Genomic DNA, 57,671 nt, shown 5'->3' on the forward strand with positions numbered 1-57,671 from the left:
TGGTGCGCGTTTTGCAGTGTTTGCATTCATATTGCTCCTTGTCTTTTTTCCAATAATGATCCGTGCCTCCGCATTTGGAACAAACAACTCCTACTTGGTCGCGATATGCCTTAAACTTTTGCTTGCAACTTTCTTCGTCCGGAAAGTGAGATAAAAAATCGATCAGTGTCATTGCCTTATTTTTTTGCAAAGATAATTATTTCTGGGCAAATATACGGATATTCATATAATTATATGTCGAGAGGATATCAGAAAATGCTAAAGTCTTGCGGCTTGATTACCATGCCGAGACGAACGACGCTTTTGAATCTGTCGTAATCCAGCAGATTCTCACCGTATCCGTTATAATACTGGAGAAACAGATACTGGTTTTCATTCTTATGCAATTTATAGCTAAGTTCCCATTGCGTATTGAAGCTAAAGGATTTGTTACGCCACGTAGCAAGTATTCCGGCTTGAATCCGTCGGTTACTTGTACGGTAACTGAGTCCGAAGTGTCCCAAACCGTTATATCGGAGAATATCCCGGTTGTTCTCACCATCGATAATCGGTATCCAGGCTTTGAGCTGTAATTCCACATGCGGACTGGCCATCAAACTTCCGCTAAGCGATACTTTGTTCCAGCTACGCGAGGCTTCTCGATCTTTTCCGTTCGATTCGTGTTCAAGCATCAAAAAAGCCTTTCCGATATATCTATTCTGATAAACAATCAGGTGTCCGATTCCAATGCCTGGATTGAAGTTCATATCACGTATCGGCAGAGATTCTTCCAATACATTCCAAACCGTCTTTTGCGTAAACTGAAGAAACAAATAAGTGTCGAACGGCAATTTGCTTTTGGTCAGACGCTGGATCACGCTGATTTGAAATTTCACATTCGAGTTATCTGCTTTAATCTTCTGACCGACAGGGATGCCACCGATAAAATAATTATCCTTAAACACCCCGAAATACGGGCCATTTTCAATCATCGCACGCACACTGTCGGCATTATAATTCGTTCGTGTCGCCTCGATCCTCTCCCTGAGGACCGTTCGGAAACTGTCGATACGGCTCAACGCGCCCTCCCTTCCCGAAGGCTGCTGCGCATAGAGAGAACAATAACTTAACAACAAAAAGACAAATGAATAAAAAAATCTCATTTCCCAAGTACTTTGTTCTTAGGGGGTGTTGCGATAAATTCTTTCAGGTAAAGCGGTTCAAAATACGCCGTGTCGACCAATCTCTTCTCAAGGAAAGCCTCCTCGGCCAGTGGCACCATCGCTGCAGCCAATGGATAAATCTCGTCAAGAAAGACCGTATTTTCCGATGTAAGAACGGGCTGGCACTTCGTCGCACCATCGCCAAAGAAGCAGATGCGTCGCGTCTCCCGCCATGAGGCGTAACTTTCGGGTGTAATGATCTCTGCCCTTGTTTCCCGCACAAGTTGTAAACGGGCATTGTAAAGCGCCGAATAGACTTCCATTCGTCGGGCGTCCATCATAGCGCAATACAGGCAATCGGTGTCTCCGTGTTTTCGGATGGCTTCCGAAGCGAGCAACTCCAGGGTCGGCACGGCAATCAGGGGAACACCTGCTCCCACACATAATCCTTTGGCCAACGAAATGCCAATGCGCAATCCGGTGTAAGAACCCGGACCGGCGCTGACGGCTACCGCATCAAGCGCTCCCTTTGCCATGAGCAGGGCTTCTTCGACAAACAGACCTGCCAAAGACGCATGCGAAGGCCCTTCAAACGATACTTTCTCAAAAACGATTCCCCCTCCTTCGGATAAAGCGACGGAACAAACCTTAGTCGATGTCTCGATATGTAATATTCTCATTTCTTGATCATGATTTTCGGACAACAAAGGTATCATAAAATCGAAAATGATGTACCCAACGAGTAAAAATACATACGGGCAGATTGCGAATTCTTCCTCCTGTCAAATCATTATCGGTTTACCGGCCAACAACCGCCATTTTGTCATATTCTTACCAGTGGCATTTTATTTGTCGTTTGTTTGAAGACGACAAGATAAACAGTCGAAAAACAAAAAAGAAGGAGGAAAAACAAATGAATCTGAATAATTTTACAATCAAATCACAGGAAGCGGTGCAAAAGGCGGTCGAGTTGGTCAGGATGCAGAACCGGCAAAGTATCGAAGCCACAGACCTGTTAAAAGCCGTTATTCTGACAGGAGAAAGTATGATGCAGTTTCTGTTTCAGAAGCTGGGCATTCACGCCGCGGGCTTAAATCAGCTGTTAGACCGCAAACTCGAGTCGTATCCGAAAGTAACGGGAGGCGAGCCTTACCTGAGTCGTGAAGCCAACGCGGTACTGCAAAAAGCCATCGATTACTGCGGGAAGATGGGCGACCAGTATGTTTCGCTCGAACATATCGTATTGGCGCTGCTTACGGAACAAAGCGACGCATCGCAGATGCTCAAAGACGCCGGCATGACCGAGAAAGAGCTGCGTGCCGCTATCGAAGAGTTAAGGAAAGGCAACAAAGTGACGAGTCAATCGGCCGAAGACACCTACGATTCGCTGAGCAAATACGCCATCAACCTCAACGAACGGGCACGGTCGGGCAAGCTCGATCCGGTGATCGGGCGCGATGAAGAGATTCGCCGCGTGTTACAGATACTGAGTCGCCGAACGAAAAACAATCCGATTCTGATCGGTGAGCCGGGAGTCGGTAAGACGGCGATCGCCGAGGGATTGGCACACCGTATTGTGCGGGGCGACGTGCCGGAGAACCTGAAGAGCAAACAAATCTTTTCGCTCGACATGGGCGCTCTGATTGCAGGAGCGAAATACAAGGGAGAATTTGAAGAGCGTCTGAAAGCGGTAGTCAACGAAGTCAGCCGGTCGGACGGACAGATTATTCTGTTTATCGACGAGATTCACACGCTGGTCGGTGCCGGAAAAAGCGAAGGCGCGATGGACGCGGCCAATATCCTCAAACCGGCGTTGGCACGCGGAGAACTGCGTGCGATCGGTGCGACGACACTCGACGAGTACCAGAAATATTTCGAGAAAGACAAAGCGTTAGAACGTCGTTTCCAAACAGTGACGGTCGACGAGCCGGACGAGGCCGACACGATCTCGATCTTACGAGGCCTGAAGGAGAAATACGAGAATCATCACAAGATACGCATCAAGGACGATGCGATCATTGCTGCCGTGCAGCTTTCGAGCCGTTATATCACCGACCGTTTTCTGCCGGACAAGGCGATCGACCTGATGGACGAAGCGGCGGCACGTTTGCGGATGCAGGTCGATTCCGTACCCGAGTCGCTCGACGAAGTATCGCGTCGCATCGCTCAGCTCGAAATTGAGCGCGAAGCCATCAAACGCGAAGACGACAAAGCCAAGCTCGAGCAATTAAGCAAAGAAATCGCCGACCTGAAGGAAGACGAGAAAAAGCAACTGGCTCGCTGGCAAAGCGAAAAGAATCTGATCGACCGGATTCAGCAGAACAAGATCGACGTCGAGTCGCTGAAATATGAGGCCGAGCGTGCCGAGCGCGAGGGCGATTACGGTAAGGTGGCCGAGATACGTTACGGAAAGATCAAAGCCAGGGAGGAGGAGAACGCAGCCATCCAGACTCAGCTCCATGAGATGCAGGGAAGCGCGGCAATGATTAAGGAGGAGGTCGACAACGAGGATATCGCCGACGTTGTGTCGCGCTGGACGGGCATCCCCGTCAGCAAGATGATGCAGAGCGAGCGCGACAAACTGCTGCACCTCGAAGACGAGCTGCACCGGCGTGTCGTCGGGCAGGAGGAAGCGATCCGTGCCATTGCCGACGCCGTGCGTCGCAGCCGGGCAGGGCTGCAAGACCCGAAACGCCCCATCGGCTCGTTTATCTTTCTCGGTACCACAGGAGTCGGGAAAACCGAGTTAGCCAAAGCGCTGGCCGAGTATCTGTTCGACGACGAGAACATGATGACCCGCATCGACATGAGCGAATATCAGGAAAAATTCAGCGCCACCCGGCTGGTCGGAGCGCCTCCGGGATACGTCGGCTACGACGAAGGCGGACAACTGACCGAAGCCATCCGGCGCAAACCGTACTCGGTTGTGCTCTTCGACGAGATCGAGAAGGCGCACCCGGACGTGTTCAATGTGTTGCTTCAAGTACTCGACGATGGCCGACTGACCGACAACAAGGGACGAACCGTGAACTTCAAGAACACGATCATCATCATGACGAGCAATATGGGCTCGGCGCTGATACGTGAAAATTTCGAGCGGATGACGGCTGCCAACCGTCCGCAGGTAATTGCCGCGACGAAGACGCAGGTACTCGATTTGCTGAAGAAAAGCATCCGTCCCGAGTTCTTGAACCGTATCGACGAGATCATCATGTTCACGCCTCTGGACGAGTCGGAAATCCGCCAGATCGTCGATCTGCAGCTGGAAAATGTACGGAAAATGCTGGCCGCAAACGGCATCACCCTGCAATTTACCGACGAAGCCGTGACATATCTGGCCGAGAGAGGGTACGACCCGCAGTTCGGTGCGCGCCCCGTCAAACGGGTAATCCAAGACCTCGTGCTCAACGAGCTGTCGAAAGAAATCCTTGGCGGCAAGATCGATCGCGAGCGTCCGGTCGTAGTCGGATTCGACGGCGGTGAATTGCATTTCAAAAATTAAACACATCTCTGCCGCGGAAACCGGGGTTCCCGGGGCAGAGTTCTTAAATTTATACCATAAATTGTAACTTTACATGAGTTATATTTTGTAAAAACAAATAAAAAAGGTATATTCTATTCTTCTGTTTCTCTTCTGCGGTATTGCAGGAATAAACGCCCAGAAAGCAGAAAAGACCGAACGCCTCGGCGTTCGTCCCTTGGGCCTCGGGCGGTCTAACCCTTTCGGGACGTTGAGGTGTTGAGGTGTTGAGTTATTGAATTGTTGAGCTGTTTAGTTGTTGAGCTGTTGAATTGTTGAGGTGTTGAGGTGTTGAGGTGTTGAGCTGTTGAGCTGTTGAATTGTTTAGTTGTTGAATTGTTGAATTGTTGAATTGTTGAGTTGTTGAGTTGTTTAGGTGTTTAGATGTTTAGTTGTTGAATTGTTGAATTGTTTAGGTGTTTAGGGGTTTGGGTGTTGAATTGTTGAGGTGTTTAGTTGTTTAGTTGTTGAATTGTTTGCTGACGGCTGTAACAGCCCTGAAAGGGCGCATTAATTCAGCCCAATGTGCAGCGAAGCGAAGCGTTGGGAAAACAGCCCCCCCCTCGGCGGAGGGCTGAAAGCCTGACGTAATTCAGTTGTTAATGGTCAATGGTTATGCCGGGTTATCCGAACGCAAATTTCGCAAATGAACGCGAATGGACGCAAATACACATAAACGAACGAAAAGTGAAAAGTGAAAAGTGAAAAGTGAATACCCGAAGGACTTTTCGTTTTCCTATAACAATTAACCATTGACAATTAACCATTAATTTGTCATTCCGAACACAGTGAGGAATCCCGCCCCGGAAAAGGAAAGAGATTCTTCGCTTCGCTCTGAATGACAAATATCCGAACGCAAATTTCGCAAATGACGCGAATGGACGCAAATACACATAAACGAACGAAAAGTGAAAAGTGAAAAATGAAAAATGAATACCCGAAGGACTTTTCGTTTTCCTATAACAATTAACCATTGACAATTAACCATTAATTTGTCATTCCGAACACCGTGAGGAATCTCGCGGGGTAAAGGAAAAGAGATTCTTCGCTTCGCTCTGAATGACAAAAGCGGGCAATTTCTCCATAAATTCGTCAAGTATTTGCCGGTTGAGTAAATCCAACCCTCCTCTTTTGAAATTATTTTGCGGATCAGTAGACTTTTCCGTAACTTGCGGCGTATTTAAATTGTTATATAGACACAAGGGCAGAAAGAAACGAACATTACAAACATTAATTTATTACATTTGCAATGAATATGAAAAGAGCAAATCTATGGGTGATGCTGATGCTTAGTGCAGCGATATTGCTCTCCGGTTGTGGGGCAAGCAACACCGCCAAAGGAACGGCTATCGGTGTAGGCGGTGGTGCGGCAGTCGGTGCGGGGGTCGGTAAGATTGCCGGAAATACGGCGCTGGGCGCTGTGATCGGTGCGGCGGTAGGAGGTGCGGCAGGCGCCATCATCGGCAAGAAGATGGACAAGCAAAAGAAGGAATTGGAGGAAGTACTTCCCGAAGATACGAAAGTGGAAGTGGTTGAGGAAGAAGGACAGGCACCGGCTCTGAAGGTAACTTTCGACTCAGGCATCCTGTTTGCAACGAACTCAAGCACCGTTAGCGAAGCTTCGAAGTCCGCACTGCGTAACTTAGCTACGAATCTGGAGAGAAACCTCGACACGAACCTCCGCATCGTAGGTCATACGGACAACACGGGAAAGGTGGATTACAATCAGACGCTTTCCGAACGACGTGCAAAGAGCGTATACGATTATCTGGTAGAGCAGGGAGTCAGCACGAAACGAATGATGTACGAAGGCAAAGGTATTCATCAGCCGGTAGCCGATAATACGACTGTCGGAGGACGCGCACAGAATCGCCGTGTCGAAATCATGATCAGTGCAAACGAAAAGATGGTAAAGGAAGCCAAGCGAGAAGCCGGAGAATAATTCTTTTTCACATCGAATTTACATTAATTTATTTAATAAACAGAATCTATGAAGAATCATATGGTGAGCTTCATATTAGCGGGGTGCTGGTTCGTATCTGCGACGGTTGCAGGCCAAGAAGCCTCGAAGATGGACCGGTTTATCGACGAGCTGATGAGCCGAATGACGCTGCAGGAGAAGATCGGTCAGTTGAATCTGCCTGTATCGGGAAATATCGTCACGGGTGAAGCTAAGAGCAGCGATATTGCGGCGAAGATTGCACGTGGCGAGGTCGGTGGGCTCTTCAATCTGAAAGGGGTTGCGAATATCCGTACCCTGCAAGAGATTGCCGTAGAAAAAAGCCGTTTGAAGATACCGCTTCTCTTTGGAATGGATGTGATTCACGGCTATGAAACCGTTTTCCCGATTCCTCTTGCGTTGGCATGCAGCTGGGACATGGACGCCGTGAAACAGTCGGCGCGTATCGCGGCTGTGGAGGCTTCGGCCGACGGCATCTGCTGGACGTTCAGTCCGATGGTTGATCTCTGTCGGGATGGCCGTTGGGGACGGATGGCCGAAGGAGCCGGCGAAGACCCGTATCTGGGCGCACAGATCGCCCGGGCAATGGTCGAAGGGTATCAGGGGCATGATTTATTTGCCGGGAACACCCTCATGGCATGCGTGAAGCACTTCGCTCTTTACGGAGCCTCGGAAGCCGGACGCGATTATAATACGGTCGACATGAGCCGGCGCACCATGTTCAACGATTACTTCCCGCCGTATAAGGCAGCCATCGACGCCGGAGCCGGATCGGTGATGACTTCGTTCAACGTCGTCGACGGTATCCCCGCAACAGGCAACAAGTGGCTGCTGACCGATGTGCTGCGCAATATATGGGGCTTCAAAGGCTTTGTCGTGACGGATTATACGGCCATTGCGGAGATGACCGAGCACGGCATGGGCGATCTGAAACAAGCCTCCGCGCTCGCACTTCGTGCCGGCACAGACATGGATATGGTCTCCGACGGATTTGCCGGTACACTCGAAGCATCGCTCAACGAAGGGACAGTGACACTCGAAGCAATCGATCGTGCCTGCCGGCGGATATTGGAGGCCAAGTACAGACTGGGACTGTTCGACGATCCTTACCGTTATCTGGATGCCCGTCGGGCCGAAAAGGAAATCTTCACCTCGGCGCATCGGGCCGAAGCCCGTCGCATAGCAGCGCAAACGTTTGTACTGCTCAAAAACGACGGCGGAATATTACCGCTTTCACGCAGCGGACGTATCGCGCTGGTAGGCCCGATGGCCGACAGTCGCTTCGATATGCCCGGAACGTGGAGTGTCGCCGCCCGTCCCGAAGGATACAAGTCACTCTACGAGGCAATGAAAGACGCCGCAGGCACGAAGGCGGAGGTCGTATACGCCAAAGGGTCGAACCTGATGCACAATGCCGGACTGGAGAAAAACGCGAAGGCTTTCGGAGGCCCGGAAAGAGACGGGCGTCCGGCGGAAGCAATCCTGCATGAGGCGCTCGAAGCAGCTGCCGGTGCCGATGTGATCGTAGCCGCTGTAGGCGAATCGTCGGGGATGAGCGGCGAATGCAGCAGCCGAAGCGACCTCACCTTGCCCGACGCCCAGCGCGATCTGCTGGCCGCCTTAGAAAAGACCGGAAAACCGATCGTACTCGTGTATTTCTCGGGCCGCAGCACGGTGATGACGTGGGAGAACGAACATATCCCGGCCATTCTTAACGTATGGTTCGGAGGAAGCGAAGCAGGCGACGCCATCTGCGACGTGCTGTTCGGCGACCGGGTGCCGGGCGGACGGTTAGTCACCTCCATGCCTAAAAGCACCGGACAGCTCCCCCTCTACTACAATCACTTGAATACCGGACGTCCCGAACGCCAATGGTTCTCCAAATTCCGCAGCAATTTCCTCGATGTAGACAACGATCCGCTTTTCCCGTTCGGCTACGGACTCTCGTACACGACTTTCTCATACGGTGAAGTGCGGCTCGACCGTCATACGCTGCACGAAGGCGGCAAAATCACGGCTGCAGTCGATGTAACGAACACGGGGGCATACGACGCCGACGAGGTGGTACAACTCTATATCCGCGATGTGGCAGGCAGTGTCTCGCGGCCGGTCAAAGAACTGAAAGGATTCCGGCGAATCAGTCTGAAACGCGGCGAAACGAAGACCGTATCGTTCGATGTCACGACGGACGATCTCCGCTTTTATAACGCCGACCTCGACTATGTGTACGAACCGGGCGAGTTCGAACTGATGATCGGCCGTAACAGCGCCGACGTCCAAACGGTTCGGTTTAGTCTTGAATAAAACAGGAACATCGCGTACTTTTTAGTGATCTTTGTAACGGATTTCATGAGTTTGAGACATCCATTTGTCATACCATACATTCCCGTCATCATGCAGCTCCTCCTTTTTTCATGCGGAGGCGCATATCATGACCAACAACTGCTGCATGAGGCGGGAATGTTATCGGACTCGTTGCCCGCAGATGCCTTGACAAAACTGCAAGCCGTCAATAACAGTGGAAACTTCAAGAGACCCGACTATGCAAAGTACGGACTGTTGCTTACCCGTACGATGCTGATGACGGGGAACCGGATTCCTTCGGACTCGCTCGTCAGTCTTGCGATTGCCTATTATCGAGAGACAAACAATTCTACCGCACTGTTCGATGCCTTGTACACCAAAGCGATGTTTTTCTTCTCTACCTCGGCGTATGACTCGGCGGTATATTAAAATGAAAGTATGGACAAGAAACATTTTCTTATGGCTTTTCTGCTATGTGGCGGAATGATGTTACCGGGATGCAAAAACGAAAAAGCAACCGGATTGAATGACATGGATGTGGTCGCTGAAAAAGTGAAAGTCGGCGACTCCGAAGTGATTTCGTGCGATCTGACGAAGCTCAAAGATACGGTCGATCTGCCGCTGAGCCTCTTTGCGGAAGAGTTACAGCTGGTCAAGCTTGATAACCGTGACGAAGCATTGGTAGGCGGTGGAGCAACATTCGTGAGCAAACATTATATTTTGGTGCGTAACAACCGTAACAATCCGTTCAAACTATTCGACAAAAGCGGCAAGTTTATCACCGCGATCGGAGCATTCGGACAGGGGCCGAACGAGTATCAGAATGTGTATGACGAATGGCTGGACGAGCAGAGCGGGCAGATATTCCTCCTCCCGTGGCAAAGCGACAAGGTATTACGTTTTAACTTGCAGGGTGAACCGCTCAACCCTATCCCGTTGAGATACCGTGTGCCGAAAGGCAAAATCTTTGTTGATGCCGGCGCGTCTAAAATCTCGGTTTTCATGTTGCCCTTCGCCGGTGCTCCTGCCGTGGCATGGACGCAGGATGTATCCTGCCAAATTTATCGTCGATAAGCACACGCTGAAAGGCGCATTCTACAAAATACACAACGACTATTTAGGCGATATACCTCTGGAATGGCCTACGTTTTATAACGGATATTATGTATGGAATGTGGATCCGGGCGATTTAATCGACCAATTGGATGCGCAGCTTAAAAACAACACATCGTTAAAAGAAAAAGCACGTAAACGTTTACAGGAGATTCGCAACGATATTCGTGAGAGCGATAACAACTATATCTTTTATGCGAAACTAAAGAAATAGCCCCCCCCCTACTCCCTCACATTTTAACGATGGATTGGATAGAATTTCTTCAAAAAAAAACAGGCCAGTCAATCTATTAGAAAAGGCGGATTCCGATATTCGGAAGTCCGCCTTTGGAATAGTTGCGGAGGCAAGATTCGAACTTACGACCTTTGGGTTATGAGCCCAACGAGCTACCACTGCTCCACTCCGCGATATAGCCTCAATTTTTTGTTTGAGGCTGCAAAGATACAACATCGTTTTGAAAAAACAAAATATTTCGTTTTTTTTCCTGTACATTCGTAAATTGCAACTTTTTTATCTATTTTTGCGCACAAATTCAACAGAAGTGTGCAGTTTATGTCCATAACCGTCTCCAAAACGCGTGATACCTTAGTTGATGTCGCTCGTCAACTCTTTGCTCGCATGGGGTATCATCATACGACAATGAACGACATTGCACAAGCTTCGCAAAAGGGAAGACGCACGCTATATACCTACTTCAAGAACAAAGACGATATCTTTTCGGCAGTCGTGGAAGCGGAGCTTAACAAGCTGCTCGAGATGCTGCTTGAAGTCGCCGCGAAACAACTACCGGCCGACGAGAAACTGATTTCTTTCATATATATGCGGTTAGATGCGGTCAAGACGATCGTATTCCGTAACGGAACATTGCGGGCTACGTTCTTCCGCGATATTTGGCGGGTCGAGAAAGCCCGTAAAAAATTTGATCAGCGCGAAACGGAGATCATCTGTAACATTCTGGAAGAAGGTGTCAAAACAGGTATCTTCCATGTACCCGACATCCGGGTGACGGCGCTGATTATCCATCATGCACTGAAAGGACTGGAGGTTCCCTACATCCGCGGACATCTCAGCGACTCGGAAAGAGACCGGATCATTGAGCGGCAGAACATGATGAATCTCATCTTCAATGGTATTAAAATCAAGAACAATGTATATTAACGCTACAGGATTTTATCTTCCTGAACAACGGATTCCCAATTCATTTTATACGGAAAGAGCAGGACTGACGGACGACTGGATTGTGCAGCGCACCGGCATAAAAACACGAGCGCGGGCGCAAGCCAACGAGAACATCAATACGATGGGGCTCGAAGCCGTACGAAACGCCTTGCCTTGGCTCCCATACGATATTAAAGACGTAGACCTCATCGTGGCTGCCACGTATTCACCGTACGACACCGTCGGCACAGCCGCTCATGTCGTACAGCACGCCTATGGAATTGAGAATGCCAAAGCATTCACCATCTCGTCGGCCTGTTCGTCGTTCGTGAACGCGCTTGAGATCATCGAAGGATATTTTGCTTGTGGGAAGGCACGCAAAGCACTGATTATCGGAGGAGATAAAAATTCGGCATACAGTAATGAGGACGATCCGAAGGCCGGCCACCTTTGGGGCGACACGGCCGTGGCTTTCTTTATTTCGAACGAACGCGTACATGAAAAGGACTACGAAGTGCTGGAGATTTACACCGAGGCGCTCGGTACGCTCGGGAAAGGCCCTGAAGGCATCCAGCTGCGTCCGCGCGACGGGGGAATCCGTATGCCCGAAGGCAAAGACGTCTTCATACAGGCGTGCACGTACATGCCTAAAAATGCCAAACGCCTGCTGGAAAAGAGAGGCTATACGTTCGACGATCTCAGCTACTTCATCGGACATCAGGCTAATCTGCGCATCTTGAAAAACATCGCAAACAACCTCCGCATACCCGACGAAAAAATCCTGAGTAACATCGAAGGACTGGGCAATACCGGCTCGGCCAGTTGTGCGCTCGTCTTCGCCCAGCATATCGACCGGTTCAAGAAGAATGACCTTGTGTGCATCAGTGTTTTCGGCGGCGGATATTCGGCCGGTGCCTGTCTCATCCGTATATAATTAATACACTATAAAGACTTTACGAATTATAAACCTTTAAAAATTCAATAAAAATGAAACTACTGGAAGGAAAGACAGCCCTGGTGACAGGCGCTGCACGAGGTATCGGAAAAGCGATTGCCCTGAAATTTGCTTCGGAAGGAGCAAACATTGCATTTACCGATCTGGCGATCGACGAGAACGCACAGGCGACGGAAAAAGAAATCGCGGCCTTTGGCGTGAAAGTGAAAGGATATGCCTCGAATGCGGCGAACTTTGACGAAACGCATCAGGTGGTCGAAGAGATTGTGAAGGACTTCGGCGGTGTGGATATCCTCGTCAACAACGCAGGCATCACGAAAGACGGCCTGATGCTGCGCATGAGCGAAGCACAATGGGATGCCGTCATCGCCGTCAACTTGAAATCGGCGTTCAACTTCATTCACGCCTGTCTGCCCGTCATGATGCGCCGGCGTAGCGGAAACATCATCAACATGGCTTCGGTCGTAGGTGTACACGGCAATGCCAGTCAGGCGAACTATGCGGCTTCGAAGGCCGGCATGATTGCCATGGCCAAGTCCATCGCACAGGAGATGGGACCGAAAGGCATCCGCGCCAACGCCATCGCTCCGGGCTTTATCGAAACAGCCATGACGGCAGCGCTGCCCGAAAACATCCGCGAAGAATGGATCAAGAAAATTCCCTTGCGCCGCGGAGGTACACCCGAAGATGTAGCCAACATCGCCGTGTTCCTTGCTTCCGACATGTCGTCGTACGTTTCCGGACAGGTACTTCAGGTCGATGGCGGAATGAATATGTAACGAGGGCGAAGCACACAAGCCTTCTCCCGAACAAAACCCGTATTATGAAACGGACAAACGATTTTCTTACGTGGTGGTTATGCCTTGTCCTGCTGTCTTTCTGCGTACCGATGAATGCACGGTATTCCGCGCCCGCAGAAAGCAGCGGCATGGCTACCTCCGGTAAGCTCGAACACATTGATCCGTTGCCGCGTAACAGAGACGCCGCACGGAAGATAGACCCCGTCATCGCGCGCTATCTGGAAGCCGTCCGTTCGGCCGGCCACGATTTGCACAGTGTCATGGTCGTGCAGCATGGCGAAGTAATTGCCGAACATTGGTTAGGCGATCATGCTCCGAATCAGCTGCACATCCTCAACTCCGTCAGCAAAACGTTTACTTCGATGGCCGTAGGCTTTGCCGTGGCCGAAGGGCGTATCCGGACGACCGACAAAGTCGTCGATTTCTTCCCCGATAAACTACCGGCAAACGTAGACGAAAAGCTGAAGAAGATGGAAATACGCCACCTGCTCACCATGTCGTGCGGACACGATACCGATCCGACATCCAACATCCGTCAGCATCGTGACAAAGACTGGGTTGCCGAATTTCTGGCCGCTCCGCTCGCGCATGAGCCGGGCCAGGTATTCGTTTACAACAGTCTGGCCACGTATATACTTGCAGCCATCGTGCAGAAAGTTACAGACGAGAAAACGGTCGATTACCTCCGCCCGCGTCTCTTCGATCCGCTCGGCATCGACACGGTGAGATGGGATGAAAGTCCGCAGGGCATCAACTGCGGCGGATGGGGGCTCTACGTCCGTACCGAGGATATGGCCAAGCTCGGACAACTCCTCCTGCAAAAAGGACAATGGAAAGGGCGACAACTGCTTCCCGCCACATGGATCGACGAAGCCAGCACTTCGCACATTGCTTCGCTCCCTGCCGGCGCACGCCGCGAAACGCTCAAAATTAAACCCGAAGACAGTGACTGGTTGCAAGGCTATGGTTACCAGATGTGGCGATGCCGACATAACGCTTTCCGTGCTGACGGCGCCAACGGACAGTTCATTGTCGTCCTGCCCGAAAAAGACGCTGTTATCGTCACTACGGCACACATCGGCGACATGCAAGCCGAACTGAACATGATTTGGGAACATCTGCTGCCCGCTCTGTAGTCGTGCAGCGGAACAAAGACACCTTTCTACGGATCAGAAACAAGATGCCGCGACATATCCGACGACCACATGACGTCGGCCCGATGATCTGTATGAAATCCTAAAAAACGAAACGTATGGAAGTCATCTACGAAGACAATCATTTGATTGCGGTAAACAAAAACTGTCATGAGCTGGTGCAGGGCGACAAAACGGGCGATACCTCGCTGGCCGATCTGCTGAAGACGTGGCTGAAAGAAAAGTATGCCAAGCCCGGCAATGTGTTTGTGGGTGTCACGCATCGCCTCGACCGTCCGGTGACGGGCGTCGTCGTCTTTGCCAAAACGAGCAAAGCGCTTGCCCGGATGAACGAGTTATTTCGCACAGGAGAGATAAAGAAAACGTATTGGGCTATTGTACGCAATCGTCCGCCCGAAGTAGAGCAAGAGTTGACACACTGGCTCGTACGCAATGAGAAACAGAACAAAAGCTACGTTTGTACTCCGTCACAAAAACGGGATGCGCGAAAAGCCGTATTACATTACCGCCTCCTCGCGCAATCCGAAAATTATTACCTCCTCGAAATCGACCTGCAAACGGGCCGGCATCATCAGATCCGCTGCCAGCTTGCGGCCATCGGTTGCTCCATCCGGGGAGACCTCAAATATGGCGCCGGTCGCTCCAATCCCGACGGGGGAATCAGCCTGCACGCCCGTCGCGTATCGTTTGTTCATCCGGTATCGAAACGACCGATTAATATCGTCGCGCCCGTACCGGACGAACCGCTTTGGAAAGCGCTGACGGAATAAACACACAAAGCGCCCACCTCCGACGGAAAGAAAGGAGGAGCTATTCCTCCCTCCTATCCGATCTTATTTCTTAGCAAACAGTTCTTCGAGCTTCTTATTTAACTCGTCGCCCATCAGGTTGCGTGCCAGAATCGTGCCGTCCCTGTCGACGAGGACGGTGCACGGGATGCTGTTCACACCGTAAAGTGCCGCACCGCCGGACTTCCAGCCTTTCAGGTCGGAGAGATGAATCCAGTCCATCTTCTTTTCTTTGATCGTTTTCAACCAAGCCTCTTCCTCCTTGTCGAGCGAAATGCCGACAATCTCGAACCCTTTCTTGCGATACGTCTTGTACGTTGCCGTCAGGTTCGGCATCTCATGCATGCACGGTCCACACCACGAGGCCCAGAAATCGATCAGCACGATCTTCTTACCTTGTCCGACGTAATCGGACAACTTACGCATTTTTCCTTTCGGATCGGGCATCTCGAAGTCGACGAATGTCTTCCCCGGAGCAACACTTTTCAGCACTTCAAGGTGAGCGACCATCGGGCCGATACCGGGAAGACTCATAAACGTCGAATCGGCTTTGGCGAAGATGGCTTCCTGTTCCCCTTCATCAATATAGTAGCGAAATTCGTGCAACAGCTTGGCTGCCGACAGCTTTGTCGGATTCGCCTCGATATACGCTTTCACGGCATTCAACACGTCCATATCAATCTGATACGCCTTCTTTTCCGCTTCCCGATCGCCTGCCCGGATGGCTTTCACCAAGTCGGCATACCCTTTGCGTGCGGTCGCAATCGACTCGCGTACAGTCTTGAACGCATCATTTTCCGGCGTCCCCGTCACATACGAAAACGTATCAAGCACGGCTTGCATTTTTCCATCCTGCAAAATGAAAAAAGTCGAGAATGCCGACGATTCGCCCGGTCGTGCCGCCTCCTCTTCTTCAAAAGAAAGTTTACAGAGCTGTCCATTCGTTGCAGCGCCCTCGAACGTAAACGCATTCTTCGAAATCAGCGCACTGTCAATCACCCCTCCTTCTTTCCCGAAAGAACTCAGATAGACGTATCGCCCTTCCACGTCCGTACGCGTCTCGGCAATCCGTCCCTCAATCACGTAACCGGCCTTTTGTCCGCCCCGGTTACACCCGGTTAAAGCGGCTATCGAAACCGCAAGTACAAAAATCTTTTTCATAACAACCATCTTTTAAATTTTCAATCCAATCTATCTACATTTTATATAACAATTTATATAACAATCACGGTACTCAATGGTTCTCCTCTATTTTTCCTTTTCTTTTCGGAGATTCCCTGACAAACGGGAGACAAAGATACGCATATAAAAACCAAAATTTGCAAACATCATCGGGGTTATATTATTTGTCCGACAAAAAAATCGTTTGAGATAACCAATACCCATTGATAGAATTATTGAACAACGCATAACCATAAACGCATCATTCGTTTTTCTCTTTGTGTTTTTTTATCAAAGAATTGTTGTTTTAAAAAAATCATTTATTTTTGCGCCGTAATTCAATATTATAGCAAAAATGAATCTATATCATTGGAATGTTCTTTCCCCATTGAGTATAACAGAAACGAAAGAGCCTCTATATAATATTTTCCTGTCTCCGTCACCCCATAATCTGTGACGATCATACCTGCGAACAATACTTTTTCTATATTAATTCTTTATAACAACAAAAAAAATGAAAAGAAAGTACAGATGGAATTATTCCCGTCATTTACTGACCTTGCTCCGAGGACTCCTCATTTTCTTCTGCTTAGTCAGCACAATAGAGGCGGCACAGGCGCAAACGACTGTCAGAGTAGCTGACGGCTATCCGAAATTCACCGGCGGAAACCGATTGGTAGCCTACGGTGAACCGCTTACCATCGCCTATCGGTTTACTCCACAGGGGGGACCCCTGACCGACGCCAAGGTACAGCTTCAATTGCCGAACGATGTCGAAGTAGAGAATCCTCAAGTGACCATAGGCGGCATCGGAATCACTAAAACGCAGGCCGGGCAGACGGTCACGCTGAGTTTTAACGGAGCCATACCGAAAGATCACGAAGTGGAAGTACAGGTCGATGTAAAAGCGACTGGCTGTATTACACCCGGTGTTGTTCAATTCACGGTAAAAGTGTTGAGCGGTACGGATTCCAAGGTGAGCGCTAATCTTACAGCCAATGCTGCACGGCCTGTTCTGCAGATCGGCTTGCCGGCAGGCGGCGACAATATCAATTTCAACGGTATCCCAACGACACCCAAGACTGTCACTACGTATTTGAGGACAGCATCAGCCGACAAAGCATCGTCGGCACAAGTGACATACACCGTCAGTACATCGGAAGTCACACTTTCCGAGTTTAAGCTCAACGGCAGCCCACTGACCCCCACCGAAACGAACCTGCCCGACGGGAAACGTACCTACACGCTTACTTTCGCTTCACCTGCAACTATGGGAGGCAGCATGATCGACAACACTAACAGCAAACAGATCACTTTCAAGGCTGTAGGTACGCCTGTCATCTGCGGCTACCAGAAGATTTCCGCCACGGCACGCTTTCCACATAACGGCGCCGCATGCCATACTTCGTCCGAGCAACAGATCATGCTTGCGATGGGCGGATCGGGCTCCACACCGGCATTTTCGGCTACCAGCTGTCAGTACGTAGCCGCAAACAACAGCAGCGCAGCACCTATAGCCCCTAAAGACGTCCCTAAAGACGGCTCGCTTACATGGGTCAGAACAGTGTTTACCAACAGCAGTACCGCCGCTATCCGCAAGTTCTCCGTGGATTGTAGAATTAATGGGGGCCTTAGTTATTACGGCTGCATCGACACATCCAAAATATTCGTCCAGAATGGCAACGGTCCTTTAAAAAAAATCTCTCCCCTTAAACGTTACACCTACGGCTTTAACGACAGAAAATTAAAATCGTCGTTTACGGGTATGATCGATAATTTCATCAACATGGAAGTCTATGAGATGATTCCGGCCGGTCAGACCGTGACCCTCTATGTAGCCACTCACAACGGCAATGTATTCGAGGAGCCGACAAACGAAAGGTTCCGGTGGACCGGTTACGGTACTCCAGACTGTCATAGCTTGGAAGTCTTCATACATTCCATAGAAGGCTTTTGTTCAAAGAATACAGGAAAGATAAAAACAGAAACGTTACCGAAAGTAATTCTCCCTATGTTTACCAATCAGGTAAGCATAAACAGTCAGACATGTAAAGGGGAACAAACCTTTAAACGAACGGTACCGATCACATTAGGCCAGATCGATGCAGCTCCTTCCGTGTTTACCGTAACAGCGCCGGCGTGGCTGAGTATCGAAGACTTAAAAATAACGCTCAATGAAAATGGGACAGGCTCTTTCCCTGCCACCGTAACTTTTACTCCGACCTCTCATTCGTCTAGCAAGCGTTCTTTCAAGATAACATCAAGCGCAAGCATTTCGGGCGCAACTCGAGGATATCTGCATGTTACCTTCAAGTCGCCTGCTTGTGTCGCACCATTAACGAATCGTTCGGATACCATTTATTATACGACCGACCAACTATGGGGCAGTACAACCCTGACGAAAGTAGGATACCTGAAGCAGGGGGTCAGTCATATCTGCAAGAGTGAGGGCATCGCCCTTGATACGTTCTACCTCAAGCGTCACGAGAATTCCGTTGGATATAAAGATACCGATAATGACGGTAACCCTGATAACGGCACTCAGAAACTGCCCGAGGCGGATGTCAACCACAAACGCTTTGCCAGCGAAGACGAAGGTTCATTCCATTGGAGGGGAAAAGTAGAAGGCTCGCCGGGAGATCCGGATCGTTACGAATACCTTTATCTGCCGATAGACGGTACGGCGGCCGTCGCGAGAAATACGGTATACGGATTTATCCCGAACCTTAGCAGCGGCCATGTCGAGATAAAAGTAAACGGTGCAAACAAGACCAATGATGCCACGGTTGACCACACGGTCATGACGGGGAATAAAAACTACTTCATGATCCGTTATCCGGACAAATTCAAACCTGGTGACAATATCGAAATCCGGATCGATTTTACCCCTGCTATCCGAGTGAATGGAATATATACAATTACGAATGCTACCTTGACAAGCTATTTCAAGGTGAGCGAAAACGCATTGACCAATCCGTTTACCGAAGGAAAAGGCAGCGACGATATACAGGTGAATGGCATAAATGCCCATTTAGTAAAGCCCTCATCAATATCGACATACGGCGGCAATCCTATTGTCGTATTCGAAAGCAGAATGCCCAAAACGAATCTGCTATTCGATTGGGAAGCGACCATGGTTTACCTTAATGGTAAGTTCGAAAATGAAGCGCGCTATTTTTATTACGTGAAAAAGGTAACCTACAAACTGCCGCCGGGTTATACGATGGAAGATCAGATCACCGTAAGCAAAAGAAACGATCCATCGCTCGGTACCAAAACACTGACTTCCGAACCGGGTTCTACGCCAAGCGAGAGAACCTACGACTTCTCCAAACTATTCCAAACCGACAATCCTGCCGGCACGCTAACCGGAGGCAAGTGGCGGCTCTGGAAAGACCAGTGGTACTTGGATCCGAAAGTAACATTGAAGATCAATCCGTCGTTGGTTCAGCACGACACTTCCAAAGTGGTTATTACACGCACTTTTCATAATCTCCGCACCGGACAGGACGAAGAATTGCATTCAACGTATTGGCCGCTCTTGATTTGGAATTCCAAAGCAAACTTCACCATCGATCAGCCGAATACCGATATCGTTTCCTATGGCCCTTATACCACCGGGCCACGACTGAAGTTGAGCAACAAGACCTCCGCTGCCTTGAATAACATATGGTTCTACTTCAAAGGAAAAGTAAAAGACGTTAAACTGATCGCCAACGGTATAGAGCATACGGGCATTAATGTCACCGGCACTGACGGCGGCTGCTGGGTAAACGTACCCAACCTGCCCGCAAATAACGACATGATCTATAACCCTGTTTATACCAGTTTAGTCACGGAATGCCCCCACAGCGAGGTAGCAGTATATGCCTGCTCGGCCTTCGGTTCGACATGGACTCCTACGACTACCGCTCCGCTGGATATCGACGACGAACATATCATTGATAAAAAAATCTTCCGTATCATACTTTCTTCTTCAGCGAAAATTGACGGCACGATTACCAGCAACCTCAATACCGTCAAAGCCAGCCCTAACGATGCATCCAACGCTTATACAGTCACGGCTGAACTAAGCTCCAACGCATCCGAAGGGATGGTGAAAAATGTGGAGATGGAATTCAAGGTACCCATAGGACAAGTCTATGTGCCAGGCAGTGCCGAAATCGAATACCCTATAGGCACAACGAATCCGTTACCGAGCGGTTCGACGTTAGAAAGCGTGTTAACTAACACGTTTGGACCCGCATCCGACGACAGCACTGCGCGTTCCGCACGCCTGAAACTGAATGATACCGGTCTTCCCGCATTGGGAAATAACGTAATTCTGCCCGGTGCATCAGGCAATCCGCCCGCTGTAGATACGGTAAAGCGCACGGCACGCATCCAAATGAAATTCAGAGCCTTGTGTTCAACTCAAATATTCGATCCCATCAAATATTCCGGCATTGTATATGGCAAAAATATCTGTGGAGGCAATGCAAACGGGGATGGAGTCTCGATTGTATCGCAGAATATCAAACCGGATATAAACTACGATTACGATTTCGAGATGCAAATAGCCCCCCAATCAGCGACATCCGACCATACATCCTTTGCCTTTAACGAAGGTTATACTCGAGACACGCTGAAGCTCACTATTAAGAGACACTACGGTTCGGCTCAAGATATGAAATCCGGAGACTATCTCGCCGTAGAACTGCCCAAGGAACTCGACATCGATAGTTTTTATATCCATTATAAAGGAGTATCGGGAAGCCTGAGTGGGCTAAATAAACGCGACTCCATTGTCGGCAATACCATTGTTGCAGGCGTGCGTACACTCAAGCTGCCTTTCCCGATCAGCGAATATAACATAGACGCAACCAAGGGATACAACTCCGTAATCCATTGCTTCATCCCTGTTATCTATACACCTGACGGACAGACACGGGCAGGAAATCCCATCGATTCGATACGCAGTTCCATACGCAGTACGGTGACATTTAAAGGAGGCTGTCCCGATCTACCGATGAAACTTGGCCTTAAAACACAGAAAGTCGCTCTCTTCACGGCTGTCGAGTATCCTCATATCGCATGGATTGGTGACACGGCACGGTTCCAGATCACCAGCCACGGGTTCGACGGCAAATGGTACAAAGAAAAAACCGGTGGAATAGTTGCAAACACCGAGAATCCGTGGATCAATATTCCCACCGATACGGCGATGGTAGGCGATACGGTCTTCTATTTCACCCCTGTAATAAACAATACGGAATACGGGAATGGTAACCTCCGTCTGCCTTATCGTGTCCGGATATGGCTTCGTCCATGGTTTATCAAGAATCTGGATACGATGAAGTATATCTGTACCGATCACGATACGCTTCGTGTCAAGGCCGGCGGTATGGATGTAAGTTACAGATGGTACAAGGACGGCGATTCCATCGCCGGAGCAACCGATACGTTCTTCGTAGTTACTCAGCCGGGCAAGTATCATGTGATGGTCAAGGATACCGTTACACCGCCCAATATCATCAGTTCGGATACAATGAACGTATACTTCCGTGAGTTTCCCGTTATCACCAAAGACCTCAAAGCCCCCCGTCGAGACTGTGACAGGCTCAGCTACGTTTTGGAAGTGGGCACCCAAGGGCATCATCTGCTCTACCAATGGTACAGAAACGGATTGCCCATACCCGGAGCCCATCAAAGGAGTTATCGCGCTTTAGCCAAAGACTCTTCGGGATTCTATCGCGTTACGGTCAAAAACATCTGCGGCGACAGTATATCCAGCCGGCAATGTTACATCAGTTTCTGTGATGAGAAGATAAGCGGGATAGGAAGACGCATCGAACTGATCGTACCCAATACGGCCGAAACGACCCCTCCGGCAAACGGTTTGATCTATGTAAACAGTCGGCAGGATTTCGTATTCACCATAAAAGCCAGAAAAGGATACAGCGTAAAATATATGACAATCACCACCGACAGCCCGATATGGACAGAATTCAGTGGAGGTATTCAGCGAACAATGCTTTCCGACAGTGTAGTGCAAGTGCGCATACAAACGGTCACAAGAGACCTGAAAGTAACCGTATCGGGTATTACTCCGTTAGCCAATACGAACATCACGGAGCAACCTCAAAAGGCATGGGCGCATAAAGGCAAACTGTACGTAGAGACGGAGCGCAATGAAACGGTCTATATTTACACTGTGACGGGACAACTGTACAAACGCGAAGACGCACAGGCCGGTTTGAGTGTTTTTGACCTCGAAAGCGGATACTATATCATTCGATTGGCCAGCGGATATTCCGGTAAAGTCTTTATCGAATAAGTCTACCGTCCATTCAAAGTAACATTTATCCAAAAGGGTATCTGTCAAATCATCCCGGAATGATTACAGATACCCTTTGTACTTTTTTCATATCGGATCATTTCTCCTGCGAAGCCTTCCTGCGGTTATCTCAACTGCATCTATACAACAAGCGACTTGTCGTGATCGGGAAGAACCTGCCCCAATCTTTTTCACGATTTTATTTGCCGGTTTAAATCTTTGCATTAACTTTGCACCGCAAAGCACTTTAAAAAAATGGAAAATAAAGAAGTATTCAACACCTTAAACGAAATCAGGTCTTTGATGGAGAAATCGTCAAAGGTTTTGAGTTTAAGTGGTGCATCGGCCATTTTAGTCGGGGGGTATGCGTGTATTTCGGCAGTCGTGGCGTATTACATGCTGGGCGGTACGGGTGGATGGTCGCAAGACCTGCTTTCGTTTCCGCGCCTGCAGGTCAACACGCCTTATCGCATGCAGTTAATGCTGATCTTTGCGGCAATACTCGTTGTGCTGTGTCTGACCACAGTATTCTTTTTCTCACGACGGAAAGCAAAACGCAGCGGACAGCGATTCGTGTTCGACCGTACAGCCCAACGGATGTTACTGAACTTTTTTCTGCCGCTCGCTGTAGGCGGTATTCTCTGCCTCTCGCTGATCTGGAAACAGCACTACGGACTGACCTCGTCAGTCATGCTGATTTTCTACGGCATCGCTTTAATCAATGCCTCGAGTTATACGTATTCGAATACGCGCTATCTGGGTTATGCCGAACTGCTGCTCGGTCTGGCCGACAGCTTTGTCGAAGGACACGCCTTGTTATTCTGGACCATGGGCTTCGGAGTCTTTCACATCGTTTACGGCATTTTCTTTCATCTCAAATACGACCGGCCTACCCCCACCCGATGAAACCGATACCGGAAGATCTGAACAAAGCGTTTGAAAGCAAGGTGCGGTTAGGCATCATGTCCGTACTGATGGCCAACGAATCAGTCGATTTCGTCACGATGAAATCGCTGCTCGAGTTGACGGACGGTAACCTGGCCAGTCATATGCGCAGTCTGGAAGCGCTCGGCTATCTTCAGAGCAGCAAGCAGTTTATCGGACGTAAACCGAATACGACATTTGCCATCACGAAGAGCGGACGTGAAGCATTCATCGCCCACATCAACGCCCTCGAAGCCTTCCTGAAAGAACGGATGAAACCATATCAAAAATAATTTTTTTACATATAAACTTTGCAATTCAAAGTTCTTTTCATATACAAGCATTAATTTATCCATAATATAAACAAGTAAAAAAAGAAAAAAATGATGGAAACTCAAAAAATCAATTCGCAAGCAGAACACAATCCGACAGTCTCCCGGCATGAAGTTCCTCCTCTTGTCAGAGACAGGTTGAATTTACCTCCGCATTGGCGGATGTTCATCAAAGTAACATTGATCGGAGTATTGACCGTACTGCTGATGATCCCGATGATGATGATCGAAAACCTGATCGGTGAGCGAGAGCGAACGGCCGAAAGTGCGACCGACGAGGTACATCAGAAATGGAGCGGCGCGCAGACCGTGCTCGGCCCCGTGCTGACCATCCCGTTCAAAGAAGTCGTCAGAATGGATAGTGACGGGAAAACTGAGAAAATCATCAGCGTCATCAATGTACTGCCCGAAACACTCGAGATCACCGGCGACATCCGAACGGAAGAACTGAAGCGCGGTCTGTACGAAGTCATCGTCTATAATTCCCCCATCAAGATGAAAGGGACATTCGTGTTGCCTGAAGACCTGAGCATTTCGGGAGGCAGCCTGAACGATCTGCAATTAGATGAGGCGATGATCAACATCGGTATGTCTGACCTGCGCGGTATCGAAGAACAGGTAACGATGACTTTCGGGGAACAGACGCTGGTTTTCAATCCGGGTATTCCGCATAGCCAGCTGCTAACCTCGGGCGTATCGTGTAAGGCGGATGTTCGCCCTCTGTTCAGCCGCAGGCAAACTGTGTCGTTCTCCGTAAGACTGCAACTCAAAGGATCGGAGTCGCTCTATTTCGCTCCGCTCGGTAAGACGACGAGTGTAGCGCTGACCTCAGACTGCCGAACACCAAGTTTCACCGGTGCCTTCCTGCCCGATCATCGCAATGTAATGGAAACGGGCTTTACGAGCGACTGGAAAGTGATGCACCTGAACCGCAACTACCCACAGGTGCTAACCGAGGACAACTGGAACGACGAAGTTGATCAATCGGTCTTCGGCGTAGATATGCTGATGCCTGTGCAACATTATCAAAAATCGATGCGCTCGGTCAAGTATGCGATGCTGATCATCCTGCTCACGTTTGTCGTCAGTTTCTTCGTCGAAGTGCTGCAAAAGAAACAGGTACACCCGTTTCAGTATCTGCTTATCGGGTTGGCATTATGCCTGTTCTATTCACTGTTGATCTCCATCTCGGAGCATACGGGCTTTACGACAGCTTATACCGTGGCATCGGCCATGACCGTGTCGCTGATCACATGCTATATGGCCGGCATACTGAAAATCAAACGCACGGCATTGACTGTCGGTGCACTGCTGACCTGCCTGTACGTGTATGTTTTCGTACTGATACAAATGGAGACATATGCCTTGCTTGCAGGAAGTATCGGGTTGTTTGTGATTCTTGCGGTTGTCATGTACGTGTCGCAACGTATCGACTGGAGCGGCCGGGAATAAGGAGGGACAGACAGATCAAGCCGTTCGTCCTCTCACTTTCCGAAGCGAAGTAAGCCATAGCCCGACAAAGGTGATGGCGCCGTTAATCATCAGCATCTCATATCCGAACCGGTAACCTGCAACATGCAACACCCACTGTTCGAGAGTAAAACAGATCAGGGGCGAGGCGATGCATAGGTATGGTACATACCGGTCGATCGGTTGACGTTTCGTAAACAGCCCGAAGGCAAACAGCCCCAGCAGCGGGCCATACGTATACGAGGCGATGACATAGATCGCATCGATCACGCTGCGATTATTCAGCGCTTTAAATATCATGATGATGACGACGAACAGCGCCGAGATAAGCAGATGCACGTTCATACGTGTCTGTTTGGCTTTCTTCGCCTGCTCTTTCTCGATGCCGAGTATATCGACGCAAAACGAGGTGGTGAGCGCCGTCAACGCCGAGTCGGCACTGCTGAAGGCCGCCGCAATGATCCCAATAGTGAAAAAAATCAGGATCGTGCTTCCCAAGATGCCGGAGGTACAAAACATCGGGAGGATATCGTCGCCCGAAGCCGGCAACGTGATTCCTTGCCGTGCAGCGAGCGTGAGCAACAGGACTCCGAGACAGAGGAACAAAAAATTGATCGGCGTAAAAGCCAGTCCATAAGTGTACATATTCTTCTGCGCATCCTTTAAACTCTTGCACGAAAGATTCTTCTGCATCATGTCCTGATCTAATCCGGTCATCACAATGGTAATGAATATGCCACTGAAAAACTGTTTTACGAAATGCTGCGTACTGCCCCAGTCGTTCCACTCGAACATACGAAAATGGGGACTGTCCGTAACCGCCTGCCACATGCCCGTCATGTCCAGTCCCATCCGGTCTTTTACTTGCCAGATGATCACCACAAGCGTCCCGACAAGGCAGAGCGCCTGCAACGTATCGGTCCAGATAATCGTCTTCACCCCACTGCGGTAAGTATAAAGCCAGACGAGCAGGATGCTGACGATGACCGTAATCCCGAACGGAATATTCCATGTACTGAATACGTAGGTCTGCAGGATAAGCACCACGAGATAGAGCCGCGCCGCCGCACCGATAATTTTCGAGAGCAGGAAGAACGAGGCCCCTGTTTTGTAACTCCGCCGCCCGATACGCGTTTCGAGATATGTATAAATGGAGGTGAGTTGCAACTTGTAGTAGAGTGGGAGCAGCACATTCGCAATCAACACATAACCAAAGAAGAAGCCGAGCACCGTCTGCATATACGTCATATCGATCTGGCGTACCCAGCCGGGCACCGAAACGAACGTCACCCCCGAGAGAGACGAACCCACCATTCCGATGGCCACGATATACCATGGCGACTTACGGTTTCCCAAAAAGAAAGCATCGTTACTCGAACTCTTACGTCCCGTTATCCATGCGATCAACAACAACAGACCAAAATAGGCGACAATAATCAGAAGAATAAGCTGACTGCTCATAGAAATTGCGTATTTTTTGCTTTAGTTTTTTGCGATTTTATTTTTGCAGGCAAAACTACGCTTTTTTCCCGATTTGGCAAAAATGTCGTATCTTTGTGTTTAGTTTGAAAAAAACGGAGGACAGATGATGCAACAATCAGGTGAATTCAAACAATTTCAGAAATTCCTGTCGGAGACGAAAGGAGACTTTCATGTGCTTGAACAACGCGTTCCGGTAGAGAAGCAGTTGCAGTATTTCAAGTTCTCCGACCGGTTGAGAAAGGAAGCTGTTCCATGGACGGAAAACGACTTCGAGCAATTCGAGAGCGACCTTTACAACCCCGAATCGACCGGGGAATACAAACGTCGTATCCTTTCCATATTTGCCGTGTCGAAGGATGTCAAGTCGTACCGCAGATTGGAACGCTATGTGCAGTCGCCCGATCCGGAACTGACCGACTGGGCGTACATGGCGCTGATGGAAAGCCGGATCATGCTGGAGTCCGAACTGTCGGAAGAGAAACAAATCTATATCTCGACCGGACTGGGCGGCAAAGGCCGGAAACTTCGTTTCTACCTCCTGCTTCAGACAAACGGAAACAAACCGTTCCTCGATTATCAGCGAAACGTGATTGAGCGGGAGTTTGCTTTTGCCATGCGGAACGCAGACTGTGACATCGAACGGCTAACCGTACACGAGACCTATGCCGACCTGCTCGCGCTGATGCCGATACGTACCGACATCAAACAACTGATCGAGCACATTATCGAAGAATGCAACCAATACGGCGACTTCCTGTCCAAAAGTTTTACCGTCACGAATGTAAAAGAGTTGAACGATGAAGAGATCGCCCGGATCATCCATGGTGAAAAGAATGAAAACGACACATCGGACAAGGAGGAATGAAAAGTCTGTCTGTAATTATTCCCTGTTTTAATGAAGAAGAGGTTCTTCACGAATCGTACAGACGCACCAAGGCCGTTTTGGACACGTTGCCGTGCGATGCCGAAATCATCTATATCAACGACGGAAGCCGTGACAGGACACGTATGATACTCGATGAACTTGCAGCCTCCGACCGACGTGTCAAAGTACTTCATTTTTCCCGTAACTTCGGCCATCAGCCGGCGGTATCGGCGGGTATCAGGAATTGCCATACCGACTTGGCCATCATCATGGACGCTGACCTGCAAGACCCGCCCGAACTGATCCCGGAGATTCTCGCACTACGCGAAAAAGAACAGGCGAACAGCATCTATTGTGTGCGTCGCTCACGCGATAAGGAGAGTTTCTTCAAACTCTTTACCGCCCGTCTGTTTTATCGGACGATGAACCGGATGAGCGAAGTCGAATTTCCGCTCGACACGGGCGACTTTCGCCTGATCGACCGAAAAATCATGAACGAATTCAACCGACTGCGCGAACATGGCAAATATATCCGGGGACTGGTCAGCTGGATCGGCTTCAAACAAGTACCTTTCTATTACGAGCGCAAGGCACGCGTGGCCGGCGAGACGAAATACCCGTTGAGCAAAATGATCCGATTTGCGTCAAACGCCTTACTGTATTTCTCGAAGAAACCGTTGCGATTAGCTATGGGCTTGGGATTTATCGCCGTCATCATCGGAATTATTCTGGCTATCTGGTTTATGCTCGGCAAGTTGTACGGGTTTAGCAATGCCGAAACAGGCTGGACTTCGATCATGACCGTTGTCGTCTTTTTCGGAGGTGTCCAACTGCTTACTATCGGCGTGCTGGGACAATACATCGGCGTGCTCTTCGACGAGATCAAGAACCGGCCGGAATATATCATCGACGAGAAGCGAAACTATACGGACAACGAAACCGATTGATTCATCCTTCGCTCTTCCGCATCATCCGCCAAACCATATAGAGAAGTTGTATCGTTACGAGAGCGATAACGATCCATACGCCGTATGTCTTCAGAAAGACCATCCACGGATGAGGAGGCTCGTCCGAATCGCCGATATGTTCGATCGAGACGACGGATAGATGCGGCAGATCATCCGACACACGTTTACGAAACGTCAAGTCATATTGCGGTGCATGGGCTGTGGCATCGCCATACGTTAATGTATAGCGTCCTCTTTTGAGTTGCGCCACCGCATAACGACGGACAATCCGCGCAGCAACCGAATCGATTCGGAGCGGTTGGTCATCGCCGTTCGCGATCCGGAAACGCAACGTATCCATGCTGTGCGGCAGACTTTGAAGAGCTTGTGCACTGCCGGCTTCGGAGCGCAATCGCCCGATTTTCGTACCGGCCAGCCATACCGCCCGATCGTAATCTTCGGGAGCGGAAATGTAAAACACCACGTCTTCAAAGCGATAAGGATAGGGAAAAGCCAACGTCAACTCCGTCTGCTTCCGAGCGTTATCGGTACGCAGTGCGTAATGCGTGGCGGGTATCTTCATCAGGTGACGGATGTGGGTATCTCCCGCTCCGTTACGTCCGACGGAAAGGATGTTCAGCGGTGCCGACAGCGAATCGTTTATCGACAGCAGATAATAACGATAGTCGGAAACCGGAAACGAGACGGTCAGCAGTGCTTCCGTCCCGCGCACCTCCGCTTGCTCCGAGAACCGGAAGCGATCTCTCACCGCATACCAGCTTTCACCATCATTGCTGCCTTTGAGAATGGCTTTCTTGTCGGTATCGGCATGTTTCACCCGTACCGTAAACGACGAAATACGTTCACCATCCGTTTGAATCCGGATATCCGTCTGGAACGTTCGCCGGATCAGCTCGATGGGATATGGTTCGAAGTCACGGCCTCGACTGACGGATGTTGCTTCGTGCACAAAATACGCGACCTCTCGACCATGCTCGTCACGAATACGCAGGTCGGCCAGATCGTCACGGGCTGCGCCGATCAGCGGAGCCGGCAAGTCGATGGCATAAAAACTGTCCGCCTCCACGGGAGGCAAGGTGGCGCGATACGTTTGCGCCATCATCCCGCTGCCCAAAAGCAACAGCAGGAGACCGGTAAGTGCAGCCTTACCCGTTCTCTTCCTTTTCGGTTTCATCACGTTCATCGCTAAACAATACGTTTTTCAGTTTCTGATACAGAAAAGACAGCAGCAGAAGAATGACACCAAGCAAAATAAATACGGCAATCTTCCCTGCCATCGGCATGGTCCAGACATCGACGATCAGCAATTTACCGAGCACCACGGCAAACACGCCGAGGCTCAATATCCGAAGCGTCTTGAGGTGTCTCCGCATCCCCAGGGTCATCAGAGCCAACCCCGCCACCGACAGAGCGATGGAGAAGCCGGCGCTCAGGCTGTCGTCCCATCCGACGGTATGCAGCAGGTGACGCACAGCCAGCGTCCACGTAGCGGTAGCCAATAGGCTGAGGTAAATCGTAAATCCATTACCGGCCGAGCTTCGTGCCGGCGTATTCCGATAGTAGAGGACACCGCCCCACACCAGTTCGGCCACGACCGTTGCAAGAATCATCCACGCCGTACGGCCACTTTCGGCCTCGTAAGGCAAAATGGCGTAGGCATAAAGCGCGGCACTGACGAGCATCCCTGAAAAGTACGCCCACGACCAACCCGCACCGAGCCGGAAACGTCGTGACAAGACGATGCTCAGGAAGAGGATATAACTCGTCTGAAACAGCAAAATATGGCTTTCCGCAACGATAAAACGAGACATCTCCCATACCACCACCATATTTCCGAGAACGACGGAAAGCAGGATCAGCACGGCATTGCCCGGCGTATATCTCAGGATATACGTTTTATCGAACGCTTCACGATAACGGCTTATCAGCACGGCGAGCGCCAGATAACTCAAGCAAACAAAAGCATTCGTAACAAACAATTTGTTGGCAAAGATCGTTTGCCCTTCCGTCAGACCGATTGCGTAAGGAGCGATATCCATCACGAATGAAACCAACGTAAGCAGTATGAGGATAAAGGAAAAGTATGCGTACATCCGCGCTTTCGATTGGGCGTAAAGCCATCCGAGCAACACCATCTCAGAGGCCCAAAAGAGGGTGATGAACGTGCCTTCGAGCTGAACAGGGACAGCAAGGGAGACGAAAGTCAGCACAACGCCAAGCAACGTATGAAGCAGGAACCGATATTCGAGCCGGCGTTTCCGCAACCACAAAATGGCAGCCATATTAACGATAGCGATACCCAGCGATAACAACCCGTCGATCTTCATCGGAAGCAACAGTTTATCGATAAAAAAGAGACCGAACCCCATGCAAGCAAAATTATTCAGCACGACGGTCGCCAACAGCATTCGGTTAATCCATACCCATCCCCGATCATTACGCAGGATGGAGAGCAGAGGCAAGAGGAAGATCACGTAGAAAAGCAAGGCGAAAAGAAGTAACCGCAACGCCATGTTGGGGTCGATCACGCCCGTATTCATCAGAAATACGAACATAATGAGGCAGGTCGAGAAGAACGAAATCATGGGTAGCTCGACCCACTTTTTGAAGAGTGACAGCACGAACATACCGAAGTTCAGGATGGCGATGTAGGAAAACAATACCATGTAGTTGCCATCGCCGCTGCTCGTCAGGAAGGGAGCGATATACCCTCCGAGGAGCGCAATAACAGCCAGCTCGCGCCGGTCGTACAGAACGGAAAGTACAGCCATAAATACGGTCAGCACGACGAGAATCACGAAAGCGACCGGCTGAGAGAACAATTGATAATAATGGTAAGCCACGGCTACGGTGACGTAGAATGTAGCAAAAGCGCCACCGGCCAGCAATGAACTGAAAGCACGGTATTTCTTCTGAAGCCTTGCGGCAATAACCAGCAGACCGGAGCCTGTAGCGAAGCCCAGAATCGTTCGCGACACTTCGTTGATCCACTCGTTATCAATGGCGTATTTCACAAACAGCCCGATACCGACGACCAATACGAAGATACCGATTTTGCCGAACAAGTTTCCGCCGATAAACTCTTCGTAGTTTATCTTTTTCACTGGCTTCGGAGCGGGAGGAACAGCCGAAGCAGCAGGCATCGACGATTTTACGGGAGGCGGTACGACCTCAAAGGGCGCGGGAGGCGGGGGTACAGGCGCGGCGGAAGTCATGATCTCCCGTGGCGGAGGAGGAGGTACTACGCTTATATATTCGCGTGTTTCGGTCTCTTCCTTCATCCTGTCCGTCTGTGAGGGAACGGCCGGAGGCTCGACCGAACGTTGCATAGCAGGCACAGCCACCGCCTCTTCTTCGGTCGATGTATCCGACTTCTTTTCCAGCAACTTTTCCAACAGAGCCTCCATTGAAAGAAGTCGTTTCGAAACCTCACCGATACGGCCAAGCAGTACGGCCCAGCCGATAATCGGCAAAACTATAAAGAGTAAAATCAGAAACAGAATAATTCCAAATTCATCCATACGTTTTTACTTTTCATTCGTTATTGACCGAGCAAACATAGACAAAAAAAACGATATTTTACCTCGGCAAACAGTCCAAACGTACAGAGACAATACAGTAACGACAGGACAAACGTAAGGATTACCGGCATATCTTTGCGATATATCCCCCACTCTGCCCGACATGTGTACAATTTCCCTCAAAGTCGTGCAACATGAACACGACCGGGAGCAAAGTCATCAAAAATAACAGGGTCGACATCTATTATATGGTGATTTCGATCCGATTGCCGTCGGGGTCAGTCACGACGCTTTCGTAATACCCGTCGCCCGTAATGCGCGGCCGACCGACACACGCATACCCGTCGGCCACCAGCCTCGCAGTCAACCGATCGACGGCCTCACGGCTGCCTGTACTGAAAGCGAGGTGAATAAACCCTTCACTCAACGCCTTGTCCGGGCGTTCTTCCATATCGGGACGTTCCATAATCTCCAGACGGGTATCACCTGTAAAACTCAGAAAATACGTTTTCAATCCCGTATTCGGGTTATGATACATCGTGCCGGCCGTAGCCCCGAAATACGTTTCGTAAAATGCCCGGCAAACTTCCAGACGCCTTGTATATAAGGCTATATGATCTATTTTTATCATCAGTAAATAATCAATTATCAAACACCTGCTATCAGCAAAATCGTATTTAGTCTATGGTATTTTTTCGATCTTTTCAGCTATCTTCCATACGGTTTAACCATGCATCGAATCTCGGAGCCTTCGTTCTGATACATTCCAGACCTATTGCTTCGGCAATGATATTACCATAAACCACTTTATTGTAGCCTTTGATAATACTTTCCAATCGATGGGAAGGAGAGGTCGTTTTATTATTGTTAATCATTTCCGGATTGGAATAACGATTAAATATTTCTTTCAACTCTTTTTTTCCGATTAAATCCGTCGGAGAAATCTGCTTATGGAAAACATCCATATCGCAAAAAAGCAATGCTTCAAATTCGTGCAATTGGAAATAAGGAATAAACCTGTGACGAAAGTCCGGATCAATATTTTCCCGCATTGCCTGCTCCAGACAATCCATACGTTCATTCTTGTCCGGAATCTCATGTGCACTATCCCATTGTGGAAATTCGTGTTTTTTGTATACACCGTAATAATCGATAAAAGTAGTCACATACGCCTCTTTATCAACTTTCAGATGTGTCTCTATTTCTTTTTTCAGCAACTCCCATCGTATAATTCCTCCTCTTGAAGCCCTGATTAATGATGGATGAAAGAAAATCTGCTTACGGGAGAACGCCGGTGTCAACATTTTATTCACAAATTCCTGTTCGGTCTGTCCTTCACAAATAATTCTAATCCTTTTCATATATTTACATTAGTTATAACAACAGGTTGCCCCGTGCGGATGATATTTCTCTTCCATAGATCGTCAATCGTATAATCTTCAAGCCAAACAGCCAACTCTTCGGAATCAAGCCGTGTGAAACGACTCTCTCCGTCAATTTGATCGACGGTTATAATGTCTTCCGGATCAAAATGGCTGATTAAATCGGTCGATTGAGTAGCAATAATGACCTGATAACCTTTGGCAGCTACCGATCGGATCAATCCGGCAAGTTTGGCTATTGCTGCCGGATGCAACCCCAGCTCCGGCTCATCGATGATGATGGTCTGTGACAAACCGGGTTGAAGAAACAAGGTTGCCAAAGCTATAAAACGGATTGTTCCGTCGGATAAATCGCTGGCGCCGTATACCGTAGAGCTGTATCTGCTTTGCCACCGGAGCTTGAGATTACCATTCTTTTCGGGACGCAGAAAAAAATCGAAAAAATAAGGAGCAATGCTTTGGATTGTCTGAACAATCAATTGATAAACGATCGGTTCTTTTTCCCGAATATGATACAATAAAGCGGAGAGATTACTTCCTTTTTCGTAAAGATAAAATATATCGTTCTCGATATTCGATACCTTATTGAAAGGGGAATTTTCACCGGTATCGTGAAAATGATATTTGGCTAATTGATCCAGATAACGACGAATATAATAAGCTCGCGGTATTGTCTGAGAACTCAGTTTTGATTCGGGCCCTAACTTTCCGGATGTAACATCAAAAGGGTTCGGGTATTGAGGATTATCATACCACAACGCTTCTTCGGTGAAAATAAAACGATCATCTCCTTTTTTCAAAATAAAAGAATATCCATTAGTATTCGGGAAATGAAGATGAGCCGAAATTTCGGTTGTCACTTTTTCTCCTTTATGCAAAAAGGTATCGATTCCTTTCAGAGCTACAGATTCCTGCAAATTACGACGGTATATCTGCTTTAAAAAGTCAAAAAAAGAGAGAAAATTACTTTTACCACTACCATTCGCACCGATCAGAATATTGATGGGCTTAAGTTCCAAACTTAATTGACGGATCGATTTATACCCGTTTATATCGATTTTATTCATTGATTATTTATCTTTTGCTCTATTTAAAAGACAAAAATACAAACTTTTCAGGATATCCTCTCACCATCGCAACAAAACGTACAAGACCTGCCGGTCATACCTGATCGCACAAGCCGACGATGCCCCTCTCTCCTCCGCCTTCCGCCTATCCACAACCGGATTTTCATTTACCCTAATACAATTCTGAAAATTATCACGTATCTTTGCATCCCTAAACAAAAGCAAAAAGACGATGGAAAAGCAAATCCGACTGAAAGATAAGGTGTTTGAATTATATATCCCCGAAAAGGAAATCGTCCGGGCCATCGAACGGATGGCCGAAGAGATTCGGCGGGATATGGAAGGAAAAGACCCGCTCTACGTGGGGATCCTCAACGGAGCCTACATGTTCGTGGCCGAGCTGATGAGTAAACTCCCGGTCACGAGCGAACTGACCTTTGCCGCCTATTCGTCATATCACGGCACCAAATCGGACGGCATCGTCAAAGAACTGCTACCCATCCGCAGTAATACACGCAACCGCCCCATCGTACTGCTCGAAGATATCATTGACACGGGACTAACCATGCACTACGTGACGCGGCGACTCAAAGAAGAAGGTGCCACTGATGTGCGTCTGGCTACAATGCTCATCAAACCCGCGTCGCTGCAATGTGACCTCCACCCCGACTACGTGGGCATGGAAATCGAAAATGACTTCATCGTCGGATTCGGACTCGACTATGACGGACTGGGACGCTCGACACGCGACATCTACCAAATCAGGAACAATTAATTATCATTTCATCTATAAGAACTTATGTTAAATATCGTAATCTTCGGTGCACCCGGCTCAGGCAAAGGGACACAAAGCAAACGAATGGTCGAATATTACGGCCTCGATTACATTTCGACGGGTGACATGCTGCGCAATGCGATCCGTGAAGGCAGCGAACTGGGAAAAACGGCTCAAACATACATCGATAAGGGTCAACTCGTTCCGGACGAGCTGATTATCCGCTTGATCGGTGAATTCCTCGATGGCAAAAAAGACTCGAAAGGTGTCATCTTCGACGGCTACCCCCGCACCATCCCGCAAGCCATTGCCCTGAAAGAGATGCTTAACGAACGCGGTACGGATGTCTCGATCCTGCTCGACCTGCAAGTCGACGACGACGAACTGATTGCCCGCCTTGTCGAACGCGGGAAAATATCGGGGCGATCGGACGACAACCTCGAGACCATCCAGTCACGCCTCGATGTATATCACACACAGACCGCTCCGCTGGCTACGCACTACATCAGCGAAGGAAAACATGCGGCCATCAAGGGAACCGGATCAATCGAAGATATTTTCAACCGCATCGTCGAAGTGATAAAAAAAGTAACGGATCGCTAAAAAACGTATTGTTTCATGATGCAACAACCATCCTGAACATGTCCTATGGCCGAATCGAATTTCGTAGACTATGTAAAAATTTATTGCCGCTCGGGAAAAGGAGGGGCAGGCTCTGCCCATTTCCGGAGAGAGAAGTACATCCCGCGCGGAGGCCCTGACGGCGGAGACGGCGGACGGGGCGGACATATCTATCTGCGCGCCAACCGTAACTACTGGACCTTGCTTCACCTCAAGTTCGAACGCCATATCCTCGCCACCTCCGGACAGGGAGGAAGCAGCAAACGCAGTACCGGTAAAGACGGCGAAGACCGTATCATCGAAGTGCCGTGCGGCACCGTCGCCTTCGATGCCGAGACAGGCGAATACCTTTGCGATGTCACCACCGACGGTCAGCAGGTGATGCTGCTGCAAGGCGGACGAGGCGGACGAGGTAACGTGCATTTCAAAACAGCGACGAACCAGGCGCCCCGCTATGCACAGCCCGGCGAACCGTACCGGGAACGCATGGTCGTGCTACAGCTCAAATTACTGGCCGACGTCGGTCTCGTCGGTTTCCCGAATGCAGGGAAATCAACGCTACTCTCAGTCGTTTCGGCAGCCAAACCTAAAATCGCCAATTATCCGTTTACCACGCTCGAACCGAATCTGGGCATTGTCAAATACCGCGACAATCGCTCGTTCGTCATGGCCGATATCCCCGGCATCATCGAAGGCGCCAGCGAAGGCAAAGGATTGGGACTCCGCTTCCTTCGCCACATCGAACGAAACTCCCTGCTTCTGTTTATGATCCCCACCGACGCCGACGATATTCGGAAAGAATATGATATCCTGCGTAATGAACTGGAACAGTATAACCCCGGTCTGGCCGACAAAAACAAGGTGCTGGCCATCACCAAAAGCGATCTGTTAGATGATGAACTGAGGAAAGCCCTGGCCGAAGAACTCCCTGACGATATCCCGCATCTCTTTATTTCATCGGTCACGGGCGCAGGAATTGCGGAACTCAAAGACCTGCTCTGGAACGAACTGAACCGAGAAACGTTTCACGACGCCGAACAGATTGTCCACCGCGATATGGACATGCGCTTCGTCCCGATCGACGACGAAGAAGATTGGGAGATCCCGGCTGTCGAAGAAGAGGAACTCCCTGATGATCCGGACCTCGATGAGGGAGACGATGACGAAGCGTTGCGTTGAAATATTTCGACCAAACGAACGTGTGTGCTTTACATAACCTTTTCGGTCCTCGCAGTCATTTTACCGCAAAGTTTGCAAAGAGTGCAAAAGAACAAATTACGGAAAGTTGTATTTTGGCCTTCTTATGGAAAATAAAGAATTGACACTTTTAGGGACAGCGACGACTTACCGGCAAGATTACGCGCCGGAAGTGCTGGAGGCGTTCACGAACAAACATCCCGAACGCGATTACTGGGTACATTTCGAATGCCCGGAGTTTACGAGCTTGTGCCCCATCACGGGACAGCCCGATTTTGCAACGATATGGATCGATTATCTCCCCGACGTAAAGATGGTGGAGAGCAAGAGCCTGAAGCTCTATCTCTTCAGTTTCCGCGGGCACGGCGCTTTTCATGAAGACTGCGTGAACCTGATCATGAACGACCTGATTCGCCTGATGGAACCGAAGTATATCGAAGTGACGGGACTCTTCACCCCGCGCGGCGGCATCAGCATCTATCCGTATTGTAACTACGGCCGGCCGGGCACGAAATATGAAGCGCTGGCCGAACAGCGTCTCTTCAACATACAGGCCGGAAACTTACGTGCCGGACGGTAGGCGGGGACGGGTGAGGGGCTCCATGAAACCGGCAAACAGAGCGGAAAAAGAACACGAAAGGGATGCGTCTTCGTGTTTGTTTGAGACGCATCTCTCCCTTTATGTTTACGAACCGTCCCGTATCGTCTATTTTTTCAAAAGCCTCAGATGCCAAGCGATGCCCTGATCTGTTCGACCTTCTTCATGGCTTCGGCCTCGGCCGTCCGCAAGTCTTCAGCCGTACGGACATCAGGGATGTGTACCTCGCAATAAAACTTGATCTTCGGCTCCGTGCCCGACGGACGAACCGACACTTTCGTATTGTCTTCCGTATAATATTGCAGCACGTTCGAGGTCGTAGGCATGTGCAGTGCAAACGTTTCGTTATCGGTAAAACTGTGTCCTTTCAGCGAAGCATAATCGTAGATCAGCGTCACTTTCGATCCGGCAATCTCCGTCGGTGGATGATTGCGGAAACCGTTCATCATCGCCTCGATTTCTTCGGCGCCGCTCTTGCCCTTCTTAACGACAGAGATATTCACCTCTTTCGAGTAGCCGTATTCGAGATAAATCTGTTGCAACAACTGATAGAGCGACCATCCTTTGTCTTTTGCCCAAGCCGTCATCTCGGCCAGAATGCAGCAGGCCGATACGGCATCCTTGTCACGCACAAAGTCCTGACAGAGGAATCCGTAACTTTCTTCTCCACCGCCGATATATTGTTTCTTGCCTTCGTTTCTGCGCATCACCTCGGCAATCCACTTGAAACCGGTATAAACATCGTACATCTCGACGCCCTTGCGCTCCGCGATGGCGCGAACCGTCTCGGTCGTAACAATCGTTTTGACAATGTATTCCCGGCCGCTTAACCGTCCCAGTTCCTCCCAGCGCGTCAGCAGGTAATAAACGAAAAGGACGACTGCCTGATTGCCGTTGATCAGCACCCATTCGCCGACATCGTTCTTCACGGCTGCCCCAACGCGGTCGGAGTCCGGGTCGGAAGCCAGCACCAGCTCGGCGCCGGTCTCTCTGGCCTTCCCGACAGCCATCGACAAGGCCGCCGGCTCTTCGGGGTTAGGCGATACGACCGTCGGGAAATCACCGCTCACCACATCCTGCTCAGGCACGTGAATGATGTTCGTGAACCCGTATGCGCCGAGCGCTTGGGGAATTATACGTACCCCCGTACCGTGAATCGGCGTATACACGATCTTCATGTCATGATGCCGCGCAATCGAGTCGGGCGACAGCGAAACAGTCTTCAAGTCCGCGATGTACTGCTCATCGATCTCCTTACCGATCAGTTCGATCAATTCCTTCTTTCCTTCGAACCGGATATCGGCCGCGTTGCGGATTTTATTGACTTCGGCAATCGTGTTTTTGTCGTGCGGAGCAATCATCTGCGCTCCATCGTCCCAATATGCCTTGTAACCGTTATATTCCTTCGGATTATGCGAGGCTGTCAGGATAATACCGCTCTGACATCCCAGCTTACGGATGGCATACGATATCTCCGGTGTCGGTCGGAGGTCTTCAAAAAGATACACCTTGATGCCGTTGGCCGAAAAAATTTCGGCCGAAATCTCGGCAAACCGGCGGCTATTGTTACGACAGTCGTGACCGATAACGACTTTGATCTGTTCCAACTCCGCAAATTCTTTTTTCAGGTAGTTCGACAAACCCTGCGTAGCCGCTCCGACCGTATAAATATTCATCCGGTTACTGCCCACGCCCATGATGCCGCGCAATCCTCCGGTTCCGAACTCCAAATCCTTATAGAAGGCTTCGATCAGATCGGTCGGGTCTTCCTTGTCGAGCAGGGCCTGCACTTCGTTACGCGTTTCTTCATCATACTCCGAACCCAGCCAGACCTGAGCTTTCTTCCTCACCTGTTCTAATAATTCCGTATGTTCCATAATCAGAAATGATATTATGCTTTATTGTGTATTTATTTCTTTTTTCTCCTTTCTCTGCCCAATAAACTTTGGTAGAAAGTCAGACAAAGATAGGTTCTTTTTTTCAGATAATGGTACGCATCGGTTCAGATTTCATTCATCCGATATCGATTTCTTCACTTCCGGAGGCCATTTATGAAGATGGTACGTTCCGGCTATGCCAAACCTGTTATCACCATTCGAAAGCGGCATGGTAGACCGTGCGGTTCTCGCAGCCGTCGGTTACGGTCATCCGGAGAGTATGCCGCCCTCGTGTGAGGCGTTGACGGTCGAAGAAGTAACGCGCGGTTGCTTTCTTGCCGTCGAGTTCAAAGAGAGCGAACCGGCCGTCTATCTCGCCGCGATATTCCTCTATCCCGCTCAGATTATCGGTCAGGCGGAGGATAATCATTTCTTTACTTCTCCAGAGAGACGAATCGACGGCGGTAATGACAGGCGGCACCGTATCGGCATCGACGGCATAGCGTTTACCCAGTTCGGTGATGTCGGCATCGATCCAGCCGTCGCGATACGATCCGCCGATCCAGTTCTTTCTACGCCCATCAACCGAGACGATGCCGTATTTTCCTTTGTCGGCCAGCGTATCGGCGAGCAGGTGAAGTGAGAGATGCCCGTTGCGATGCAGCGGAACGGGTGTATCATGTACCGTGTGAACCTCGGAATAATACGCCGTATCGGCGTATGAGGAGTGACGAAAATACAAATCGTTATACAAGTTACCGCGCGGGATATGCATCCGGATACCACTTGCCCCGAAGCGGTTTTCCCCGCTATGGTAGAAGTGTGTCGCACCGGCCGTATCGGGCGGAAGAATCGTCTGCGGGCGTCCGGTCACGGCCAGCGCAAGTCGTCCGGTATTGCCAAACGCATCCGTGAGTTCAAATTCGATGTGGTATGTCCTTGCTTCGTCGACGGTCAGATAGCCGCGGTTCTTACTGGTCATAAACCGCAGGCGGTTACCCGGCTCGACAAACGTTTTCGTATAAAACGATTTTTTTCCGCGCCACTCGGCAAAGTCGACCCACGCATTGAGGTAACGCGTCTCATCGAACGAAAAACGGTCCTGATAGCTGTGAAACATTTCTTTGCCGTCAACGCGCATTGTGATTTCCTTTACACCGTACACGTTGCTCGTGCCGTTCATATAGTCGTCGATATGGATACTGAAACCGATCTTTCCCCACGCTTCCGTTTTACCCGTCACCGACTGCCGGCCGTCTTTCGCAGTGACAACCTTAATATGCTGCTTTTGCTGAGACCCGTTGACGACGCCCTGTCCTCCGACGGGGCAGATCATCACGGAACGTACCTTCGGAGGCCGCGTATCTTTGATTTTGTCCTTGTAATACACGATCGGATCGACCGGCTCGCCTGTGCGCAGATCGCGTATCTCGAAATGCAGGTGAGGCCCGCCCGAGCTGCCCGTGTTGCCGCTCAGGGCTATCAACTCGCCGGCCTTGACCGGAAACTGCGACGGTTCGGGCGACAAATCGACGGAGAAACGCTCCTGTGCGTATTGCTGTTCTTTGACATACGTTGCGATATGGCCGGCAAAGTTACGCAGATGACCGTAGACCGACATCGTACTGTCCGGATGCTTCACATAAAGCGCATGTCCGTATCCCCACGGCGACACGAGGATGCGGGAGACATACCCGTCTTTTACGGCGCAAATATTTTTTCCTTCGACACCCTGCGTCTTGAAATCAATCCCCGAATGAAAGTGATTATTGCGCAATTCTCCGAAATTCCCGCTCAGCAGTATCGGGATGTCGACAGGGCTGCGAAACGTCTGCGCCGAAACGGTAAGCCCTGTGAGACCCAGACAGACGAGCAGCATTTTCTTCCATTTATTCATCGTCCTACTCTATTGCTCTTCTATAAAAAAGTTATTGGGGCAAAGATAAGAAAAACTCCGCCACGATGGGCAGATGGTCGCTGAATCCGCCTTTGTACGTGTACCCCTGATACGTTCGGCGCGGCCGCTTATCGTTATGTCGTTTGTCGTCGGTCAACAGAAACGACGGGGCGAATATTTGCGTTCCGCCTTCTTTCAGACGCGCCTTCCATGGCAGGCTGACGAGCATCTGATCGAGCTGAGACCACTCGCCGTTAAATTTATGGCTTCCGGCAAAGTTCAGCGTTTCCTTGTCGGCAAAGAGATTCGTCAGTCGGTGTTCGGGCTTGGCGGCGTGCGTCATGACGGCGATACTCTCGTCGGCCGGCGTATCGTTGAAGTCGCCCATTACGATGATATGCGTGCAGCGTCTTACGCTATAAAGCGAGTCGCACAGTCGACGCACACACAGCGCGGCATCGATTCTGTCGGGCTCTGTCTTCTTCTTACCGGCCGAGCGCGAAGGGAAATGGCATACCAACACATCGAGCGTATCGCCCGTAACCACCCGTCCCCATGCATGCAGGATATCCCGCGAACGTTTTCCTTTGCGTGTAAAACGGATCCGTATCGAACGTTGACCGAGCAACTTAAACCGTTCGTTCCGATAGAGCAAAGCGTTGTTGATACCGCGCGGGTCATTCCCCCGGGTGATGCAGTAACGATAGCGATGCTCCTTCAGAGGTGTACGATGCAGCAGATGGGTCAGCACGGTGTCGTTTTCCACCTCACAAAGTCCTACGAGTGCGGGCATATCCCATTTACCCACGGCCGTGATGACTTTGGCTGTCTGCCGCAAACGCTCATAATAACGTTTTGGCGTCCATTTCCGTACACCATCCGGCAGGTATTCATTATCGTTCGTGACCGGATCATCTGCCGTGTCGAACAAATTCTCCACATTATAAAACATCACCTGAAACGACTGCATGCGAATCCGTTTTGTCTGCGAATCCGTACATTGCGGAAGCAGGAACAGGAAAACGGCTGTTGCAAAAATCACCTTGTACATTCTTACATTTTTGCAGACAAAGGTAGAACAAATCGAGGGATTGCTCTCTCCACACATCGCGTAAACATCGGAAAACGCCTGTGTATAACCGTCAATTGTTAATGGTTGTTAGCATTCTTGCAACAATTTATGCCGGAATGTGGGGTTAAGAAGAAAAATGATCCGACGATAAGTAGTTGCAACGTGGCGAAAAGACAGGAAAGTACCCGGCGAAGGTATCGCAAAGTTGCGAAAGCATGCCGAAGCACTTGGGGAAGCTGTCGCGAGGTTGCGAACGTATTTTTTAGTGCCTCCGCACATATTGGAGAATTTTTTCCGTAATTTGTCAAGGTTCTGTTTTAAAACATCGAAAAAGTATATACTTTTGCGCGAAAAATCAGAATCAAAAATACATATAAGAAACATGGCAAATGTGGTTAAAATCAAAAAAGGCCTGAACATAAACCTCAAAGGCAAGGCGCCGTTGGAGTATGTCCATGCCGAGGCTGCCGACAGCTACGCGATTGTGCCCGACAACTACGTCGGCATCGTACCCAAGGTGCTTGTTCGCACAGGCGATAAGGTCAAGGCCGGTTCGCCGCTGATGATGGACAAAGTCTATCCGGAGATCAAGTTCGTATCGCCGGTGAGCGGCGAGGTGACGGCAGTCAACCGCGGCGAAAAACGCAAAGTGCTGAGCATTATCGTGCGCCCCGATGCACAGAACAAATTTGAAACATTCGACATCAAAGACCTGACATCGTACAACGTTGAGGGATTAAAAGCTCTTCTGCTCGAAACAGGTTTGTGGCCCTGCATCAAACAGCGGCCATACGACCGGGTGGCTATCCCTTCGGATACCCCGCGCGACATTTTCGTCACGGCTTACGATACGGCGCCGCTGGCACCGGATTTCGATTTTATCGTCCAAGGCGAGGAAGACTTACTCCAAACCGGTCTGCAGGCGCTGACGAAACTTACGCAGGGCACCGTTTACCTCGGTGTGAAACCCGGCTCACCGCTACGCAGCATGAAGGGCGTTGAAGTCGTGGAACTTTTCGGTCCGCATCCGGCAGGCAACGTCGGGGTAATGATCAACCATCTCAAACCCGTCAATAAAGGCGAAACCGTTTGGACGCTTCGTGCAGCAGACGTGCTGACGATCGGCCGCCTGTTCAAAGAAAAGAAAATGGATTTTACACGCACCATCGCGCTGACCGGCTCGGAGATGAACGAACGCGGCTATACCAAAGTAATTGCCGGATGCCGGATCAACAGCCTGACAGACGGACGGATCGCAGACGGACATGTACGCGTGATCAGCGGAAACGTACTGACCGGTACGAAGGTGACGACTGACGGTTTTCTCGGCGCATACGATACGCAAATCACCGCCATCCCCGAAGGCGACGACGTGAATGAGTTCATAGGATGGGCTATGCCGGGCTTCGGAAAGTTCAGCATGTCGCACAGCTATTTCTCGTGGCTGCTTGGAAACGGGAAAGAGTACAGCCTCGATGCACGAATCAAAGGCGGCAGGCGGGCCATGATCATGTCGAACGAATACGACAAGGTTTTCCCGATGGATATCTATCCCGAATACCTGCTCAAGGCCATCATCGCTTACGATATCGATAAGATGGAAAGCCTCGGTATCTACGAAATCGCACCCGAAGATTTTGCGCTCTGCGAATTTGTCGATACGTCGAAAATCGAGATTCAGAAAATCGTCCGCAACGGACTCGACATGCTTTATAAAGAAATGAATTAATCGAGAAAAAAGTTGCTACCCCGACGGTACAAGCTGAAAAGTGAGCCTTTCGCGGCATCCGGTTGCGGTAAACCCTTCCGCCGATCGCAAACTGCGCAAGTCATGATTCGCCGGCTATCGCGGGCTAAACAAACGAACTATTGATATTAATCATAAACAAATAAATAAAAGTGAAAGCGTTAAGGAATTATCTCAACAAGATTAAACCGGCTTTTGAGGAAGGAGGCAAACTGTCGATGTTTCAATCCGTATTCGACGGATTCGAAACGTTCCTGTTTGTCCCCAACGCAACCTCCCGGTCGGGCGTACACATTCACGACAGCATCGACTCGAAACGTACCATGACCGTGGTGGTCATCGCACTGATACCGGCGTTGCTCTTCGGAATGTATAATGTGGGCTACCAACATAACCTGGCCATCGGAGCCGTACAGGACTTGTGGTCTGCGTTCCTCTTCGGTTTTCTGGCCGTACTTCCGAAACTCATCGTTTCATACGTCGTGGGGCTGGGTATCGAATTTGCCGTAGCCCAGTGGAAGAAAGAAGAAATTCAGGAAGGATTTCTCGTTTCGGGGATGCTGATCCCGATGATTGTACCGATCGACACTCCGCTGTGGATGATCGCCGTGGCCACGGCATTTGCCGTGATTTTCGCCAAGGAAGTATTCGGCGGAACAGGATATAACATCTTCAATGTAGCGCTCGTGACACGTGCGTTCCTCTTCTTTGCTTATCCGGCGGCCATGTCGGGCGACAAGGTGTTTATCCGTACGGCCGATATGTTCGGTCTCGGCGCCGGCACCGTTGTCGACGGTTTCTCGGGCGCCACACCGCTGGGCATCGCCTCGACGGCCACAAGCTCCACAGGCTATCCCGTGTTCTCGATGGATATGATCACCGGACTGATTCCGGGATCGATCGGCGAAACAAGCGTCATCGCCATCGGGCTGGGCGCCATTCTGCTGATATGGACGGGAATTGCAAGCTGGAAAACAATGTTTTCCGTCTTTGTCGGCGGCGCATTGACCGCACTTATGTTCAATGCTTTCGGGATAGAAGGCAATGCCATGGCGAATATGCCGTGGTATGAGCATCTCGCATTGGGAGGCTTCTGCTTCGGTGCCGTATTTATGGCCACCGACCCTGTGACCTCCGCACGTACGGAAAAAGGCAAATGGATCTACGGACTTCTGATCGGCTTTCTGGCCATCTGCATCCGTGTGCTCAACCCCGGATATCCCGAAGGGATGATGCTCGCGATCCTGATGATGAATATCTTCGCACCGCTAATCGATTACTATGTGGTGGATGCGAACATCAAACGTCGCAACAACCGTGTTAAACCAATCGCTAAATGAAGGAGGAGAAGAGAATGGAAAAAGAAAAAAAGAGCAAAGCCGGGCTGAATACGAACAGCAACACTTATACGGTGCTGTATGCAGCCGTAATGGTCGTTTTCGTCGCACTTCTGCTGGCCTTTACTTCGCAAGCATTACGTTCGACCCAGAAGGCCAACGAAGCCAATGATAAACGGCAACAGATTTTGCGTGCCGTCAACGTTTCGGTCCCGGCCGACGAGGTCGAAGCCAAATATAACGAACTGATCAAAGAAGCGTTCCTCGTCGATGCCGACGGACAACGTACCGACGGTGACGCCTTTGGCGAAGAGGTAGAGAAAGCCTTTGCGCGTGGGGTCTATCCGGTTTTTGTGGCAACAATCGACGGACAGACGAAATATATTCTGGCCATGTACGGCGCAGGCCTCTGGGGGCCGGTGTGGGGCTATCTTTCGGTCAACGATGATTGCAATACGGTCTTCGGCGCCGATTTCAGCCACGCCAGCGAGACGCCCGGATTAGGAGCAGAGATTACGTCAAAAGCGTTCTCCGGACAGTTTCCGGGGAAGCAGCTCTTCCGCGACGGAGTGTTCAAATCGATTGCCGTCGTGAAAAGCGGAAACAAAGCCGAAGGACAGGATTATGTAGACGGGATCTCGGGTGGAACGATCACGAGTAACGGCGTCAACGCGATGCTTCGGACAAGTATCGGCAGCTATGCCCAATTTTTAACGACACAAAAACAGTAAGCTATGGGATTATCAACAAAAAATAAAGAGATTTTATTCAATCCGGTAAACAAAAACAATCCGGTAATCGTGCAGATGCTTGGTATCTGCTCTGCTCTGGCGGTGACCGTGAAGCTGCAACCGGCCATCGTAATGACGCTCTCGGTAATCGCCGTGGTAGCTTTTGCGAATGTGATTATTTCGTTGCTGCGTAAAACAATCCCGAACCGTATCCGTATCATTATCCAGCTCGTGGTGGTGGCGGCTCTGGTAACGATCGTCAATGAGGTGCTGAAAGCCTTTGCTTACGACGTGAGCAAACAACTTTCCGTTTATGTGGGACTAATTATTACAAACTGTATCCTGATGGGACGTCTCGAAGCCTTTGCGCTCGGTAACCGGCCGTGGGAATCGTTCCTCGACGGAGTCGGAAACGGGGTGGGCTATGGTATTATCCTCATTGTGGTTGCTTTCTTCCGCGAATTGTTCGGATCGGGCACTTTGCTGGGATATCAGGTCATTCCGCAGGCCTTCTACGACCTGGGTTACGTAAATAACGGTTTGATGATTATGCCGCCGATGGCGCTTATTCTTTGTGCACTGATCATTTGGATTCATCGTTCGCGCAACAAAGATTTGCAGGAAGAAAATTAACTCTTGAAACAACGTAATAAATTATGGAAAATATATTAAGTACCTTTATCCGTTCGATTTTTGTCGATAACATGGTCTTCGCATACTATCTCGGTATGTGTTCGTACCTTGCGGTGTCGAAAAACGTGAAAACGGCGCTGGGTTTGGGACTGGCGGTTACGTTTGTGCTTGTCTGCACCCTTCCGATCAACTATATGCTCGAGAACTACGTCTTGAAAGAAGGTGCGTTGAGTTGGCTCGGCGAAGGCTTTCAGGATGTAAACTTGAGTTTTCTCGCGTTTATCCTCTTCATTGCCGTGATTGCCTCGTTTGTACAACTCGTCGAAATGATTGTCGAGAAATACGCCCCATCCCTCTATGCTTCGCTGGGAATCTTTTTGCCGTTGATTGCAGTAAACTGCGCCATCATGGGTGGTTCGCTGTTCATGCAGCAACGTGCGTTCGCCAACGTCGGCGTGGCTACGGTCTACGGCTTCGGGTCGGGTATAGGCTGGTTGCTGGCTATCGTCGGTATGGCGGCTATCCGTGAGAAGCTGGCCTATTCGGATGTACCGAAGCCTCTTCGCGGATTAGGGATCACGTTTATTCTGACCGGTCTGATGGGAATTGCTTTCATGTGCTTCTCGGGATTCAAAATTTGAGTATTAACGCATAAACAGTATAAAAAATGGTTTTATTGGAAATCTCAGGACTGACCGTCGGGACGAGTGTGGTGGTCTTTCTGATCATCGTGCTGCTGCTGGTCGTGCTGCTGCTGGCTGCGAAAGCCAAGCTTGTGCCGTCGGGCAATGTAAAGATGACGGTAAACGGAGAAAAAGAAATCGAAACGCCGATTGGCGGTACACTGCTCGGCGCATTGCAGAGCGGGAATATCTTCCTTTCGTCGGCATGCGGCGGTGGCGGCAAATGCGGTCAGTGCCGTGCGCAGGTGCCTGAAGGAGGAGGAGATATTCTGCCAACGGAAAAAGTCTTCTTCTCCCGTAAACAAATCAAGGATCATTGGCGTCTGGCATGTCAGACAAAAGTGAAAAACGACATGACGGTTCAAGTACCCGACGAAGTGTTCGGCGTGAAAGAATATGAATGTACCGTCGTTTCAAATAAAAACGTGGCCACGTTTATCAAGGAATTTATCGTGGCGCTCCCTCCGGGCGAACACATGGACTTCATTCCGGGGTCGTATGCACAGATCAATATCCCGAAATATTCGATGGATTACAATGTAGATATTGATAAAGCATCGATCGGAGCGGAATATCTGCCGGCATGGGAACAGTTCGGCCTGTTCACGCTCAAATGCCGTAACGACGAGCCGACGATCCGCGCCTACTCGATGGCCAACTATCCGGCCGAGGGCGATCGTTTTATGTTGACGGTGCGTATTGCTACGCCGCCGTTCAAGCCGAAACCGCAGGTAGGATTCCAGAATGTGCCGTCGGGTATTGCCTCATCCTATATCTTCATGCTCAAGCCGGGCGACAAAGTGACGATGAGCGGTCCTTACGGCGATTTCCACCCGAATCTCGACTCGAAGAACGAGATGATCTGGGTGGGCGGTGGTGCCGGTATGGCCCCGCTTCGCTCGCAGATTATGTATATGACGAAAACGTTACATACGAGAGACCGGAAGATGTCTTACTTCTACGGCGCCCGTGCCTTGAACGAAGTATTTTATCTGGAAGACTTCCTCGCCATTGAGAAAGAATATCCGAACTTCTCGTTCCATCTGGCGCTCGACCGTCCCGATCCCGCAGCCGATGCGGCCGGGGTGAAGTATACCGCCGGATTCGTGCATAACGTGATGTACGAAACGTATCTGAAAGATCATGAAGCGCCCGAAGATATCGAATATTATATGTGTGGTCCCGGCCCGATGTCGAAAGCCGTCGAAGGATTACTCGACAGCCTAGGCGTGCCGCCTGAGAACCTCCGATTCGATAATTTCGGCGGATGATGATCGTCCGGAAAAGATTGAACCGACAAAAAAATGCGGGAGAGCTCGAGCTCTCCCGCATTTTTTTGTCTTCCCTGCTTCATCGTTCAATAGCTACCTTTAACCTACGTCCGGCTTCGGGCATCGTCAACACCTCACCTATCCGTTTTAACCCTCATTCCCCCACCGGATAGTCCGGATAGAGGAGATATTTTTTGCGCATCTGTTTGTATTCGTCGAGACCGGATTGCCATGTAGCGCGGATTTCGGCTTCGGGTACTCCGGCAAGGATTTGTTTGCGCAGCGCATCCGTTCCGGCCAGCAGATCGAACCAGCGCGGGCGGTTGAAAAACAGCTTTTCGTTTCGGCCGGTGCGAGCAAAGAAGTCGATGACGAAAGAGAGCGTAAGGCCTCCTGCGAAGGGGTAATAACGCAGGTCGTCACCGTAGCAGGTTTTGTCTTTATAAAGCGGAGCGGTATCCATGCCGGGAATAGCCGTGGGGACGAAGGTGAACGAGCCAGTCTGCGGCAGGGTATATCCGACGATCTGAAACGGGAAATGCGTTCCCCTCCCGACGCTCATGCACGTCCCTTCGAAGAAACAGAGCGAAGGATAGAGACGAATGGCCTGGTCGTTCGGCAGATTCGGGGAAGGTCTGACAGTCGGTTGATAAGCGTCGCCATGTTGCCAGTTCAACATCTTGATAACAGTCAGTTTGCAGGTGGCGGCCGAGGGCAACCACCCTTCGCCGTTGATCATTTGCGCCAGTTCGCCGACGGTCAGCCCGTGCAAAACGGGGATCGGATGGACGCCGACAAACGACTCAAATCCCGGCTGACGGACCGGGCCGTCTACATAGTCGTTCGGATTCGGGCGGTCTAACACCATCAGCTCCTTGCCCTGTTCCGCACACGCTTCCATCAGGTAATGCATCGTACTGATGTACGTAAAGAAACGCGCCCCCACGTCTTGAATGTCGAAGACAACGATATCCACGTCGGCCAACTGTTCGGCGCTCGGTTTTTTGTTTTTTCCGTAAACCGAAACGATGGGGACACCCGTTTTCGGGTCGCAGCTGTCGTGAACGGTCGCACCGGCATCGGCCGTACCGCGAAAGCCGTGCTCGGGAGCAAAAACTTTTCTGATATCGATCTTTTGTGCCAGCAACGTATCTAACAAGTGCGTAAAACCGGTTTCGAGGATCGAGGTATGATTCACGGCCAGCGCCACCCGTTTATCTTTCAATCGTGTACAGATACTGTCCATCCGTTCGTTACCGAGTACGACACGCTTGTTCCGCTGTTGCGCGAAGACAGTCCCTGTTGCTGCAATGCAAAGCGTCAGGAACAGAAAAAATGCGATTATGTTTCGTTTCATTGCAAATAATATTTTTCTTTTTCGGGGTGTAAAAGTAGTTGAAAAAGGGGAGAAATCCGACAATTTATCCGTATTTTTGCGTGTATTTTTCTTTGATGAAGTATATGAATCCATTGGAAATTATTCAGACCTATTATCATCCGGAATCGTGGGCTTACGAGATTCTGATCACCCACAGCCGCAGTGTAGCCGATAAGGCTGTGGCTCTGGCCGAGGCCCATCCGGAAATGAAACCGGACATTCCTTTCATTCGCGAAGCAGCCATGCTGCACGACATCGGGATCTTCCTCTGTCATGCCCCGGAGATCGACTGCCATGGCGAAGCGCCCTACATCTGCCACGGCTATCTGGGCGCCGACCTGCTGCGCAAAAAAGGGTATCCGCGCCACGCGCTGGTCTGCGAGCGTCACACGGGTACGGGGCTGTCGCTCGAACTGATCCGGCAACGCAACCTGCCGGTTCCTCTTCGCGAGATGCGCCCCCAGTCGCTCGAAGAACAACTGATCTGTTTTGCCGATAAATTTTTCAGCAAAACGAAGCTCGACCGTGAAAAACCGATCGAGAAAATCCGCAAAGGTCTGGCTGCGTACGGAGAAGACGACGTGGCGCGTTTCGACGCCTGGTGTAAACTCTTTTTAGGAAAATAACCGCCACATCCTCGTTAAATTGTGCTATTTTTGCGCCCGAATACATACGGGACGAAGCATGTTTCTAAAGCAAATGATAGGATGGATCGCCTGCGTATGCGCTCTTTGGACAAACACACGGGTGCAGGCACAGGAGTCTGTGACAGCCGTCGAGTCGTTAAACGATTCGATAGCCGTCCGGCAACCGGACAGTTTGCTGCAGATCGCGGCCGACAGCACGTTACAAGTCGACACGGCCGCCGTCGATACCACCGCCCGTAAAAAAAGCATGCTCGAAGCGCCCGTCACGTATCAGGCGAGCGACTCCATCGTCCTGACCGGCACAAACATGGCCTACCTCTACGGAGAGAGCAACGTAAAATACCAGAACATCGAATTACAGGCCGAACGGATCGAGATGAGCATGGACAGCAGCATCGTCTATGCCACATTCGCCCTCGACTCTGTCGGGGCGGAATACGGTTATCCGCTCTTCGTCGAAGGCGAACAGCAAATCGAGGCAAAGAGCATGCGTTACAATTTCAGGTCGCGCAAAGCGTATGCCAACGAAGTGCTGACCCAGCAGGGCGAAGGCTTCCTGACGGCCGGAGTCACGAAAAAGATGCCCGACGACGCCATGAACCTGATCAACGGCCGGTATACGACATGCGACGAGCACGATCATCCGCACTTCTACATCAAAATGACGAAAGCGAAGGTCAGACCCGGAAAAGACATTGTCACCGGACCGGCTTATTTGGTGATCGAAGACGTGCCGCTTTTCCCCATCGGGCTGCCGTTCGGTTTCTTTCCGTTCTCGAGCACATACTCGTCGGGGATTATCATGCCCACGTATGGCGACGAGATGGCGCGCGGCTTCAACCTCCGTAACGGCGGATATTATTTTGCCATCAGCGATTACATCGATCTGGCGCTTACGGGCGAGATTTACACGAAAGGATCGTGGGGCTTGGCCGCCCGCTCGTCGTACCGGAAACGGTATAAATATTCGGGATCCGTCGATGCTTCTTATCTGGTTACGAAAACGGGCGACAAAGGACTGCCGGATTACAGCGTATCGAAAGATTTCAGGATCGCGTGGACGCATTCGCAAGATATGAAAGCCAATCCTTACCGCACATTCTCGGCCAGTGTGAATTTCTCGACCAGCAGCTACAGCCGCAATCAGCTCAATATGTTGTACACGCCGAATGCAACAGACAACAACAAGGGATCGAGTATCAGCATTTCGCAACGTTTCCCCAACAGCCCGATCAATATCTCGGCCACGATGAACATCAACCAGCGCTCGCAAGACTCGTCGCTGAGCGTCACCCTGCCCGATATGAGCATCTCGATGAGCAGTATTTATCCCCTCAAACGCAAACATATCGTAGGCAAGGAACGCTGGTACGAAAAAATCTCCATCTCCTATTCCGGTTATTTCAGAAATACGATCCATACGAAAGAAAACGAGTTTCTCAGAAAGAACCTCATCAAAGACTGGAAGCACGGCATGCAGCATGCGATCCCGATCAGCGCGACGTACAACTTCGGATTCCTGAACATATCGCCCTCCGTCAATTATACGGAACGATGGCTGACGGACAAAGTCTACCACAAGTACGATACGGCACGTAACGCGCTCATGCCCGTCGATACGGTCTACGGCTTCTATCGTGTCTATAACTATAATGCCGCCATCTCGGCTTCCACAACCTTGTACGGCTTCTTCAAGCCGTGGGCGATTTTCGGAGACAAGGTCAAGATGATCCGGCACCGCATGGAACCATCCGTTTCGTTCAGCATGTCGCCCGACTTCGGCAGCCGCAAATACGGATATTACGAAGACTATTCGTATGTGAACCGTCAGGGAGAAACTGTGACCGGCGTCTACTCGCCGTTCAAAGACGCGATGTTCGGCCCGCCGGGAAGAGGCAAGCAGGGCTCCATCAACTTTGCGGTGGAAAACAACGTGGAGATGAAGATACGCTCGGATGCCGACTCGACGGGAGAGCGAAAAATCAGCCTGATCGAGAAGCTGGGCTTTAACATCAGCTATAATCTGGCGGCCGACTCGTTCAAATGGAGCGACCTGAACGTGGGGCTGAACCTGCGGCTGAGTAAAAGTTACTCCTTGATACTAAACGGTGTTTTCGACGTCTATACGTATGGTTACGATGCCAAAACGCAACGGGCTTATCCCATCGACAAAACGCGCTGGCAGGCGGGGAAAGGCTTTCCGAGACTGCGGTCGACGAGTACGAGCTTCTCCTATACCTTTAATAACGACACGTTCAAAAAATGGTTCGGAGGCAGAGGAAGCCGGAAAGACGAAGATTCGCCGTCGAACAATACGGAGAATGAGAATCCGGACGGCAAACAGGACGAAACAGGCCAGACTAAGGGAGGCCGTCTGCGAAAAGCGAAAAAAACCAATGCGGGCGAATACGACGAAGACGGTTACTACAACGCCGCCGTGCCGTGGAACTTATCGTTCCATTATAATATGGGATTGGGGTACGGTAACTTTAACCCCGAAAAGATGGAATATAACTACCGGCTGACGCACAATCTGAGTTTCAGCGGAAGCATTCAGCCGACGAAGAACTGGCGCATCAGCATGAACGGTTCTTTCGATGTCGAACACGGGAAATTTCACAGCCTCACTTGCAGCATCTCGCGCGACCTGCACTGCTTCCAGATGTCGGCCAACGTAATCCCCATCGGACCCTATAAATCGTATTCGTTCTCGATTGCCGTCAACTCGTCGCTGCTCAAAGACTTGAAATATAATCAAAGCAATACGAACCGCGACCAGCAAAGCTGGTATTGATTACCAGTCGACAGGCTCCTGCCCCGAAGCGATCAGATAATCGTTCGCACGGCTGAAATGTTTATTCCCGAAGAATCCGCGATGCGCCGACAGAGGCGACGGATGCGGCGATTTCAACACCAAATTGGCCGACGCATCGATCCGTTCGCCTTTTTTCTGCGCGTATGATCCCCACAACATATAAACGATGTGCTTGCGCTCGGCATTCAACTGATGGATGACGGCATCGGTAAACGTCTCCCACCCTTTCCCCTGATGCGATCCGGCGGCATGAGCACGCACCGTCAGCGTGGCGTTGAGCAGCAGTACACCCTGATCGGCCCAGCGCGTCAGGTCACCGCTTCGAGGCATCGGTTTACCGAGATCGTTCGCGATCTCCTTGAAAATATTCACGAGCGACGGCGGAAAAGGCGTCCCGTCCTGCACCGAGAAACAAAGTCCGTGCGCCTGGCCCGGCTCATGATACGGGTCTTGCCCGATCAGTACGACTTTCACCTGCTCGAACGGGCAATGCGCAAACGCATTGAAAATATGCGCCCCGGAGGGATAGACCTTCGTGCGCTGATATTCTTCGCGCACAAAATTCGTCAGCGTTTTGAAATACTCCTTCTCAAATTCGTCGGACAGCCGTTCCTTCCAGCTCTGTTCTATTTTTACATCCATAACTTCTTGGGCATTGACGATGCGACGGTTCATGATTCGCATACGGCAGACAAAGGTAATGGAATAATCCGAAAATTTGTAGGCCGACGGTTGTCATCTGTCAATTATTTTTATATCTTTGCGGCGTTTTTGGCCCCGTAGCTTAGTTGAATAGAGCGTCAGATTCCGGTTCTGAAGGTCGTGCGTTTGAGTCGCACCGGGGTCACTTCCCTTCTCGCCCGATTTCCTTCCCCCCCCCCCTTTGATGATATGAGTGACCTCTGAGGTGACATGAGTAACCGGCTGAGACTATATGCAACAAAAGATTACCGGTTATACTATCTTTCCGAGCTACACCGAAGCTTGAGCGGAACGGAGTGTTTAAATACCCACTGAAACACTTATTGTATATATCCTTTGTACATTTTGTTGTTGTTTAATCTTGTTCAATTCCTAAGATTAAAAGTGGAACCGGAGGATTATTTCTCCCGTGTCTTAAAACATTATAAACTTCACCTTCATAATATGCAACTCCGCTACTCATTTGTGCTTGCATTTTCTTTGTTGGCAAAACTTCAATTCCAAGGTTTATCACACCTCCAGAATAAAAAAGCAAATGCTTTACAAATAAGTCAAACGCTACAAAAGCATACTTGCCAAACTGAACTTCAACAGCTATCTGATCTTTTACAAAGTCTGTTTGCTTATATGAAGATATAGGATATTTAATTCCTTTTGAAATTAAAAAATCTTTCTGTTTATCGTATGGCAACATAATTAATTCAGGAAGAATTTTTTGGTCTGTTGTTATGTAATATTGATAACGACTTTCATTCCAACCAAGTTCTTTGAACTTTTTATTAAAGGTTCTATTTAGTTCAATCGGGCTATAAAGCATTTTTCCTCTCATAGTTTTTTCCTTGCTTTCTTTGGTCATAAAGTTTGACGCATCGATACTTCGGATAGTATCTATGATTTCTTTGTAAAGCTTTTTATGATGAACAAGAAGATATTCTTCTCCATTTAAATGCGAATATTTCTGGGCTATTTTCATTTTTAATAAGTTTTTTCGGAATATTTTACATTAACATTCTCCAATTCAAGCTGTAACCATTCTTTAGGAACTTGAGATACCTTATCATTGGCAGATGGTTTATGAATCGGTTTATTTATGGGCCTGATTTTTAATTTACCTTCGTTAAAGTCAATAATCCTTTGTTTAGCGATGTCACAATATTCTTTCTCCTTTTCAATTCCTATTACATTCCGATTATTTTTAATCGAGGCAATTACTGTTGATCCAACACCAGCATAAGGATCAAGCACCCAACTTTCTTCATTCGTTAGTGCAAGAATGCATCTTTCAACCAGTTCTATCGGAAATTGGCAAGGATGTTTTGTTTTTTCCGGATGATTGGATTTAACATTTGGTATATTCCACATTGCCGTTTCCCAATCTTTTGCGACAATCTCCCAAATATCGCTTGGGTTTTTACCAAGAGGATTTCCCGATGGCAACCCCTTTTTTTCTCCTTTAAAATGAAGTTTCCCGGGGTATTTTGCCGGGACTCTTACATTGTCGAGATTGAAAATATATTCATCTGTTTTGCTAAACCATAGAATAGTTTCGTATCTTCCGCTAAACCTGTTTGAGGCGTGTAATCCATGTCCAAAATGCCAAATAATCCTATTACGTAATTTCAATCCGTGTCTTTTAAAAATCTGATAATAATAAATATCTAAAGGGAAAACTTCTCCTTTGTTTATATAGTTACCAACTTGCCAACAAAGACTTCCTTTGTCTGATAGTGTCCTCACAAGTTCGTTTATTATTTCTTCTTGTGTCTCTAAATATTTTTCTATACTCGTTTTTGTTTCATACGATTTGCCAACATTATAAGGAGGCGAAGTTATGATTAAATCAAATTTTCCATCTTCAATTCCTTTAAGAACATTCAAACAGTCCCCATTTATAACGTTATGAGAAATATCAGGTCTAATATATTTAAATAAAGGTTCTTTAGCTTTCATCGTTTTCAATTTTCCATGCTGCAAATTTAATATATATCCACCTATTTCCTGTCTTAATTTTTACGAAGTTGTCAACGAAAGTCTTTTTACAATGAATGCCAACTTTTTGGTAACAGCACGACTTTGTTGCAACGGATAAATCCATAGAAAACAGTGATATATTTTTGCCTGTAATAAAACATCAATTTTTCTATATCGCTGATTATTAAACGGCTGATTTTTTTAGGTTGTTTTTTATATACACCCATATCTTTTGATAATCAGACGTCAACCGTTGCAACAAAGTCTAACAGCACTAAGAAAAACTATCCCGAACCTCGTTTCCATAAAACGATTTCACGATTCATGCTTTTTTGTTCAGCAGGGTCATGAAATACGCATCGGCGAAGCCATGATTCGTATGCAGCCAGTCCTTTAAAATGCCGCATGAGGTGAATCCGCTGTCCAGAAATAAGTTTCGGCTGGGTTCGTTCGATACGGGTACAAAGACATAGAGCTGGTGTATGTTCAGCAACCCGAAAGCATAAGCCGTCAGCAGCGACAGGGCCTCCTTCCCGATGCCTTTCCGCTGATGCGCCGGATCGACCAGAATACCTACTCCGGCACGGCGATGCCGAGGGTCGAAATCGAAGAGGTCGACCGTCCCGACCGTCTCTCCCGAAGCCTTCAGAACCATCATCAGCCGCAGCTGCTTCTGTGCGTATATATCGGCGTCGGCATGTTCCAGATAGGCTTTCAACACGTAGCGTGAATACGGCACAAGCGTGCTGCCGAACTCCCACAAGGACGTATCATTTTCCCACGCGTAAAGCAGATCAAGATCTTCCGGTTCTAACGCCCGCAGGCGTATCGCGTCATTCTCCAGCCATTTCATCGTTCACGCCTCCGTTTTTTATCTGCCCGGCGAAATCAACTGTCCGCTGTCGGGATAATACATATGATACACACACGATTTATCGGGGTTTCTGTCCATGAAAAGCAACATCTGGTCGAACGTCATGTCCGGATAGCAAAAGACCATATCCGTATATTCGTTCATCCGCACCCGGCGCGAGAGCGCATCCATCGCCCGGCGCTCATCCAAATCCCACTGACGGAAAACGACAGCCTCCGGCAACCGCTCAGCGACCCGGTCTCTGGCCGTCTTGAGAGCCTCCGCACGACAGAAAATCAACACACTGCGACGCTTCGGCTTCGGCGTTTTCGTCTTTTTCCACCCGAACAGACACGCGACTCCTTTCCGCAGACCGACCGAAGTACGAATCAGCCCCGACATCCATCGCCCCGATCGCGGATAATGCTTCCGATAGAAAATAAGCATCGCATCGTAAAAAGCATTCAGGTATTTTTTGTCGGC

The 57,671-nt window shown here is 49.6% G+C and carries 47 protein-coding genes, 2 tRNA genes and 1 pseudogene (1 of these 50 running past the window's edge); 30 read left to right on the top strand and 20 right to left on the bottom strand.

The window, feature by feature from the left end:
- The 3 genes from Tanf_RS14000 to tsaB form a co-directional block, all read right to left on the bottom strand.
- Positions 1–172 (bottom strand): transposase (locus tag Tanf_RS14000; RefSeq protein WP_161794924.1); only part of this gene is annotated, 172 nt, incomplete at its 3' end.
- 76 nt (positions 173–248) lie between these two features.
- Complete coding sequence (locus tag Tanf_RS00445; protein ID WP_014225497.1) at positions 249–1,142, bottom strand: phospholipase A; 894 nt, start codon at positions 1,140–1,142, stop codon at positions 249–251.
- Positions 1,139–1,822: a tRNA (adenosine(37)-N6)-threonylcarbamoyltransferase complex dimerization subunit type 1 TsaB gene (gene tsaB / locus Tanf_RS00450; RefSeq protein ID WP_052448949.1), complete on the bottom strand. Its 684-nt coding sequence runs from the start codon at positions 1,820–1,822 to the stop codon at positions 1,139–1,141. Before tsaB ends, Tanf_RS00445 begins: the two co-directional genes overlap by 4 nt.
- Before the next feature lie 233 nt (positions 1,823–2,055).
- On the opposite strand from tsaB, the gene clpB reads away from it, so the two are divergent.
- The 6 genes from clpB to Tanf_RS14560 all read left to right on the top strand — a co-directional run bounded on the left by clpB (position 2,056) and on the right by Tanf_RS14560 (position 10,253).
- A complete protein-coding gene (gene clpB / locus Tanf_RS00455; protein WP_046824553.1) occupies positions 2,056–4,644 on the top strand; it encodes an ATP-dependent chaperone ClpB in 2,589 nt (862 codons plus the stop codon).
- 1,273 nt (positions 4,645–5,917) lie between these two features.
- Entirely contained in the window at positions 5,918–6,604 is a 687-nt protein-coding gene (locus Tanf_RS00460) for a YiaD family glycine zipper/OmpA-like lipoprotein (RefSeq protein WP_046824554.1), read from the top strand.
- Positions 6,605–6,652: 48 nt separating this feature from the next.
- Entirely contained in the window at positions 6,653–8,926 is a 2,274-nt protein-coding gene (bglX, locus tag Tanf_RS00465; protein ID WP_080948511.1) for a beta-glucosidase BglX, read from the top strand.
- Positions 8,927–8,971: 45 nt separating this feature from the next.
- A complete protein-coding gene (locus tag Tanf_RS00470; RefSeq protein ID WP_140230662.1) occupies positions 8,972–9,355 on the top strand; it encodes a hypothetical protein in 384 nt (127 codons plus the stop codon).
- Between the two features lie 9 nt (positions 9,356–9,364).
- Complete coding sequence (locus tag Tanf_RS00475) at positions 9,365–10,000, top strand: DUF4934 domain-containing protein (protein WP_087879722.1); 636 nt, start codon at positions 9,365–9,367, stop codon at positions 9,998–10,000.
- Positions 9,972–10,253: a hypothetical protein gene (locus tag Tanf_RS14560; RefSeq protein WP_046824513.1), complete on the top strand. Its 282-nt coding sequence runs from the start codon at positions 9,972–9,974 to the stop codon at positions 10,251–10,253. The genes Tanf_RS00475 and Tanf_RS14560 overlap by 29 nt, the downstream gene beginning before the upstream one ends.
- Positions 10,254–10,375: 122 nt before the next feature.
- Here Tanf_RS14560 and Tanf_RS00485 read toward each other — a convergent pair.
- Positions 10,376–10,447 (bottom strand) — tRNA-Met (locus Tanf_RS00485).
- Between the two features lie 145 nt (positions 10,448–10,592).
- Here Tanf_RS00485 and Tanf_RS00490 point away from each other — a divergent pair.
- From Tanf_RS00490 to Tanf_RS00510, 5 genes and pseudogenes are all read left to right on the top strand, one after another.
- Positions 10,593–11,198, top strand: a complete 606-nt coding sequence (locus Tanf_RS00490; RefSeq protein ID WP_041590844.1) for a TetR/AcrR family transcriptional regulator — start codon at positions 10,593–10,595, stop codon at positions 11,196–11,198.
- On the top strand, positions 11,188–12,132 hold the full coding sequence (locus Tanf_RS00495) for a 3-oxoacyl-ACP synthase III family protein (protein ID WP_014225485.1): 945 nt from the start codon (positions 11,188–11,190) through the stop codon (positions 12,130–12,132). Before Tanf_RS00490 ends, Tanf_RS00495 begins: the two co-directional genes overlap by 11 nt.
- Positions 12,133–12,185: 53 nt before the next feature.
- A complete protein-coding gene (gene fabG, locus Tanf_RS00500) occupies positions 12,186–12,932 on the top strand; it encodes a 3-oxoacyl-[acyl-carrier-protein] reductase (protein WP_046824514.1) in 747 nt (248 codons plus the stop codon).
- Positions 12,933–13,117: 185 nt separating this feature from the next.
- A pseudogene (locus Tanf_RS00505) lies at positions 13,118–14,089 on the top strand (serine hydrolase domain-containing protein); the annotation flags it as partial.
- A gap of 116 nt (positions 14,090–14,205) precedes the next feature.
- Complete coding sequence (locus tag Tanf_RS00510) at positions 14,206–14,877, top strand: RluA family pseudouridine synthase (RefSeq protein WP_046824515.1); 672 nt, start codon at positions 14,206–14,208, stop codon at positions 14,875–14,877.
- A gap of 63 nt (positions 14,878–14,940) precedes the next feature.
- Here Tanf_RS00510 and Tanf_RS16215 read toward each other — a convergent pair whose 3' ends face one another.
- Positions 14,941–16,056 carry a TlpA disulfide reductase family protein gene (locus Tanf_RS16215; RefSeq protein ID WP_046824516.1) on the bottom strand — a complete coding sequence of 372 codons (1,116 nt, stop codon included), beginning with the start codon at positions 16,054–16,056 and terminating at the stop codon, positions 14,941–14,943.
- Positions 16,057–16,570: 514 nt separating this feature from the next.
- Between Tanf_RS16215 and Tanf_RS00520 the strand changes: the two genes are divergently transcribed.
- The 4 genes from Tanf_RS00520 to creD all read left to right on the top strand — a co-directional run bounded on the left by Tanf_RS00520 (position 16,571) and on the right by creD (position 25,080).
- Entirely contained in the window at positions 16,571–22,372 is a 5,802-nt protein-coding gene (locus Tanf_RS00520) for a hypothetical protein (protein WP_046824517.1), read from the top strand.
- 255 nt (positions 22,373–22,627) lie between these two features.
- Entirely contained in the window at positions 22,628–23,278 is a 651-nt protein-coding gene (locus Tanf_RS00525) for a hypothetical protein (protein ID WP_041590843.1), read from the top strand.
- Positions 23,275–23,589, top strand: coding sequence for a winged helix-turn-helix domain-containing protein (locus Tanf_RS00530; protein WP_014225474.1), 315 nt, complete (start codon positions 23,275–23,277; stop codon positions 23,587–23,589). Before Tanf_RS00525 ends, Tanf_RS00530 begins: the two co-directional genes overlap by 4 nt.
- Before the next feature lie 90 nt (positions 23,590–23,679).
- Positions 23,680–25,080 carry a cell envelope integrity protein CreD gene (gene creD, locus Tanf_RS00535; protein ID WP_014225473.1) on the top strand — a complete coding sequence of 467 codons (1,401 nt, stop codon included), beginning with the start codon at positions 23,680–23,682 and terminating at the stop codon, positions 25,078–25,080.
- Positions 25,081–25,095: 15 nt separating this feature from the next.
- On the opposite strand, the gene Tanf_RS00540 is transcribed toward creD, so the two are convergent.
- Positions 25,096–26,559 (bottom strand): sodium:solute symporter, encoded by a 1,464-nt coding sequence (locus tag Tanf_RS00540; RefSeq protein WP_046824518.1) that lies wholly within the window; start codon positions 26,557–26,559, stop codon positions 25,096–25,098.
- Positions 26,560–26,683: 124 nt separating this feature from the next.
- Here Tanf_RS00540 and Tanf_RS00545 point away from each other — a divergent pair, with 124 nt between their 5' ends.
- Together Tanf_RS00545 and Tanf_RS00550 are read left to right on the top strand one after the other, a co-directional pair.
- Positions 26,684–27,445, top strand: a complete 762-nt coding sequence (locus Tanf_RS00545; protein WP_014225471.1) for a hypothetical protein — start codon at positions 26,684–26,686, stop codon at positions 27,443–27,445.
- On the top strand, positions 27,442–28,392 hold the full coding sequence (locus Tanf_RS00550; protein WP_014225470.1) for a glycosyltransferase family 2 protein: 951 nt from the start codon (positions 27,442–27,444) through the stop codon (positions 28,390–28,392). Before Tanf_RS00545 ends, Tanf_RS00550 begins: the two co-directional genes overlap by 4 nt.
- Before the next feature lies 1 nt (position 28,393).
- Here the strand turns inward: Tanf_RS00550 and Tanf_RS00555 are convergent, their stop codons facing one another.
- From Tanf_RS00555 to Tanf_RS00575, 5 genes are all read right to left on the bottom strand, one after another.
- On the bottom strand, positions 28,394–29,587 hold the full coding sequence (locus Tanf_RS00555; protein ID WP_140230661.1) for a DUF3999 domain-containing protein: 1,194 nt from the start codon (positions 29,585–29,587) through the stop codon (positions 28,394–28,396).
- The gene (locus tag Tanf_RS00560) at positions 29,559–31,934 is read right to left on the bottom strand and encodes a DUF2339 domain-containing protein (RefSeq protein WP_046824520.1); all 2,376 of its coding nucleotides are present in this window, start codon (positions 31,932–31,934) and stop codon (positions 29,559–29,561) included. The genes Tanf_RS00555 and Tanf_RS00560 overlap by 29 nt, the downstream gene beginning before the upstream one ends.
- 244 nt (positions 31,935–32,178) lie before the next feature.
- Positions 32,179–32,565 (bottom strand): VOC family protein, encoded by a 387-nt coding sequence (locus Tanf_RS00565; protein WP_306766691.1) that lies wholly within the window; start codon positions 32,563–32,565, stop codon positions 32,179–32,181.
- 73 nt (positions 32,566–32,638) lie between these two features.
- Positions 32,639–33,295 (bottom strand): DUF4276 family protein, encoded by a 657-nt coding sequence (locus Tanf_RS00570; protein WP_046824521.1) that lies wholly within the window; start codon positions 33,293–33,295, stop codon positions 32,639–32,641.
- Positions 33,292–34,383, bottom strand: a complete 1,092-nt coding sequence (locus Tanf_RS00575) for an AAA family ATPase (protein WP_046824522.1) — start codon at positions 34,381–34,383, stop codon at positions 33,292–33,294. The genes Tanf_RS00570 and Tanf_RS00575 overlap by 4 nt, the downstream gene beginning before the upstream one ends.
- A 232-nt stretch (positions 34,384–34,615) precedes the next feature.
- Here Tanf_RS00575 and Tanf_RS00580 point away from each other — a divergent pair, with 232 nt between their 5' ends.
- From Tanf_RS00580 to queF, 4 genes are all read left to right on the top strand, one after another.
- Positions 34,616–35,158, top strand: a complete 543-nt coding sequence (locus Tanf_RS00580) for a phosphoribosyltransferase (protein WP_046824523.1) — start codon at positions 34,616–34,618, stop codon at positions 35,156–35,158.
- A 24-nt stretch (positions 35,159–35,182) separates the two neighbouring features.
- Complete coding sequence (locus Tanf_RS00585) at positions 35,183–35,761, top strand: adenylate kinase (RefSeq protein ID WP_046824524.1); 579 nt, start codon at positions 35,183–35,185, stop codon at positions 35,759–35,761.
- A gap of 45 nt (positions 35,762–35,806) precedes the next feature.
- Positions 35,807–36,958 carry a GTPase ObgE gene (gene obgE / locus Tanf_RS00590; RefSeq protein WP_014225462.1) on the top strand — a complete coding sequence of 384 codons (1,152 nt, stop codon included), beginning with the start codon at positions 35,807–35,809 and terminating at the stop codon, positions 36,956–36,958.
- A gap of 124 nt (positions 36,959–37,082) precedes the next feature.
- The gene (queF, locus tag Tanf_RS00595) at positions 37,083–37,556 is read left to right on the top strand and encodes a preQ(1) synthase (RefSeq protein ID WP_014225461.1); all 474 of its coding nucleotides are present in this window, start codon (positions 37,083–37,085) and stop codon (positions 37,554–37,556) included.
- 143 nt (positions 37,557–37,699) lie between these two features.
- Here queF and Tanf_RS00600 read toward each other — a convergent pair whose 3' ends face one another.
- The 3 genes from Tanf_RS00600 to Tanf_RS00610 all read right to left on the bottom strand — a co-directional run bounded on the left by Tanf_RS00600 (position 37,700) and on the right by Tanf_RS00610 (position 42,399).
- Positions 37,700–39,451 carry a phospho-sugar mutase gene (locus Tanf_RS00600; RefSeq protein ID WP_046824525.1) on the bottom strand — a complete coding sequence of 584 codons (1,752 nt, stop codon included), beginning with the start codon at positions 39,449–39,451 and terminating at the stop codon, positions 37,700–37,702.
- A gap of 211 nt (positions 39,452–39,662) precedes the next feature.
- Complete coding sequence (locus Tanf_RS00605; protein ID WP_046824526.1) at positions 39,663–41,348, bottom strand: M23 family metallopeptidase; 1,686 nt, start codon at positions 41,346–41,348, stop codon at positions 39,663–39,665.
- 31 nt (positions 41,349–41,379) lie between these two features.
- Positions 41,380–42,399 carry an endonuclease/exonuclease/phosphatase family protein gene (locus tag Tanf_RS00610; RefSeq protein WP_080948512.1) on the bottom strand — a complete coding sequence of 340 codons (1,020 nt, stop codon included), beginning with the start codon at positions 42,397–42,399 and terminating at the stop codon, positions 41,380–41,382.
- Between the two features lie 403 nt (positions 42,400–42,802).
- Between Tanf_RS00610 and Tanf_RS00615 the strand changes: the two genes are divergently transcribed.
- From Tanf_RS00615 to nqrF, 6 genes are all read left to right on the top strand, one after another.
- Entirely contained in the window at positions 42,803–44,149 is a 1,347-nt protein-coding gene (locus tag Tanf_RS00615; RefSeq protein ID WP_046824559.1) for a Na(+)-translocating NADH-quinone reductase subunit A, read from the top strand.
- Between the two features lie 170 nt (positions 44,150–44,319).
- Positions 44,320–45,507 carry an NADH:ubiquinone reductase (Na(+)-transporting) subunit B gene (locus Tanf_RS00620; RefSeq protein WP_046824527.1) on the top strand — a complete coding sequence of 396 codons (1,188 nt, stop codon included), beginning with the start codon at positions 44,320–44,322 and terminating at the stop codon, positions 45,505–45,507.
- 44 nt (positions 45,508–45,551) lie between these two features.
- Positions 45,552–46,235, top strand: coding sequence for an NADH:ubiquinone reductase (Na(+)-transporting) subunit C (gene nqrC, locus Tanf_RS00625; RefSeq protein WP_041591260.1), 684 nt, complete (start codon positions 45,552–45,554; stop codon positions 46,233–46,235).
- 3 nt (positions 46,236–46,238) lie between these two features.
- Positions 46,239–46,868, top strand: a complete 630-nt coding sequence (locus Tanf_RS00630) for an NADH:ubiquinone reductase (Na(+)-transporting) subunit D (RefSeq protein ID WP_014225454.1) — start codon at positions 46,239–46,241, stop codon at positions 46,866–46,868.
- A 23-nt stretch (positions 46,869–46,891) separates the two neighbouring features.
- Positions 46,892–47,509: an NADH:ubiquinone reductase (Na(+)-transporting) subunit E gene (gene nqrE / locus Tanf_RS00635; protein ID WP_046824528.1), complete on the top strand. Its 618-nt coding sequence runs from the start codon at positions 46,892–46,894 to the stop codon at positions 47,507–47,509.
- A 26-nt stretch (positions 47,510–47,535) separates the two neighbouring features.
- Positions 47,536–48,822 carry an NADH:ubiquinone reductase (Na(+)-transporting) subunit F gene (gene nqrF, locus Tanf_RS00640; RefSeq protein ID WP_046824529.1) on the top strand — a complete coding sequence of 429 codons (1,287 nt, stop codon included), beginning with the start codon at positions 47,536–47,538 and terminating at the stop codon, positions 48,820–48,822.
- 154 nt (positions 48,823–48,976) lie between these two features.
- On the opposite strand, the gene Tanf_RS00645 is transcribed toward nqrF, so the two are convergent.
- Positions 48,977–50,179: an exo-beta-N-acetylmuramidase NamZ family protein gene (locus Tanf_RS00645; RefSeq protein ID WP_046824530.1), complete on the bottom strand. Its 1,203-nt coding sequence runs from the start codon at positions 50,177–50,179 to the stop codon at positions 48,977–48,979.
- Positions 50,180–50,283: 104 nt separating this feature from the next.
- Here Tanf_RS00645 and Tanf_RS00650 point away from each other — a divergent pair, with 104 nt between their 5' ends.
- Together Tanf_RS00650 and Tanf_RS00655 are read left to right on the top strand one after the other, a co-directional pair.
- On the top strand, positions 50,284–50,826 hold the full coding sequence (locus Tanf_RS00650) for an HD domain-containing protein (protein WP_046824560.1): 543 nt from the start codon (positions 50,284–50,286) through the stop codon (positions 50,824–50,826).
- Between the two features lie 73 nt (positions 50,827–50,899).
- Positions 50,900–53,641, top strand: coding sequence for a putative LPS assembly protein LptD (locus tag Tanf_RS00655; RefSeq protein WP_236684347.1), 2,742 nt, complete (start codon positions 50,900–50,902; stop codon positions 53,639–53,641).
- On the opposite strand, the gene ung is transcribed toward Tanf_RS00655, so the two are convergent.
- Complete coding sequence (gene ung, locus Tanf_RS00660) at positions 53,642–54,304, bottom strand: uracil-DNA glycosylase (protein ID WP_046824561.1); 663 nt, start codon at positions 54,302–54,304, stop codon at positions 53,642–53,644.
- Positions 54,305–54,435: 131 nt separating this feature from the next.
- Here ung and Tanf_RS00665 point away from each other — a divergent pair.
- A tRNA-Arg gene (locus Tanf_RS00665) sits at positions 54,436–54,509 on the top strand.
- 210 nt (positions 54,510–54,719) lie between these two features.
- On the opposite strand, the gene Tanf_RS00670 is transcribed toward Tanf_RS00665, so the two are convergent.
- The 4 genes from Tanf_RS00670 to Tanf_RS00685 all read right to left on the bottom strand — a co-directional run.
- The gene (locus tag Tanf_RS00670) at positions 54,720–55,337 is read right to left on the bottom strand and encodes a BglII/BstYI family type II restriction endonuclease (protein ID WP_046824532.1); all 618 of its coding nucleotides are present in this window, start codon (positions 55,335–55,337) and stop codon (positions 54,720–54,722) included.
- A 2-nt stretch (positions 55,338–55,339) separates the two neighbouring features.
- Positions 55,340–56,314, bottom strand: coding sequence for a DNA-methyltransferase (locus Tanf_RS00675; protein ID WP_014225445.1), 975 nt, complete (start codon positions 56,312–56,314; stop codon positions 55,340–55,342).
- A gap of 343 nt (positions 56,315–56,657) precedes the next feature.
- Positions 56,658–57,188 (bottom strand): GNAT family N-acetyltransferase, encoded by a 531-nt coding sequence (locus Tanf_RS00680; RefSeq protein WP_046824533.1) that lies wholly within the window; start codon positions 57,186–57,188, stop codon positions 56,658–56,660.
- 18 nt (positions 57,189–57,206) lie between these two features.
- Positions 57,207–57,671: the final stretch of a glycosyltransferase family 2 protein gene (locus Tanf_RS00685; protein WP_046824534.1), read on the bottom strand. The gene runs 705 nt beyond the window's last position; 465 of the gene's 1,170 nt are visible here — the last part of the coding sequence; its start codon lies beyond the right edge, outside the window — the gene reads right to left on this strand; its stop codon occupies positions 57,207–57,209.

The sequence above is a fragment of the Tannerella forsythia genome (genome assembly GCF_001006485.1).
Classification (GTDB): Bacteria; Bacteroidota; Bacteroidia; order Bacteroidales; family Tannerellaceae; genus Tannerella; species Tannerella forsythia.

Excerpts from the sequence above, each read along its gene's own strand:
- nqrF (WP_046824529.1), top strand. The coding sequence starts at position 47,536 with ATGGTTTTATTGGAAATCTCAGGACTGACCGTCGGGACGAGTGTGGTG.
- Tanf_RS00570 (WP_046824521.1), bottom strand. The coding sequence starts at position 33,295 with ATGAAAAGGATTAGAATTATTTGTGAAGGACAGACCGAACAGGAATTT.
- Tanf_RS00585 (WP_046824524.1), top strand. The coding sequence starts at position 35,183 with ATGTTAAATATCGTAATCTTCGGTGCACCCGGCTCAGGCAAAGGGACA.
- Tanf_RS00560 (WP_046824520.1), bottom strand. The coding sequence starts at position 31,934 with ATGGATGAATTTGGAATTATTCTGTTTCTGATTTTACTCTTTATAGTT.
- queF (WP_014225461.1), top strand. The coding sequence starts at position 37,083 with ATGGAAAATAAAGAATTGACACTTTTAGGGACAGCGACGACTTACCGG.
- Tanf_RS00575 (WP_046824522.1), bottom strand. The coding sequence starts at position 34,383 with ATGAATAAAATCGATATAAACGGGTATAAATCGATCCGTCAATTAAGT.
- creD (WP_014225473.1), top strand. The coding sequence starts at position 23,680 with ATGATGGAAACTCAAAAAATCAATTCGCAAGCAGAACACAATCCGACA.
- Tanf_RS00555 (WP_140230661.1), bottom strand. The coding sequence starts at position 29,587 with ATGAAACCGAAAAGGAAGAGAACGGGTAAGGCTGCACTTACCGGTCTC.
- Tanf_RS00550 (WP_014225470.1), top strand. The coding sequence starts at position 27,442 with ATGAAAAGTCTGTCTGTAATTATTCCCTGTTTTAATGAAGAAGAGGTT.
- Tanf_RS00580 (WP_046824523.1), top strand. The coding sequence starts at position 34,616 with ATGGAAAAGCAAATCCGACTGAAAGATAAGGTGTTTGAATTATATATC.
- Tanf_RS00530 (WP_014225474.1), top strand. The coding sequence starts at position 23,275 with ATGAAACCGATACCGGAAGATCTGAACAAAGCGTTTGAAAGCAAGGTG.
- Tanf_RS00525 (WP_041590843.1), top strand. The coding sequence starts at position 22,628 with ATGGAAAATAAAGAAGTATTCAACACCTTAAACGAAATCAGGTCTTTG.
- Tanf_RS00615 (WP_046824559.1), top strand. The coding sequence starts at position 42,803 with ATGGCAAATGTGGTTAAAATCAAAAAAGGCCTGAACATAAACCTCAAA.
- obgE (WP_014225462.1), top strand. The coding sequence starts at position 35,807 with ATGGCCGAATCGAATTTCGTAGACTATGTAAAAATTTATTGCCGCTCG.
- fabG (WP_046824514.1), top strand. The coding sequence starts at position 12,186 with ATGAAACTACTGGAAGGAAAGACAGCCCTGGTGACAGGCGCTGCACGA.
- Tanf_RS00670 (WP_046824532.1), bottom strand. The coding sequence starts at position 55,337 with ATGAAAATAGCCCAGAAATATTCGCATTTAAATGGAGAAGAATATCTT.
- Tanf_RS00565 (WP_306766691.1), bottom strand. The coding sequence starts at position 32,565 with ATGATAAAAATAGATCATATAGCCTTATATACAAGGCGTCTGGAAGTT.
- Tanf_RS00675 (WP_014225445.1), bottom strand. The coding sequence starts at position 56,314 with ATGAAAGCTAAAGAACCTTTATTTAAATATATTAGACCTGATATTTCT.
- clpB (WP_046824553.1), top strand. The coding sequence starts at position 2,056 with ATGAATCTGAATAATTTTACAATCAAATCACAGGAAGCGGTGCAAAAG.
- ung (WP_046824561.1), bottom strand. The coding sequence starts at position 54,304 with ATGGATGTAAAAATAGAACAGAGCTGGAAGGAACGGCTGTCCGACGAA.
- Tanf_RS00475 (WP_087879722.1), top strand. The coding sequence starts at position 9,365 with ATGGACAAGAAACATTTTCTTATGGCTTTTCTGCTATGTGGCGGAATG.
- Tanf_RS00680 (WP_046824533.1), bottom strand. The coding sequence starts at position 57,188 with ATGAAATGGCTGGAGAATGACGCGATACGCCTGCGGGCGTTAGAACCG.
- Tanf_RS00470 (WP_140230662.1), top strand. The coding sequence starts at position 8,972 with ATGAGTTTGAGACATCCATTTGTCATACCATACATTCCCGTCATCATG.
- Tanf_RS00460 (WP_046824554.1), top strand. The coding sequence starts at position 5,918 with ATGAAAAGAGCAAATCTATGGGTGATGCTGATGCTTAGTGCAGCGATA.
- tsaB (WP_052448949.1), bottom strand. The coding sequence starts at position 1,822 with ATGAGAATATTACATATCGAGACATCGACTAAGGTTTGTTCCGTCGCT.
- Tanf_RS00655 (WP_236684347.1), top strand. The coding sequence starts at position 50,900 with ATGATAGGATGGATCGCCTGCGTATGCGCTCTTTGGACAAACACACGG.
- bglX (WP_080948511.1), top strand. The coding sequence starts at position 6,653 with ATGAAGAATCATATGGTGAGCTTCATATTAGCGGGGTGCTGGTTCGTA.
- Tanf_RS00650 (WP_046824560.1), top strand. The coding sequence starts at position 50,284 with ATGAATCCATTGGAAATTATTCAGACCTATTATCATCCGGAATCGTGG.
- Tanf_RS00645 (WP_046824530.1), bottom strand. The coding sequence starts at position 50,179 with ATGAAACGAAACATAATCGCATTTTTTCTGTTCCTGACGCTTTGCATT.
- Tanf_RS00610 (WP_080948512.1), bottom strand. The coding sequence starts at position 42,399 with ATGTACAAGGTGATTTTTGCAACAGCCGTTTTCCTGTTCCTGCTTCCG.
- Tanf_RS00545 (WP_014225471.1), top strand. The coding sequence starts at position 26,684 with ATGATGCAACAATCAGGTGAATTCAAACAATTTCAGAAATTCCTGTCG.
- Tanf_RS00510 (WP_046824515.1), top strand. The coding sequence starts at position 14,206 with ATGGAAGTCATCTACGAAGACAATCATTTGATTGCGGTAAACAAAAAC.
- Tanf_RS00605 (WP_046824526.1), bottom strand. The coding sequence starts at position 41,348 with ATGAATAAATGGAAGAAAATGCTGCTCGTCTGTCTGGGTCTCACAGGG.
- Tanf_RS16215 (WP_046824516.1), bottom strand. The coding sequence starts at position 16,056 with ATGAAAAAGATTTTTGTACTTGCGGTTTCGATAGCCGCTTTAACCGGG.
- Tanf_RS00495 (WP_014225485.1), top strand. The coding sequence starts at position 11,188 with ATGTATATTAACGCTACAGGATTTTATCTTCCTGAACAACGGATTCCC.
- Tanf_RS00445 (WP_014225497.1), bottom strand. The coding sequence starts at position 1,142 with ATGAGATTTTTTTATTCATTTGTCTTTTTGTTGTTAAGTTATTGTTCT.
- Tanf_RS14560 (WP_046824513.1), top strand. The coding sequence starts at position 9,972 with ATGTATCCTGCCAAATTTATCGTCGATAAGCACACGCTGAAAGGCGCA.
- Tanf_RS00520 (WP_046824517.1), top strand. The coding sequence starts at position 16,571 with ATGAAAAGAAAGTACAGATGGAATTATTCCCGTCATTTACTGACCTTG.
- Tanf_RS00540 (WP_046824518.1), bottom strand. The coding sequence starts at position 26,559 with ATGAGCAGTCAGCTTATTCTTCTGATTATTGTCGCCTATTTTGGTCTG.
- Tanf_RS00600 (WP_046824525.1), bottom strand. The coding sequence starts at position 39,451 with ATGGAACATACGGAATTATTAGAACAGGTGAGGAAGAAAGCTCAGGTC.
- Tanf_RS00490 (WP_041590844.1), top strand. The coding sequence starts at position 10,593 with ATGTCCATAACCGTCTCCAAAACGCGTGATACCTTAGTTGATGTCGCT.
- Tanf_RS00630 (WP_014225454.1), top strand. The coding sequence starts at position 46,239 with ATGGGATTATCAACAAAAAATAAAGAGATTTTATTCAATCCGGTAAAC.
- nqrE (WP_046824528.1), top strand. The coding sequence starts at position 46,892 with ATGGAAAATATATTAAGTACCTTTATCCGTTCGATTTTTGTCGATAAC.